62 protein-coding genes (1 of these 62 cut by a window edge) are annotated in these 54,871 nt (G+C 58.9%); 15 read left to right on the top strand and 47 right to left on the bottom strand.

What is annotated here, in order from left to right; translation table 11 throughout:
• Both mprF and ACIQU2_RS16435 read left to right on the top strand, forming a co-directional pair.
• Window positions 1-806, top strand: the end of a protein-coding gene (mprF, locus tag ACIQU2_RS16440; protein WP_403142557.1) for a bifunctional lysylphosphatidylglycerol flippase/synthetase MprF. It extends 1,837 nt beyond the left edge of the window; only the last 806 of its 2,643 coding nucleotides appear in the window; its start codon lies beyond the left edge, outside the window; it ends in the stop codon at window positions 804-806.
• Window positions 806-2,101, top strand: a complete 1,296-nt coding sequence (locus tag ACIQU2_RS16435; RefSeq protein WP_403142554.1) for an AcvB/VirJ family lysyl-phosphatidylglycerol hydrolase — start codon at window positions 806-808, stop codon at window positions 2,099-2,101. The genes mprF and ACIQU2_RS16435 overlap by 1 nt, the downstream gene beginning before the upstream one ends.
• Before the next feature lie 56 nt (window positions 2,102-2,157).
• On the opposite strand, the gene ACIQU2_RS16430 is transcribed toward ACIQU2_RS16435, so the two are convergent.
• The gene (locus ACIQU2_RS16430; protein ID WP_403142551.1) at window positions 2,158-2,445 is read right to left on the bottom strand and encodes a type II toxin-antitoxin system RelE/ParE family toxin; all 288 of its coding nucleotides are present in this window, start codon (window positions 2,443-2,445) and stop codon (window positions 2,158-2,160) included.
• Between the two features lie 11 nt (window positions 2,446-2,456).
• Window positions 2,457-2,747 (bottom strand): Phd-YefM, encoded by a 291-nt coding sequence (locus tag ACIQU2_RS16425; RefSeq protein WP_007904631.1) that lies wholly within the window; start codon window positions 2,745-2,747, stop codon window positions 2,457-2,459.
• A 525-nt stretch (window positions 2,748-3,272) separates the two neighbouring features.
• Between ACIQU2_RS16425 and ACIQU2_RS16420 the strand changes: the two genes are divergently transcribed.
• On the top strand, window positions 3,273-3,587 hold the full coding sequence (locus ACIQU2_RS16420) for a DUF3077 domain-containing protein (protein WP_403142548.1): 315 nt from the start codon (window positions 3,273-3,275) through the stop codon (window positions 3,585-3,587).
• 234 nt (window positions 3,588-3,821) lie between these two features.
• Here ACIQU2_RS16420 and ACIQU2_RS16415 read toward each other — a convergent pair whose 3' ends face one another.
• The gene (locus ACIQU2_RS16415; RefSeq protein ID WP_403142546.1) at window positions 3,822-5,723 is read right to left on the bottom strand and encodes a potassium transporter Kup; all 1,902 of its coding nucleotides are present in this window, start codon (window positions 5,721-5,723) and stop codon (window positions 3,822-3,824) included.
• A 289-nt stretch (window positions 5,724-6,012) separates the two neighbouring features.
• Between ACIQU2_RS16415 and rimO the strand changes: the two genes are divergently transcribed.
• The 6 genes from rimO (at window position 6,013) to tsaA (ending at window position 11,251) form a co-directional block, all read left to right on the top strand.
• A complete protein-coding gene (gene rimO / locus ACIQU2_RS16410; protein WP_064676142.1) occupies window positions 6,013-7,350 on the top strand; it encodes a 30S ribosomal protein S12 methylthiotransferase RimO in 1,338 nt (445 codons plus the stop codon).
• 126 nt (window positions 7,351-7,476) lie between these two features.
• Window positions 7,477-7,950: a GNAT family N-acetyltransferase gene (locus ACIQU2_RS16405; RefSeq protein WP_403142543.1), complete on the top strand. Its 474-nt coding sequence runs from the start codon at window positions 7,477-7,479 to the stop codon at window positions 7,948-7,950.
• Between the two features lie 189 nt (window positions 7,951-8,139).
• Window positions 8,140-8,850 carry an rRNA pseudouridine synthase gene (locus ACIQU2_RS16400; RefSeq protein ID WP_403142540.1) on the top strand — a complete coding sequence of 237 codons (711 nt, stop codon included), beginning with the start codon at window positions 8,140-8,142 and terminating at the stop codon, window positions 8,848-8,850.
• 75 nt (window positions 8,851-8,925) lie between these two features.
• Window positions 8,926-9,396, top strand: a complete 471-nt coding sequence (locus ACIQU2_RS16395) for a DUF1456 family protein (RefSeq protein WP_347803991.1) — start codon at window positions 8,926-8,928, stop codon at window positions 9,394-9,396.
• A gap of 223 nt (window positions 9,397-9,619) precedes the next feature.
• Entirely contained in the window at window positions 9,620-10,390 is a 771-nt protein-coding gene (locus ACIQU2_RS16390) for an SDR family oxidoreductase (RefSeq protein ID WP_403142536.1), read from the top strand.
• 159 nt (window positions 10,391-10,549) lie between these two features.
• Entirely contained in the window at window positions 10,550-11,251 is a 702-nt protein-coding gene (gene tsaA / locus ACIQU2_RS16385) for a tRNA (N6-threonylcarbamoyladenosine(37)-N6)-methyltransferase TrmO (RefSeq protein ID WP_347803997.1), read from the top strand.
• Between the two features lie 169 nt (window positions 11,252-11,420).
• On the opposite strand, the gene fpr is transcribed toward tsaA, so the two are convergent.
• Window positions 11,421-12,200: a ferredoxin-NADP reductase gene (gene fpr / locus ACIQU2_RS16380; RefSeq protein ID WP_030127957.1), complete on the bottom strand. Its 780-nt coding sequence runs from the start codon at window positions 12,198-12,200 to the stop codon at window positions 11,421-11,423.
• Between the two features lie 150 nt (window positions 12,201-12,350).
• Between fpr and ACIQU2_RS16375 the strand changes: the two genes are divergently transcribed.
• Complete coding sequence (locus ACIQU2_RS16375) at window positions 12,351-13,277, top strand: LysR family transcriptional regulator (RefSeq protein ID WP_008153977.1); 927 nt, start codon at window positions 12,351-12,353, stop codon at window positions 13,275-13,277.
• Here the strand turns inward: ACIQU2_RS16375 and ACIQU2_RS16370 are convergent.
• From ACIQU2_RS16370 to ACIQU2_RS16360, 3 genes are all read right to left on the bottom strand, one after another.
• Window positions 13,274-13,636 carry a diacylglycerol kinase gene (locus ACIQU2_RS16370; protein ID WP_403142533.1) on the bottom strand — a complete coding sequence of 121 codons (363 nt, stop codon included), beginning with the start codon at window positions 13,634-13,636 and terminating at the stop codon, window positions 13,274-13,276. The genes ACIQU2_RS16375 and ACIQU2_RS16370 overlap by 4 nt on opposite strands.
• A 79-nt stretch (window positions 13,637-13,715) precedes the next feature.
• A complete protein-coding gene (gene erdR, locus ACIQU2_RS16365; protein ID WP_046046272.1) occupies window positions 13,716-14,363 on the bottom strand; it encodes a response regulator transcription factor ErdR in 648 nt (215 codons plus the stop codon).
• 210 nt (window positions 14,364-14,573) lie between these two features.
• Window positions 14,574-15,332, bottom strand: a complete 759-nt coding sequence (locus ACIQU2_RS16360) for a tRNA-uridine aminocarboxypropyltransferase (protein ID WP_403142529.1) — start codon at window positions 15,330-15,332, stop codon at window positions 14,574-14,576.
• A 189-nt stretch (window positions 15,333-15,521) separates the two neighbouring features.
• Between ACIQU2_RS16360 and ACIQU2_RS16355 the strand changes: the two genes are divergently transcribed.
• On the top strand, window positions 15,522-15,947 hold the full coding sequence (locus ACIQU2_RS16355) for a PA3611 family quorum-sensing-regulated virulence factor (RefSeq protein WP_403142526.1): 426 nt from the start codon (window positions 15,522-15,524) through the stop codon (window positions 15,945-15,947).
• Here the strand turns inward: ACIQU2_RS16355 and ACIQU2_RS16350 are convergent, their stop codons facing one another.
• Complete coding sequence (locus ACIQU2_RS16350; RefSeq protein ID WP_347803988.1) at window positions 15,948-16,142, bottom strand: hypothetical protein; 195 nt, start codon at window positions 16,140-16,142, stop codon at window positions 15,948-15,950.
• Between the two features lie 367 nt (window positions 16,143-16,509).
• On the opposite strand from ACIQU2_RS16350, the gene ACIQU2_RS16345 reads away from it, so the two are divergent.
• Window positions 16,510-17,628: a TIGR00730 family Rossman fold protein gene (locus tag ACIQU2_RS16345; RefSeq protein ID WP_347803987.1), complete on the top strand. Its 1,119-nt coding sequence runs from the start codon at window positions 16,510-16,512 to the stop codon at window positions 17,626-17,628.
• A gap of 41 nt (window positions 17,629-17,669) precedes the next feature.
• Here the strand turns inward: ACIQU2_RS16345 and recX are convergent, their stop codons facing one another.
• From recX to ACIQU2_RS16215, 26 genes are all read right to left on the bottom strand, one after another.
• Window positions 17,670-18,137 (bottom strand): recombination regulator RecX, encoded by a 468-nt coding sequence (gene recX, locus ACIQU2_RS16340; protein ID WP_046046277.1) that lies wholly within the window; start codon window positions 18,135-18,137, stop codon window positions 17,670-17,672.
• Window positions 18,138-18,145: 8 nt separating this feature from the next.
• On the bottom strand, window positions 18,146-19,198 hold the full coding sequence (gene recA / locus ACIQU2_RS16335) for a recombinase RecA (RefSeq protein WP_403142523.1): 1,053 nt from the start codon (window positions 19,196-19,198) through the stop codon (window positions 18,146-18,148).
• An 83-nt stretch (window positions 19,199-19,281) separates the two neighbouring features.
• Window positions 19,282-19,782 (bottom strand): CinA family protein, encoded by a 501-nt coding sequence (locus ACIQU2_RS16330; RefSeq protein WP_403142521.1) that lies wholly within the window; start codon window positions 19,780-19,782, stop codon window positions 19,282-19,284.
• An 80-nt stretch (window positions 19,783-19,862) separates the two neighbouring features.
• Window positions 19,863-20,399 carry a lysis system i-spanin subunit Rz gene (locus ACIQU2_RS16325; protein WP_403142518.1) on the bottom strand — a complete coding sequence of 179 codons (537 nt, stop codon included), beginning with the start codon at window positions 20,397-20,399 and terminating at the stop codon, window positions 19,863-19,865.
• Window positions 20,381-20,944 (bottom strand): glycoside hydrolase family 19 protein, encoded by a 564-nt coding sequence (locus ACIQU2_RS16320; protein WP_347803984.1) that lies wholly within the window; start codon window positions 20,942-20,944, stop codon window positions 20,381-20,383. Before ACIQU2_RS16320 ends, ACIQU2_RS16325 begins: the two co-directional genes overlap by 19 nt.
• A 35-nt stretch (window positions 20,945-20,979) precedes the next feature.
• Window positions 20,980-21,426 (bottom strand): phage tail assembly chaperone, encoded by a 447-nt coding sequence (locus tag ACIQU2_RS16315; protein WP_347803983.1) that lies wholly within the window; start codon window positions 21,424-21,426, stop codon window positions 20,980-20,982.
• A complete protein-coding gene (locus ACIQU2_RS16310) occupies window positions 21,427-22,326 on the bottom strand; it encodes a gp53-like domain-containing protein (RefSeq protein ID WP_347803982.1) in 900 nt (299 codons plus the stop codon).
• 22 nt (window positions 22,327-22,348) lie between these two features.
• A complete protein-coding gene (locus ACIQU2_RS16305) occupies window positions 22,349-22,915 on the bottom strand; it encodes a tail fiber assembly protein (RefSeq protein ID WP_347803981.1) in 567 nt (188 codons plus the stop codon).
• Window positions 22,916-22,922: 7 nt separating this feature from the next.
• Complete coding sequence (locus ACIQU2_RS16300; protein WP_347803980.1) at window positions 22,923-24,020, bottom strand: phage tail protein; 1,098 nt, start codon at window positions 24,018-24,020, stop codon at window positions 22,923-22,925.
• Between the two features lie 137 nt (window positions 24,021-24,157).
• Window positions 24,158-24,673, bottom strand: coding sequence for a phage tail protein (locus tag ACIQU2_RS16295; RefSeq protein WP_347803979.1), 516 nt, complete (start codon window positions 24,671-24,673; stop codon window positions 24,158-24,160).
• Window positions 24,670-25,821, bottom strand: coding sequence for a phage tail protein (locus tag ACIQU2_RS16290; RefSeq protein WP_347803978.1), 1,152 nt, complete (start codon window positions 25,819-25,821; stop codon window positions 24,670-24,672). Before ACIQU2_RS16290 ends, ACIQU2_RS16295 begins: the two co-directional genes overlap by 4 nt.
• An 11-nt stretch (window positions 25,822-25,832) precedes the next feature.
• A complete protein-coding gene (locus ACIQU2_RS16285) occupies window positions 25,833-26,432 on the bottom strand; it encodes a YmfQ family protein (protein WP_403142512.1) in 600 nt (199 codons plus the stop codon).
• Window positions 26,423-27,463 carry a baseplate J/gp47 family protein gene (locus ACIQU2_RS16280; protein WP_403142509.1) on the bottom strand — a complete coding sequence of 347 codons (1,041 nt, stop codon included), beginning with the start codon at window positions 27,461-27,463 and terminating at the stop codon, window positions 26,423-26,425. Before ACIQU2_RS16280 ends, ACIQU2_RS16285 begins: the two co-directional genes overlap by 10 nt.
• Window positions 27,453-27,809, bottom strand: coding sequence for a phage GP46 family protein (locus tag ACIQU2_RS16275; RefSeq protein WP_403142507.1), 357 nt, complete (start codon window positions 27,807-27,809; stop codon window positions 27,453-27,455). The genes ACIQU2_RS16280 and ACIQU2_RS16275 overlap by 11 nt, the downstream gene beginning before the upstream one ends.
• Complete coding sequence (locus tag ACIQU2_RS16270; RefSeq protein WP_403142506.1) at window positions 27,809-28,318, bottom strand: phage baseplate assembly protein V; 510 nt, start codon at window positions 28,316-28,318, stop codon at window positions 27,809-27,811. Before ACIQU2_RS16270 ends, ACIQU2_RS16275 begins: the two co-directional genes overlap by 1 nt.
• Before the next feature lie 176 nt (window positions 28,319-28,494).
• Window positions 28,495-29,538: a phage baseplate assembly protein gene (locus tag ACIQU2_RS16265; protein WP_403142504.1), complete on the bottom strand. Its 1,044-nt coding sequence runs from the start codon at window positions 29,536-29,538 to the stop codon at window positions 28,495-28,497.
• Window positions 29,539-29,541: 3 nt separating this feature from the next.
• Window positions 29,542-30,780 (bottom strand): DNA circularization protein, encoded by a 1,239-nt coding sequence (locus tag ACIQU2_RS16260; protein WP_403142503.1) that lies wholly within the window; start codon window positions 30,778-30,780, stop codon window positions 29,542-29,544.
• On the bottom strand, window positions 30,767-32,449 hold the full coding sequence (locus ACIQU2_RS16255; protein WP_403142501.1) for a phage tail protein: 1,683 nt from the start codon (window positions 32,447-32,449) through the stop codon (window positions 30,767-30,769). Before ACIQU2_RS16255 ends, ACIQU2_RS16260 begins: the two co-directional genes overlap by 14 nt.
• A gap of 130 nt (window positions 32,450-32,579) precedes the next feature.
• Window positions 32,580-32,876 (bottom strand): phage tail assembly protein, encoded by a 297-nt coding sequence (locus tag ACIQU2_RS16250; RefSeq protein ID WP_046054588.1) that lies wholly within the window; start codon window positions 32,874-32,876, stop codon window positions 32,580-32,582.
• Window positions 32,873-33,220, bottom strand: a complete 348-nt coding sequence (locus ACIQU2_RS16245) for a phage tail tube protein (RefSeq protein ID WP_347803971.1) — start codon at window positions 33,218-33,220, stop codon at window positions 32,873-32,875. The genes ACIQU2_RS16250 and ACIQU2_RS16245 overlap by 4 nt, the downstream gene beginning before the upstream one ends.
• 67 nt (window positions 33,221-33,287) lie before the next feature.
• Entirely contained in the window at window positions 33,288-34,784 is a 1,497-nt protein-coding gene (locus ACIQU2_RS16240; RefSeq protein WP_403142497.1) for a phage tail sheath subtilisin-like domain-containing protein, read from the bottom strand.
• Window positions 34,784-34,966: a DUF2635 domain-containing protein gene (locus tag ACIQU2_RS16235; protein ID WP_003198311.1), complete on the bottom strand. Its 183-nt coding sequence runs from the start codon at window positions 34,964-34,966 to the stop codon at window positions 34,784-34,786. Before ACIQU2_RS16235 ends, ACIQU2_RS16240 begins: the two co-directional genes overlap by 1 nt.
• Window positions 34,963-35,547, bottom strand: a complete 585-nt coding sequence (locus ACIQU2_RS16230; RefSeq protein WP_403142493.1) for a hypothetical protein — start codon at window positions 35,545-35,547, stop codon at window positions 34,963-34,965. The genes ACIQU2_RS16235 and ACIQU2_RS16230 overlap by 4 nt, the downstream gene beginning before the upstream one ends.
• A 134-nt stretch (window positions 35,548-35,681) precedes the next feature.
• Window positions 35,682-36,029, bottom strand: a complete 348-nt coding sequence (locus ACIQU2_RS16225) for a phage holin family protein (RefSeq protein WP_056739181.1) — start codon at window positions 36,027-36,029, stop codon at window positions 35,682-35,684.
• A gap of 70 nt (window positions 36,030-36,099) precedes the next feature.
• The gene (locus ACIQU2_RS16220; protein ID WP_129441657.1) at window positions 36,100-36,681 is read right to left on the bottom strand and encodes a DUF642 domain-containing protein; all 582 of its coding nucleotides are present in this window, start codon (window positions 36,679-36,681) and stop codon (window positions 36,100-36,102) included.
• A 517-nt stretch (window positions 36,682-37,198) separates the two neighbouring features.
• Window positions 37,199-37,933, bottom strand: a complete 735-nt coding sequence (locus ACIQU2_RS16215) for an XRE family transcriptional regulator (RefSeq protein ID WP_033053549.1) — start codon at window positions 37,931-37,933, stop codon at window positions 37,199-37,201.
• A 211-nt stretch (window positions 37,934-38,144) separates the two neighbouring features.
• On the opposite strand from ACIQU2_RS16215, the gene mutS reads away from it, so the two are divergent.
• Window positions 38,145-40,724, top strand: coding sequence for a DNA mismatch repair protein MutS (gene mutS / locus ACIQU2_RS16210; RefSeq protein WP_403142490.1), 2,580 nt, complete (start codon window positions 38,145-38,147; stop codon window positions 40,722-40,724).
• Between the two features lie 142 nt (window positions 40,725-40,866).
• Window positions 40,867-41,190, top strand: coding sequence for a ferredoxin FdxA (gene fdxA / locus ACIQU2_RS16205; RefSeq protein ID WP_003222178.1), 324 nt, complete (start codon window positions 40,867-40,869; stop codon window positions 41,188-41,190).
• 484 nt (window positions 41,191-41,674) lie between these two features.
• Here fdxA and rpoS read toward each other — a convergent pair whose 3' ends face one another.
• The 8 genes from rpoS to ACIQU2_RS16165 form a co-directional block, all read right to left on the bottom strand.
• Window positions 41,675-42,682, bottom strand: a complete 1,008-nt coding sequence (gene rpoS, locus ACIQU2_RS16200; protein WP_054047143.1) for an RNA polymerase sigma factor RpoS — start codon at window positions 42,680-42,682, stop codon at window positions 41,675-41,677.
• 105 nt (window positions 42,683-42,787) lie between these two features.
• Window positions 42,788-43,645: a peptidoglycan DD-metalloendopeptidase family protein gene (locus ACIQU2_RS16195; RefSeq protein WP_403142746.1), complete on the bottom strand. Its 858-nt coding sequence runs from the start codon at window positions 43,643-43,645 to the stop codon at window positions 42,788-42,790.
• Window positions 43,646-43,857: 212 nt separating this feature from the next.
• Window positions 43,858-44,493 (bottom strand): protein-L-isoaspartate(D-aspartate) O-methyltransferase, encoded by a 636-nt coding sequence (locus tag ACIQU2_RS16190; RefSeq protein WP_173860469.1) that lies wholly within the window; start codon window positions 44,491-44,493, stop codon window positions 43,858-43,860.
• A gap of 41 nt (window positions 44,494-44,534) precedes the next feature.
• Window positions 44,535-45,284: a 5'/3'-nucleotidase SurE gene (surE, locus tag ACIQU2_RS16185; protein WP_129441651.1), complete on the bottom strand. Its 750-nt coding sequence runs from the start codon at window positions 45,282-45,284 to the stop codon at window positions 44,535-44,537.
• Window positions 45,272-46,330: a tRNA pseudouridine(13) synthase TruD gene (gene truD, locus ACIQU2_RS16180; RefSeq protein WP_282482290.1), complete on the bottom strand. Its 1,059-nt coding sequence runs from the start codon at window positions 46,328-46,330 to the stop codon at window positions 45,272-45,274. The genes surE and truD overlap by 13 nt, the downstream gene beginning before the upstream one ends.
• Window positions 46,327-46,800, bottom strand: coding sequence for a 2-C-methyl-D-erythritol 2,4-cyclodiphosphate synthase (gene ispF / locus ACIQU2_RS16175; RefSeq protein ID WP_010462780.1), 474 nt, complete (start codon window positions 46,798-46,800; stop codon window positions 46,327-46,329). The genes truD and ispF overlap by 4 nt, the downstream gene beginning before the upstream one ends.
• Before the next feature lie 53 nt (window positions 46,801-46,853).
• A complete protein-coding gene (fghA, locus tag ACIQU2_RS16170; RefSeq protein ID WP_403142486.1) occupies window positions 46,854-47,699 on the bottom strand; it encodes an S-formylglutathione hydrolase in 846 nt (281 codons plus the stop codon).
• Between the two features lie 8 nt (window positions 47,700-47,707).
• Window positions 47,708-48,820: an S-(hydroxymethyl)glutathione dehydrogenase/class III alcohol dehydrogenase gene (locus ACIQU2_RS16165; RefSeq protein WP_033059912.1), complete on the bottom strand. Its 1,113-nt coding sequence runs from the start codon at window positions 48,818-48,820 to the stop codon at window positions 47,708-47,710.
• A 107-nt stretch (window positions 48,821-48,927) separates the two neighbouring features.
• Here ACIQU2_RS16165 and ACIQU2_RS16160 point away from each other — a divergent pair, with 107 nt between their 5' ends.
• Window positions 48,928-49,824, top strand: coding sequence for a LysR substrate-binding domain-containing protein (locus tag ACIQU2_RS16160; RefSeq protein ID WP_403142483.1), 897 nt, complete (start codon window positions 48,928-48,930; stop codon window positions 49,822-49,824).
• A gap of 100 nt (window positions 49,825-49,924) precedes the next feature.
• Here ACIQU2_RS16160 and ispD read toward each other — a convergent pair whose 3' ends face one another.
• The 5 genes from ispD to ACIQU2_RS16135 all read right to left on the bottom strand — a co-directional run.
• Window positions 49,925-50,632 carry a 2-C-methyl-D-erythritol 4-phosphate cytidylyltransferase gene (ispD, locus tag ACIQU2_RS16155; RefSeq protein WP_347805633.1) on the bottom strand — a complete coding sequence of 236 codons (708 nt, stop codon included), beginning with the start codon at window positions 50,630-50,632 and terminating at the stop codon, window positions 49,925-49,927.
• A complete protein-coding gene (gene ftsB, locus ACIQU2_RS16150; protein ID WP_008028992.1) occupies window positions 50,629-50,907 on the bottom strand; it encodes a cell division protein FtsB in 279 nt (92 codons plus the stop codon). The genes ispD and ftsB overlap by 4 nt, the downstream gene beginning before the upstream one ends.
• Window positions 50,908-51,077: 170 nt before the next feature.
• Complete coding sequence (eno, locus tag ACIQU2_RS16145) at window positions 51,078-52,367, bottom strand: phosphopyruvate hydratase (RefSeq protein WP_033059918.1); 1,290 nt, start codon at window positions 52,365-52,367, stop codon at window positions 51,078-51,080.
• Window positions 52,368-52,523: 156 nt separating this feature from the next.
• On the bottom strand, window positions 52,524-53,369 hold the full coding sequence (gene kdsA / locus ACIQU2_RS16140) for a 3-deoxy-8-phosphooctulonate synthase (RefSeq protein ID WP_046054578.1): 846 nt from the start codon (window positions 53,367-53,369) through the stop codon (window positions 52,524-52,526).
• 5 nt (window positions 53,370-53,374) lie between these two features.
• Window positions 53,375-54,871, bottom strand: a 1,497-nt coding sequence (locus tag ACIQU2_RS16135) for a CTP synthase (protein ID WP_403142479.1), incomplete at its 5' end; no start/stop codon positions are given.

Genomic DNA, 54,871 nt, shown 5'->3' with positions numbered 1-54,871 from the left:
GGGCGGAAATGATCTGGCAGTTCCGCGACCTTTGCGACATCCACCACGCCCGTCCTGTGTTCTATCAAGTGCGCGCCGAGAACCTGCCGTACTACATGGACATTGGCCTGACCGCGATCAAACTCGGCGAAGAAGCCCGGGTCGATCTGCTTCGCTTTGATCTCGAGGCCAAAGGCAAAGAGATGAAAGACCTGCGCTACACCTGGAACCGCGGTACTCGCGATGGCCTGTCGCTGGAGATCTTTGATCCGGGGCAAGCGCCGATGGATGAGCTCAAGGTGATTTCCGATGCCTGGCTGACCGGCAAGAACGTGCGCGAGAAAGGTTTCTCGCTCGGCCGCTTCAGTGATGACTACCTCAAGCATTTCCGCGTCGCGGTGATTCGTTTCGAAGGGCGTCCAGTGGCATTTGCCAACCTGCTCGAGACCTACGGCCATGACCTGGCCAGTCTCGACTTGATGCGCGCGCACCCGGACGCGCCCAAGTTGACCATGGAGTTCATGATGGTCGGCCTGATCCAACATTATAAAAATCATGGATACGCGCGCTTCAGCCTGGGCATGGTGCCGTTGTCGGGGTTGCAACCCCGTCGTGGTGCACCACTGACCCAGCGCCTGGGCTCGATGGTTTTCCGCCGTGGTGAGCAGCTCTACAACTTCCAAGGCTTGCGCCGCTTCAAAGACAAATTCCAGCCTGACTGGGAACCCCGTTATATGGCCGTGCCCGCCGGACTCGATCCGCTGGTTGCCCTGGCCGACACTGCCGCCCTGATTGCGGGCGGCTTGACTGGATTGGTGAAACGCTGATGATTCAACGCTCCTTGCGGTACGTACTGGCCACACTGGTAGTGCTGGCTCTGATTCTCGGTGGCGGTTACTGGTACCTGAAACGCCCGGCACCCGAACCGACCCTCGAACAGCTGACGCCAGCCGATGGCGCCGCGATGACCCGTGTCATCCCCGGCAACACGCCACGCGCCCAGGTGCTGGTGGCGGTCAATGAAGACCAGAAGCTCAGCAACAAACAGTTGATGACACTGAGCCGCACCGGCTCGGCGCAGATTGTTCAGGTGATCCTGCCCAACGACTGCCTGCTGCAAAGTCGCGCCCTGCAATCGGCCCTGAGAGAACTCAAAGGCCCGGCGACCCTGGTCAGCGGCATCGGCCCTGGCGCCGTGCTGGCGTGGCGCTGGTTGTCCGAGCAGAAGGACGACAAGGCTCAAGCCGTCTCGGTGGACCTGGCCCTGGAAAAACCCGGCTGCACACACCTGCTACCGAAAGGCGCCGCTCACGGGCACTGGCTGGTGGCCTGGAACGACAACCCGGACGACACCAGCGCCGGCTTCGTGCGCGACCAACCCAACGCCGAAACCAGCATCAGCGACTACGACATCAACCTGCCGCAAGTGCTGAACAACGAACTGCGCAAGATCCTAGTGGGTGGCGATAAAGCCTCTGGCGGCCTGCACATCCCGGTGGTCGAAGTGCCCGCCGGCCAAGCCAAGGACACTGTGACCCTGTTCCTGTCCGGTGACGGCGGCTGGCGCGACCTTGACCGCGACGTAGCGGGCGAGATGGCGAAGATCGGCTACCCGGTCGTCGGCATCGACACCCTGCGCTACTACTGGCAACACAAGAGCCCGGAGCAAAGCGCCCTGGACCTCGCCGAGCTGATGCAGCATTACCGGCAGAAATGGGGCACCAAGCGCTTCATCCTGACCGGTTACTCGTTCGGCGCCGACGTCCTGCCGGCGATCTACAACCGCCTGGAGCCATCGGAACAGCAACGCGTCGACGCAATTATCCTGCTGGCCTTCGCCCGCACCGGCAGCTTCGAAATCGAAGTCGAAGGCTGGCTCGGCAACGCCGGCAAAGAAGCCGCCACCGGCCCGGAAATGGCCAAGCTGCCGCCGGAGAAAGTGGTGTGCATCTACGGTGAAGAGGAAGTCGACGAGAGCGGCTGCACCGACAAGACCGCGGTGGGCGAAGCGATGAAATTGCCTGGCGGTCATCACTTCGACGAGAACTACCCGAAACTGGCGCAGCGGTTGGTGGATGTGATCGAGAAGCGTCAAGCGAAGGAGACGGCGGCTCAAGAGTGATCTGAGTCCAGCCCACGAAAAGCCCCCGCAGCCTTAAGGTTGCGGGGGCTTTTTGGTTAGAGACGACGCTCTGCCGCGCCGTAGACCTCTTCGTCACGTCGAGCACCAACGGCAACGATCAATACCTGAATCGCCTTGCCATCGACTCGATAAACAATTCGCGTGTCGCCTGTTCGGATCCGTCTACAGCCTGCAAGACTGGCTCTTAGGGGCATGCCGCTCTTGTCTGGCTCACCATTGATAATCCGCTCTTCGATGACATCAAGAATGCGGTTCGCCGCTACAGCTCCCAGCAGATCCAGATCCTTCTGAACCTCCGGATGATAGATAACGCCCCAAACCATCCACAGCTCCTTTAGTCTTTCCTGGCGTACCGCGCCCGCATATCGTCGTGGCTGACAGCCTTGGCCTGATCAAAACCGATCAGTCGCTCTCGAGCCGCCGCTTCAACCCGAAGGTCCTCAAGCTCGTCGAGCATTTCCTGATACGCATCGACATTGATAATGACCGCTGCGGGTTGGTTGTCTTTGAAAATGACCAGTCGTTCGGTGGCTCGGCTGGAAATCTCCTTTAGCCTCGCACTAAACCCCCTGACCATCGCAGTCACCGAAATCGCTTGGTCAGCACGCTCCAGTAATGCCGTCATACTCACCTCTCTACACAATCATGCAAATTTGAACACACATTTCTACGCAGAGTATTGCGTCGAATTCGACATACAGCAAGCTACAAAAAGCGCGTATTTATCATCCAACGTTTTTCATCCTGAGAAAAAGTGAGCCGAAGGACGTGTAAATACTCTCGCCGCGTTTAGTTTCGTTTACTTAAGGTGTCGCAATATCGGATGACGCCCGCCGACCTTGTAGGCAAACTCCGAATCTTGCGTTTGGGCACTTTGATGCCTTGTTGCGCTTTTCTTCGACGGGATACTCTCCGGACGTCGCTGACCATTCAGCGATCGGGTGTGGTAACCCGGTTAGGCAAAGTGCAACACCGCTCCCATCACGGTTCGTGCGTTTTTACGTCTGTAATCCCGTGTTATGGCGGCTGTGCGTGGGAGACCTTCGGGTCTGCCGGTTCCTTTGCTCCTCCGGTTTACCACCCTGCGTACAGCTGCCACCCATTCGTGTGGTAACGAATGCGGCAGCTCCTCGTTTTAAGGAGCGAAACAATGAGCAAAACAGATCCGCCCACACCCTCAGAACTGAAAACCATCGGCTTCACCCCCTTCATCTACTGCTCGAACCAGGCGCTGTTCCGTGTCAGTCGAGACGTCCCCCTCGGCGATGCGCTAGCCATGGCTTCTGATTTTCTGTTCCTTGCCAAGGAGCTGACTAAAGATGCTGCCTACGCCCGCGACACCGACAGACACGACTGGGCCGCGCATTACCTGACGGCAATGAGTAAGGCCGTGATTGATGATGCAGTGAAGGTACTGACGCCGCCACCGCCAACTGCCCGGACAAAAGCCGAATCTAAAAAATAGCGGCCCGAAAGCAAGTAAAGGAGCAGAGACGGAATACGTGCAAACACCGCACATCCCCTGTGGGAGCGAGCTTGCTCGCGATGGCGGACTAACAATCACTATCGATGTCGACTGACAGTTCGCCTTCGCGAGCAAGCTCGCTCCCACAGGGGATCTTCATTGCACCGAAGTGAAGTGGCCGCCCACAAAAAAGCCCCCGCTACCGCAATGGCAACGGGGGCTTTTTGTTGTGGCTTACATCTCTACCTGCGTCCCCAGCTCAATCACCCGGTTCAACGGCAGATTGAAGAAGCGCAGGTTGCCGTTGGCGTTCTGCAACATGAAGGCGAACAGCGTCTCACGCCAGCGCGCCATGCCTTCGAGCTTGGAGGCGATGACCGTCTCGCGGCTGAGGAAGTAGGTGGTGCGCATCGGGCTGAAGTCCAGTTCATCGAGATGACACAGCTTCAGCGCTTGAGGCACATCCGGCTCGTCGACGAAGCCAAAGTGCAGGATCACCCGGAAGAAACCTTCGCCGTGGGATTCAACCTCGAAACGCCGTTGCGCAGGCACCCGCGGGATGTCTTCGTACACCACCGTCAGCAGCACCACTTGCTCGTGCAGCACCTGGTTATGCAGCAGGTTGTGCAACAAGGCATGAGGCACGGCGTCCGGCCGCGCCGTCAGGAACACGGCAGTGCCCTGAACGCGATGCGGCGGTTGCACGGCGATGCTGCTGATGAAGATCGGCAGCGGCAAACCACCCTCGTCGAGACGATCGACCAGCAGTTGCTTGCCGCGCTTCCAGGTGGTCATCAGCACAAACAGCACGATACCGGCAATCACCGGGAACGCCCCGCCCTGAATGATTTTCGGCACGTTGGCCGCGAAGTACAGACCGTCTACCACCAGGAAACCAAGCAACAGCGGAACCGCGAGGATCGGAGGCCATTTCCACAGCAGCAATATCACCGCCGACACCAGGATGGTGGTCATCAGCATCGTGCCCGTCACGGCCACGCCGTAAGCCGCAGCCAGCGCGCCGGAGGACTCGAAGCCCAGCACCAACAGGATGACGCCGACCATCAGCGCCCAGTTCACCGCGCCGATGTAGATCTGGCCTTGTTCGGCACTGGAGGTGTGCTGAATGTGCATGCGCGGTATGTAACCGAGCTGAATCGCCTGACGAGTCAGGGAGAACGCACCGGAAATCACCGCCTGAGAAGCAATGACCGTGGCCAGGGTCGACAACCCCACCAACGGAATCAGCGCCCAACTCGGAGCTAATAAGTAGAACGGGTTGCGAGCGGCTTCCGGATCACCGAGCAGCAACGCGCCTTGGCCGAAATAGTTCAGCACCAGCGCCGGCAGCACGAGGATGAACCAGGCGCGTGCGATCGGCTTGCGACCGAAGTGGCCCATGTCGGCGTACAGCGCTTCGGCACCGGTCAGTGCCAGCACCACCGCGCCGAGGATCGCCACGCCCATGCCCGGGTGCACGATGAAGAAGCGCACGCCCCAGACCGGGTTCATCGCTTGCAACACTTCCGGGTGCTGCATGATGCCGTAGACACCCAGCGCCCCCAGCACGACAAACCAGGTCACCATGATCGGCCCGAACAGAATGCCGATCCGCGCGGTGCCGTGACGTTGTATCAGGAACAGCGCCACCAGCACGATCAGCGACAGTGGCACCACCCAATGGTCTATACCCTCGAAAGCCAGTCCAAGGCCTTCAATCGCCGAGAGCACAGAGATCGCAGGCGTGATCATGCTGTCACCATAGAACAACGCCGCGCCGATCAGCCCGCAGACCACCAGCAACGCGCGCAACTTCGGATGCCCGGCCGCAGCCCGCCGAGCCAGGGCGGTCAAGGCCATGATCCCGCCTTCGCCCTGGTTGTCGGCACGCAGCACGAACAGCACGTATTTGATTGAAACGACCCAGATCAGCGACCAGAAAATCAGCGCCAGAATCCCGAACACGCCGTCATGGTCGACCGGTACTCCATAGTGACCGGAAAACACTTCTTTGAGGGTGTACAGCGGGCTTGTGCCGATATCGCCATAAACCACCCCGACCGCCGCGACCAGCATGCCGATCGGCTTTGCCGCAGAATGCTCGGCACCCGCTGCCTGACTACTTGCCTGACCCATCCACCACTCCTACTACCCAGACCGGACTTCTTTGGAAGAAGCACTATGCTTTGCCGTGCAGCATGCGCCGTTTTCCTTCACGTTACAGACGTTTTGTTGACTGTAAAAAATCGGTAAAGCGTAAAGGCGCGAAGCATAGCCCAGCACTCGTCGTATTTCCCTGCATAAAGCTGGTCAAGTGCGCCTCTCATCGCTAGAATTGCGCACTTTTTGACCAGAGGCGCAACATAGCGCCCGTCTGTCGCCTTGCCGTCTTCGGCTGGAGGCGTCACAAATACCGAGGTTAGACATGTCCACCACTCCTGCGCCGGCCAATCCAAAGGTTGGCTTCGTATCCCTGGGTTGCCCCAAAGCACTGGTCGACTCCGAGCGCATCCTTACCCAACTGCGCATGGAAGGCTATGACGTCGTGTCCACGTATCAGGACGCTGACGTCGTGGTGGTCAACACCTGCGGCTTCATCGACTCGGCCAAGGCTGAGTCTTTGGAAGTGATCGGCGAAGCCATCAAGGAAAACGGCAAGGTCATCGTGACCGGCTGCATGGGCGTCGAAGAAGGCAACATTCGTAAAGTGCACCCGAGCGTGCTGGCCGTGACCGGTCCGCAACAATACGAGCAAGTGGTCAACGCCGTGCACGACGCCGTGCCGCCGCGCCAGGATCACAACCCGCTGATCGACCTGGTACCGCCGCAGGGCATCAAGCTGACCCCGCGCCACTACGCCTACCTGAAGATTTCCGAAGGCTGCAACCATAGCTGCAGCTTCTGCATCATCCCGTCGATGCGCGGCAAACTGGTCAGCCGTCCGGTCGGTGACGTGCTCGACGAGGCTCAGCGCCTGGTCAAGGCCGGTGTCAAAGAGCTGCTGGTGATCTCGCAAGACACCAGCGCCTACGGCGTCGACGTGAAATACCGCACCGGTTTCTGGAACGGCGCGCCGGTGAAAACCCGCATGACCGAACTCTGTGAAGCCCTGAGCACCCTCGGCGTCTGGGTTCGTCTGCACTATGTTTACCCGTACCCGCACGTCGACGAGCTGATTCCGCTGATGGCCGCCGGGAAAATCCTGCCGTACCTGGACATCCCGTTCCAGCACGCCAGCCCGAAAGTCCTCAAAGCGATGAAGCGCCCGGCCTTCGAAGACAAGACCCTGGCCCGTATCAAGAACTGGCGCGAAATCTGCCCGGACCTGATCATCCGTTCGACCTTCATCGTCGGTTTCCCCGGCGAAACCGAAGAAGACTTCCAGTACCTGCTGAACTGGCTGACCGAAGCGCAACTCGATCGCGTCGGCTGCTTCCAGTATTCGCCGGTCGAAGGCGCACCGGCCAACCTGCTGGACGCGGCCATCGTGCCGGACGACGTCAAGCAAGACCGTTGGGATCGCTTCATGGCGCACCAGCAGGCGATCAGCTCGGCTCGTCTGCAAATGCGCGTTGGCCGTGAAATCGAAGTGCTGGTCGATGAAGTCGACGAGCAAGGCGCGGTTGGCCGCTGCTTCTTCGATGCCCCGGAAATCGACGGCAACGTGTTCATCGACAACGGCAGCAACCTGAAACCAGGCGATAAAGTCTGGTGCAAAGTGACCGACGCCGACGAATACGACCTGTGGGCTGAACAGATCTAAACGCAAAAAATACGAAAAGCCCCGCTCTCTTGACGAGATGCGGGGCTTTTTTACGGCTATCGTTTTGTGAGGAAAGGATTCTCAACATTCACAGAAACAGCGAGTAAAAAGAAGGGGCAACCGGCCATGCGCCAACATTCGGTCATCCACACGCCGAAACAGAGCGACTACGAAGAACTCACTCAGGTCTGGGAAGCCTCGGTGCGCGCCACCCATGACTTTCTGCCGGACAGCTACATTGAACTGCTGAAGAACCTGGTGCTGACGCGCTACCTCGATGCGGTGATGCTGATCTGCACCAAAGACCCGCGCCAGCGCATCACCGGGTTCGCCGGGATCGCAGCGGGCAAGATCGAAATGCTCTTCATCGACCCGGCTCACCGCGGCCAGGGCCTGGGCAAGCAGTTGCTGCGCTATGCCATGGAACACCTGAATGCCGATGAACTGGACGTCAACGAGCAGAACCCGCAGGCGCTGGGGTTCTACTTCAAGCAGGGCTTCGAGGTGATCGGTCGCTCGGAAGTCGACGGCATGGGCCAGCCCTATCCGCTGTTGCACATGCGCCTGCGTCAAAACCAGCAACATTCGCGGCATGGCTGACACAACGCAGGACAAATGTGGGAGCGAGCCTGCTCGCGAAGGGGCCATCAGTTTCACATCAATGTTGACTGATAAACCGCTTTCGCGAGCAGGCTCGCTCCCACAAAAAGCTTTACTGCGCAAATGGACCCGCGATTAACCGGCGCCAGGCAGGTACAATGCCCACCCCTTTTTTGTTACGGCCCTGTCATGACTGACCCGATTCGTCTCTCCAAACGCCTCATCGAACTCGTCGGCTGTTCCCGTCGGGAGGCTGAGCTGTTCATCGAGGGCGGCTGGGTCACCGTGGACGGTGAAGTCATCGACGAGCCGCAGTTCAAGGTCGAGAACCAGAAAGTCGAGCTTGATCCAGAAGCCAAGGCCACTGCGCCGGAACCGGTGACCATCCTGCTGAACGTGCCCGTGGGCATGGATGCGGAAACGGCCATGGCAACGATCAGCGCCGAGACCTTGAGCGAAGAACACCGCTTCAGCAAACGTCCGCTCAAGGGCCACTTCCTGCGGCTGACTGCCAGCACCGACCTGCAGGCCAACGCCAGCGGTCTTTTGGTATTCACCCAGGACTGGAAGATCCTGCGCAAACTCACTGCCGACTCCGCCAAGATCGAGCAAGAGTATGTGGTCGAAGTTGATGGCGAAATGGTGGCTCACGGCCTCAACCGCCTGAACCACGGCCTGACCTACAAAGGCAAGGAACTGCCGCCGGTCAAAGCCAGCTGGCAGAACGAAAACCGCCTGCGTTTTGCGATGAAGAACCCACAACCGGGCGTCATCGCCCTGTTCTGCCAGGCCGTAGGCCTGAAGGTTGTCGCCATCCGCCGCATCCGCATTGGCGGCGTGTCCATCGGCAAAGTGCCGTTGGGGCAATGGCGTTACCTGTCCGGCAAAGAGAAGTTCTAAGACTTTTCACGCCGCCACACATTTTGGCGCCGCTGTTTATGCGGCGCCCACTGCTGAATATCAGGATTGCACACCATGATTCATAACGACGTACTGCGCAGCGTGCGCTACATGCTCGACATCAGCGACAAGAAAGTCATCGAGATCATCAAGCTCGGGGGCATGGACGTGACCCTGGAAGACCTGGTGACGTACCTCGACAAGAAGGAGGAAGACGAGGAAGGCTTCGTACGCTGCCCGGATGAAGTCATTGCGCATTTCCTCGATGGCCTGGTGATCTTCAAGCGCGGCAAGGACGAAAGCCGTCCTGCGCAGCCGATCGAAGTGCCGGTGACCAACAACATCATCCTGAAGAAACTGCGCGTGGCCTTCGAACTGAAAGAAGACGACATGCACGCCATCCTCAAGGCCTCCGAGTTCCCGGTGTCCAAGCCTGAGCTGAGCGCGCTGTTCCGCAAGTTCGGCCACACCAACTACCGCCCGTGCGGCGACCAGTTGCTGCGTAACTTCCTCAAGGGCCTGACCCTGCGCGTGCGTCCGCAATAACGTGCGAGACGGATCTACTTTGTAGGAGCTGTCGAGAGCAACGAGGCTGCGATCTTTTGAATTTCAGTTGGGCCGAAAAAGGTCAAGATCAAAAGATCGCAGCCTCGTTGCACTCGACAGCTCCTACAAGGCCGAATGGCCTCCCATTCCTCGCAAAAATAGTGGCTCCGCTTCCGACGGCTGACGACTAGGGTGTATTGACCCTCAGCTCTCAGGATTCGCCATGCACCCGTACTTTTCCTTGCAAGGCCGCACCGCTCTGGTGACCGGCGGCACCCGTGGTATCGGCAAAATGATCGCCAAGGCTTATGTCGAGGCTGGCGCCACCGTATACGTCTGCGCCCGGGATGCCGAAGCCTGTCAGCAAACGGCTGATGAATTGAGCGCATTCGGTCGTTGCCTCGGAGTGGCGGCCAACCTGGCCACCGAAGAAGGCGTACTTCAACTGGCTACGCGACTGGGCGAGCAGATCACTCATCTGGATATTCTGGTGAACAACGCCGGCACCACGTGGGGCGCGCCGCTGGAGAGCTACCCGGTCAAGGGCTGGGAAAAGGTCATGCATCTGAACGTGACCTCGGTGTTCAACTGCATTCAGCAGTTTTTGCCGCTGCTGCGTAAGGCCGGTTCGCCAGCGAATCCGGCGCGGATCATTAACATCGGTTCAGTGGCCGGGATTTCGTCCTTCGGCGAACAGGCTTATGCCTACGGACCGAGTAAGGCAGCCCTACATCAACTGTCACGGATTCTCGCGCGGGAGCTGGTGAGCCAGCACATCAACGTCAACGTCATCGCACCGGGGCGTTTTCCGAGCAAGATGACGCAGCACATCGGCAATGATGAGCAGGCGTTGGCCGACGACACCGCATTGATTCCAATGAAACGCTGGGGCCGGGAGGAAGAGATGGCGGCGTTGGCGATCAGTCTGGCGAGTACGGCCGGGGCTTATATGACGGGGAATATCATTCCTCTGGATGGTGGGTTCAGCCTCTAAATCGGCGGCGCGACCTTCGCGAGCAGGCTCGCTCCCACAGGGGAATGCATTTCAAATGTGGGAGCGTGGCTTGCCCGCGATGACGGACTAACAGGCACCACCGGTCTTGAGGCTGCTCGGGTTATCATGCCCACCCTCACCCCGCCTCGACCCCAGACCATGACCTACAGCGTTTCCCCCATCGGCTTTGTGCGCTCCTGTTTCAAGGAGAAGTTCGCCATCCCGCGCCAGCCACAACTGGCCCCGGCCGCTCGCGGCGTGCTGGAACTGGTGGCGCCGTTCGATCAGGGCGATGCGGTGCAAGGTCTGGAACAGGTCAGCCACGTGTGGCTGCTGTTCCTGTTTCACCAGGCCCTGGAAGAAAAGCCACGACTGAAAGTCCGCCCTCCTCGTCTCGGCGGTAACAAATCCATGGGTGTGTTCGCCACCCGCGCGACGCATCGGCCCAATGGCATCGGCCAATCCGTGGTGAAGCTGGACAAGGTTGAAGCCAATCGCCTGTGGATATCCGGCATCGACCTGCTGGACGGCACGCCGATTCTCGACATCAAACCCTACGTGCCTTACGCCGACATCATCGAAACAGCCTCCAACAGCATCGCCAGCGCTGCGCCGCAGCTGATTCCCGTGCAGTGGACGGATTCAGCGCTGCAACAGGCTCACGGCCATGCTCAGCGCCTCGAAGAACCGCTGGTGGAGTTGATCGAGCAATGCCTGGCACAAGACCCACGTCCGGCGTACCAGATTCCTACACCCGAACGGGAATACGGCGCGCAGTTCTGGGACCTGGACGTGCGCTGGCACTATCCCGAGGCGGGTGTGATCCGCGTCCTCGAAGTCATTCCCGCCTCCAACCTGTAGGAGCTGTCGAGTGAAACGAGGCTGCGATCTTTTGATGTTGCTTTTAAAAAACAAGATCAAAAGATCGCAGCCTCGTTTCACTCGACAGCTCCTACAAGGTTTGCATTGGGCATAAAAAAGCCCCCATTGCCTGCACAGGCAATGGGGGCTTTTCAGTGATGCAGTGTACTTACTTCTCGACGAACGCTCGCTCGATCAGGTAATCACCCGGCTCGCGCATCCGCGGCGACACTTTCAGGCCGAAGCTGTTCAACACTTCGCTGGTCTCGTCGAGCATGCTCGGGCTGCCGCACAGCATGGCGCGGTCGTCTTGCGGGTTGATCGGTGGCAGACCGATGTCGCTGAACAGCTTGCCGCTGCGCATCAGGTCGGTCAGGCGACCTTCGTTCTCGAACGGCTCGCGGGTCACGGTCGGGTAGTAGATCAACTTGTCACTCAGGGCCTCGCCGAAGAACTCGTTCTGCGGCAAGTGCTCGGTGATGAACTCGCGGTAAGCGACTTCGTTGACGTACCGTACGCCGTGGCACAGGATCACTTTTTCGAAACGCTCGTAGGTTTCCGGATCCTGGATGACGCTCATGAACGGCGCCAGACCGGTACCGGTGCTGAGCAGGTACAAATGTTTGCCAGGCTTCAAGTCATCCAGCACAAGCGTGCCGGTAGGCTTCTTGCTGATGATGATCTCGTCGCCTTCCTTCAGATGCTGCAGCTGGGAAGTCAGCGGGCCATCAGGCACCTTGATGCTGAAGAACTCGAGATGCTCTTCCCAGTTCGGGCTGGCAATCGAGTAAGCGCGCATGAGCGGCCGGCCGTTGGGCTGTTGCAGGCCGATCATCACGAACTGACCGTTCTCGAAGCGCAGGCCCGGATCGCGGGTGCACTTGAAGCTGAACAGAGTGTCGTTCCAGTGATGAACACTGAGGACACGCTCGTGGTTCATGTTGCTCATGTACGTGGGACTCCTGGAGATTTTGTCTGCGCGTGCTCTGCGCCTGCTCTGCGAAAAATGAGCTGCTGTGCGCAATTGCATCGCATTCTAATGGCAGCCACAATATCTGTTAACTGGATTATTAAGATAAGGGTTATCGGTTATATAGATATGCGATTTACTCTCCGTCAACTTCAAGTATTCGTCGCCGTCGCCCAGCAGGAAAGCGTATCCCGTGCTGCGGGTCTGCTCAACCTCTCGCAATCGGCGGCGAGCACCTCGATCACCGAGCTAGAGCGTCAGTCCAGCTGTCAGCTGTTCGACCGCGCCGGCAAACGGCTGAGCCTCAACGCCCTCGGCAAACAGCTGCTGCCGCAAGCGGTGGCGCTGCTCGACCAGTCCAAAGAAATCGAAGATTTGCTCAATGGCAAGTCGGGATTCGGCTCTCTGGCGGTCGGCGCGACCCTGACCATCGGCAATTACCTGGCCACCTTGCTGATCGGCAGCTTCATGCAGCGCCATCCGGAAAGCCAGGTGAAGCTGCACGTGCAGAACACTGCCAACATTGTGCAGCAGGTTGCCCACTATGAAATTGATCTGGGTCTAATCGAAGGTGACTGCAGCCATCCGGACATCGAAGTACAGAGCTGGGTCGAGGATGAACTGGTGGTGTTCTGTGCGCCCCAGCATCCACTGGCCAAGCGCGGCACGGCGACCATGGAAGAGCTGACCCACGAAGCCTGGATTCTGCGGGAACAGGGCTCTGGCACGCGACTGACCTTTGACCAGGCCATGCGTCACCATCGAAGCTCGCTGAATATCCGGCTGGAACTGGAACACACCGAAGCGATCAAGCGTGCGGTGGAGTCCGGGTTGGGGATTGGCTGCATTTCTCGCCTGGCACTGCGCGATGCATTCCGCCGCGGCAGCCTGGTGCCCGTAGAGACGCCGGATCTGGATCTGGCGCGGCAGTTCTATTTCATCTGGCACAAACAGAAATATCAGACGTCGGCGATGCGTGAATTCCTCGACCTGTGCCGCGCTTTCACCGCCGGGGTTCAGCGCAGCGACGAGATCGTTCTGCCTACCATCGCTTAAAGCAGGATGACCGCCCAGACCAGCGCGATCATGCTCAACGTCACGAACTGCGCAGCGCTGCCCATGTCCTTGGCGTTTTTGGACAATGGGTGCAACTCAAGGGAAATACGGTCGATGGCCGCTTCCACTGCCGAATTGAGCAATTCGACAATCAACGCCAACAGGCAGACTGCAATCAGCAACGCCTGCTCGACGCGACTGACGTTCAGGAAGAACGACAGCGGGATCAATATGACGTTGAGCAACACCAGTTGCCGAAAGGCCGCTTCGCCGGTGAAGGCTGCGCGCAGACCGTCCAGCGAATAGCCGGAGGCATTGAGGATGCGTTTTAGGCCGGTTTGGCCTTTGAAAGGTGACATAAAGTAGGCAACTGACCAAAAAGGAAGTGGGAAAGCTAAATTAAGCAAAGTCAAAAAAGCGTGAACGCGCCGCGCCTGGTTAGCTAGAAATTGACTCAAGTTGTTGCAGAAGCAACGCCGCCTGGGTCCGGGTCCGCACATTCAGCTTCCGAAAAATCGCCGTCACATGCGCCTTGATCGTCGCTTCGGAAACGCTCAGCTCGTAGGCAATCTGCTTATTCAACAAGCCTTCACAGACCATGGTCAGCACACGAAACTGCTGAGGCGTCAGGCTCGCAAGGCCTTCGCTGGCGGCCTTGGCTTCGGCGGAAACGCTGACCGCCTCGAACGCCTGGGGCGGCCAGAACACATCACCATCGAGCACCGCGCGTACGGCTTTCTGGATGACGCTCAGATCACTGGACTTGGGAATGAAGCCGCTGGCGCCGAATTCACGAGACTTGACCATGATCGAGGCTTCTTCCTGGGCCGACACCATGACCACCGGAATTTGCGGATACTGACCGCGCAACAGCACCAGCCCTGAAAAACCGTAGGCCCCCGGCATGTTCAGGTCCAGCAGCACCAGATCCCAGTCGGACTTCTCGTCCAGACGGGTTTCCAACTCAGCAATGCTTGCCACTTCCACCAGACGGACTTCCGGGCCCAGGCCCAGGGTCAACGCTTGATGCAGGGCGCTACGAAAAAGAGGGTGGTCATCGGCAATCAGGATTTCGTATGTGGCCATTTTTCAAATGATCCTGTTTTTCAAACAACTCGAGGTACAGCCTCGGAGCTGTACCAACAGGGCACGTTCAACGCCAATCACGTGGCTATCCACGTAAAGAATACGGCGTATCAAACTTTGGCCGCGCCCTAATCGGCGCCAAGCATGCCCAGCGAAGTCGGGGTGGTCAAGGTGCATGGCCAGTACAGTTCTTTGCAGTATGGGCGACAATCAGCACGTGACAGGGGCGCCGATTTCCACAAAAGGCATCAGCTCGGCGTGTGCCGGTGTTGAAACATTCATTTCAAGCTGATGTTTGGCATCGAGGTAATGTTGGCTGAACACATCGAAATAAGCGTCCAGTGCCGACGCAGCCTCGGTATCACCCGCCAGATCGAGACACAACGCCGCCACTTCGACCGTGCATAAATGCTCGCTGCGGGTCGACCGGCGCAACCGATACCGCGATAGCTTCTCGGGCAACAGGCTCAGGATCGGAAGCCGATCAAAGTAGGGGCTTTTGCGGAAAATCTTCCGGGCTTCTGTCCAGGTGGCATCCAGCAGAATGAACAGCGGACGCTTCGAACTATCGGCATCGACGCTGTTTGTGACACGCTCGGGTTCGACGTACTCACCCGGAAACACCAGATAGGGTTGCCATTGCGGGTCGGCCAGCAGCGCCAGCAGTTGCTCATCAACTTCCGTACGCGACCAGATGAACGCATGGTTGTCGCGCACCACATCGGCGATCAGCCAACCGGTGTTGCTCGGCTTGAACACTTCCTTGTTGGTCATGATCAGGCACACGCCAGAGCGGGCCTCGACTTGCGGGCGCCAGGCGCACAGGCAGTGGCTCTCGATCACGCGGCAGGCTCGGCAACGCGGTGCCCTCCAGCCTCGGGCCTGAATCGGCTTGATGCCCTCTTCCTCTCGCTCATCGCGCAAGCGGGCTACTGCGTTTGCAGCAAAGCGTGGGGTTGCAGGGTTCATCGCAGGCAACGCCGGCAGGGGAAGAAAATCGACACGAAAAACACTCGGCAGGGCAGAAAGTGGCGGCAGTTTATCAGAGCAACCGGCGCAAGCCTGTACCGTCCAGGCCTCGTCCCCTATAATTCGCCGCCACTGAACGCACAGTCATGTGACGGGTCGAACCACCAGTCACTGAACCAGGAGAGTTTCATGCTGCGCCTTATCGTTCCCACCGCTGCCATTTTGCTGGCGTCGTCCTTCAGCGCTCAGGCTGCTTCCTTGAGTGAGCAGAATCTCAACAGAGAGCTGCAAAACGTCGCCACACAAAGCAGTGTTGGTACTCCACGGGCGATCAACGAAGACATTCTTGATCAGGGCTACACCGTCGAAGGCAACACGCTGATCAATCATCTAAGCGTACAAAGCAGCCACGCCAACAAGATGCGTGCCGACCCGAAAGCCGTGTATTTCCAGCTTGGCGCCTCTGTATGCAACAACCCATCGTTCCGCAAACTGATGGCCAAGGGCGCGGTCATGCGTTACGACTTCACTGAGGTGAAGACCAACCGCTCAGTCGGCTCCGCCAGCTATCAGGAATCGGACTGCCCGAAAGCGGCTCCGGCCAAGAAGAAGTAATCATCGGGAAGTGGCGCGCCGCTGTTCATCCTCGGCGCGCAGTTCTGCCAACAACGCCTGCAAATAACGGGAACGTCGGCCGGCCCCCTCCAGACGCCGGCAGCACTCTTCTTCGAGACTCAAATGATTGGTCTCGGCTGATGATTTCAGCAATCGATACAGTTGCGTATCGATCTCCAGAATGACTCTGGTCATAACATCCCGCCTCCGTGCACTTCGCCCTTGCTTGAGCGATAAAATCCTTGAACCGCTTGTAACGTGCGTCCTGCCTTTGACGCAAAGTTGTCGTTGCCCTGCCTGTAATTTAGTAAATCAGACTGTCGTACACTCGCCTTGCGTTCAGACGAGCGGTGAAAGCACCTTGCAAATCGCCAATAAGCGGTTGCCAGGAAAGACTTCGCGGCGCAATGATCAAGTCAGCGAAAATCTCTGCGAGGGTCTAGATTCATAGTGTTCACGTTCACTTTTCAGGGCAGGAAAGGGGCTGCCCGTTGCGCGTCTTGTTGTGCGAATGTTTCCTTCACCCAAGGGAAAAACAGAGCCTGTATGGAAGGAGAAGTTGATGCCTTACCAACCGAATGACCTCCTGAGCCGTCATTTTGAAGAAAGCGGCCACGACCTCATCAGCAAGGTCGAAGAGCAACTCAACCTGGTTTCACCCAACAGCCCGAACATCCCGATCTACCGCGACATGATCCTGACCGTGCTACGCATGGCCCAGGAAGATCACAACCGCTGGAATGCCAAGATCACCCTGCAAGCCCTGCGTGAACTGGAACACGCTTTCCGTGTTCTGGAGCAATTCAGGGGGCGCCGCAAGGTCACCGTTTTCGGCTCGGCCCGAACACCGATAGAACATCCTCTGTACGGTCTGGCCCGAGAACTTGGCGCCGCGCTGGCGCGCTCAGACCTGATGGTCATCACCGGTGCCGGTGGCGGCATCATGGCGGCGGCCCACGAAGGTGCTGGCCTGGCACACAGCCTGGGATTCAATATCACCCTGCCCTTCGAGCAGCATGCCAATCCCACCGTCAATGGCACCACCAATCTGCTGCCCTTCCACTTCTTCTTTACCCGCAAGCTGTTCTTCGTCAAGGAAGCCGATGCTCTGGTCCTGTGCCCTGGCGGTTTCGGTACCCTGGATGAAGCGCTGGAAGTGCTGACACTGATCCAGACTGGCAAAAGCCCGCTGGTGCCCGTGATATTGCTGGATGCTCCCGGCGGCAAGTTCTGGCAAGGTGCGTTGGACTTCATCCACCATCAACTGGAGGAGAATCGCTACATCCTGCCGACCGATATGAAGCTCGTCAGTCTGGTCTACAGCGCGGAAGAGGCTGTGGAGCAGATCAATCAGTTCTACAGCAACTTCCACTCCAGCCGCTGGCTCAAGCATCAATTCGTGATTCGCATGAATCACAAGCTCAGCGAGCAGGCGCTCGAACACATGCAGGAGGCATTTGCCGACCTGTGTCTGAGCGATCATTTCCATCAACATGCTTACAGCGGAGAGGAACACGACGAACCGCAGTTCAGCCACCTGGCGCGACTCGCCTTCACCTTCAACGCCCGTGATCATGGACGCCTGCGGGAACTGGTGGACTACATCAACCTGCCGGAAAACTGGGCGCAGTCCAACCTCCAGGCGCAACAGCGCACGCGGGAACCGTCCAAAGTTACGTAGATAAAAAAACGGCCCGCTATCGAAATAGCGAGCCGTTTCAGTCAATCGTCCATCCCTCGGCCGCTGAACAAGCGGCTGATCATTTCCATGGAATATCCCCGATAACTCAGGAACCTGCCTTGTTTGGCACGTTCCCGGGCGTCTATCGGTAAATGCCCGGAAAACTTTCGCCGCCAGGTGTCTTCCAGTTGTTCCTGCCAGTTGATACCGCTCTCGCGCAAAGCAAGTTCGATGTCAGTACGCTGCAGGCCGCGCTGGCTCAACTCTTCACGAATACGCAAAGGGCCATAACCGGAACGGGAACGGTAGGAAACAAAGCTTTCGAGATAACGGGATTCGGACAGCAGGCCTTCTTCCGTCAAACGGTCGAGTGCCGTGTCGATCATTTCAGGGAGGGCGCCGCGTTGACGCAGTTTACGCGTCAACTCGACTCGACCGTGCTCGCGTCGCGCGAGCAGGTCCATTGCGGTTCGCCGCACCGCGACGAGTGTATCGAGTACGGCGGTCATCGGATCAATCAGATATCAGCGTCAGCCAGGTCATCAGCAGTCTCTTTGACTGGCGATGCTTTAACGTCCGGCGCTGGAGTCAGCAACTTGTCGCGCAGCTGCTTCTCGAGCTTGGCGGCGATTTCCGGATTGTCTGCCAGGAACTTGGCCGAGTTAGCCTTGCCCTGACCGATCTTGGTGCCTTCATAGGCATACCAGGCGCCGGACTTCTCAACAAAACCGTGCAGCACGCCCAGGTCGATCATCTCGCCGTTGAGGTAGATGCCTTTGCCGTAAAGAATCTGGAACTCGGCCTGACGGAACGGCGAAGCCACCTTGTTCTTCACAACCTTGACGCGGGTTTCGCTACCGACAACCTCGTCACCTTCTTTCACCGCGCCGGTACGGCGGATGTCCAGACGAACCGAAGCGTAGAACTTCAGCGCGTTACCACCGGTGGTGGTTTCCGGGCTGCCGAACATCACACCGATTTTCATACGGATCTGGTTGATAAAGATAACCAGGCAGTTGGCGTTCTTGATGTTACCGGTGATTTTACGCAGCGCCTGGGACATCAGACGGGCTTGCAGGCCCACGTGCATGTCACCCATTTCGCCTTCGATTTCAGCCTTTGGAACCAGAGCCGCCACGGAGTCGACGATGATCACGTCAACCGCGTTGGAACGCACCAGCATGTCGGTGATTTCCAGGGCTTGCTCGCCGGTGTCCGGCTGCGAAACCAGCAGGTCGTCGACGTTGACGCCCAGTTTGCCGGCGTATTCAGGGTCGAGGGCGTGTTCGGCGTCGACGAATGCGCAGGTCGCGCCGGCTTTTTGAGCCTGGGCGATCACCGACAGTGTCAGCGTGGTTTTACCGGAGGATTCAGGACCGTAGATTTCAACGATACGGCCTTTTGGCAGACCGCCAATGCCGAGCGCGATGTCCAGACCCAGAGAGCCAGTGGAGATAGCCGGGATCGCCTGACGGTCCTGATCGCCCATACGCATTACGGCACCATTGCAGAATTGACGTTCGATCTTACACATTGCCGAACCCAAGGCTTTCTTCTTGTTGTCGTCCATTAAAGTCCTCACGTAATCAATAAGGCCTGACGGCCAACACCTGTATAAGTAGCCAGTATTATTCCACAGCGTTTCAGGATCGCCTACCCCTGATTTGAGATTTCTCCAGCGGCATGGCGCAGCAGCCCCTCTAGCGCGGCCTTCACCGTTTGTCGGCGGACCTCGTCACGGTTGCCGGGAAAGTACTGCACCTCGCTGAACACCTGTTCACCAACGCCCCAGGCCAGCCACACGGTGCCCACCGGCTTGCTCGGCGAACCGCCATCCGGTCCCGCCACACCGCTGACCGCCACGGCAAATCGCGCCCGGCTTTTCTCCTGCGCGCCGCGGACCATGGCCTCGACCACCTCGCGACTGACCGCCCCCACCGTTGCAAACAACTCGACCGGGACATTCAATTGCTCGGTTTTCTGGCGATTGGAATAGGTGACATAACCAGCCTCAAACCATGCCGAACTCCCCGGAATCCGGGTGATCGCCTCGCTGATCCCGCCGCCGGTGCAGGACTCGGCGGCGCTAACGTGGGCATTGAGAACCTGCAAGCGCCTGCCAAGTTCAGCGGCCAGTTGGGTGATTTCTTTCACGGTCATCTCCTGAGCAAGCGGAATGAGAACTACCGTACACGAGCGTAACGCGCTTGCAAGGCGCAGGATCGATCAAAATGTTAGCGAGCGAGGGCTCTGATATAAGCCTGACAGGCCTGCAAGGCAATCAGTCCGCGGTCACCGGCATCGGTGATGGCGACAATTCGTTGAGCATGCGCCGGGTCAAGTCGGGCGCGCGCTGCTCCATGATCCACGCGGCTGGCTCCGGAGGCGGTTGGCACTGCACAGACAGAGGCAGCGTCATGGGCATCGAGGAGGACTGACAAGCGCACATCAGCAGTGGCAAGACGATCGCGCAGGCGACCTTGATCACGTTGGGCATCGCTAAGCGCTCGGTAATGGGTTTGTTCGCTGGTCGAAAGACGCTGCTCCAGTGCTAGACGCTTGTCCTGCTCGGCCTGTTGCTGCGTTGCGGCTGCCAGAGTCAGCTGATTCAGTGCCTCGGCGTGCAGCTTGGCCTTTTCCGCCAGCTGCCGGCCATACCGCCAATCCTGAAACTGCCAGGCCAGCGCCGCTGAACCACCGGCCAACACAGCCAGAAACAGAACAACGCCAATGACGCGGCAAGACATCGGGATCAAACCGAAGGCTGGCATAACACCGCCCTCGCCCGCGCCCAGAGTTGCAAGCGATCCTGCAAACCGTTCAGGCCGCCGTTGATGCGGCGGGTGATGCTGTTGAACTGGTCGCGGTCGGCCAGTTCGTTGAAGCCATTTTGCTCCCAGAACCACGCGGCCGATTCGGCGGCCCATTGCGGTTGTTCCAGTAGTTCAGGCAGTGACAACAGACGTTCATCGCCGAACAGCCCGAGGCTGCATCGGCAGTAGTTGTTGCGGCCGGTGATCTGGATCAGGCCACGACCACGATACTTTTGACCGTCACCGTCAGGCTCTGGCGTATTGCCAAGGCGCACAGCCAGTGCGCCAGTGTCGTACTTGCTCAAATATTGAGCGCTGCCCAACTCACGCACGTACTGCAACTGCCCCGACTCGTGACCGACTTGCGCAAGGAAGGCGGCGATGCGTTTTGGGGTGTTGATGTTGCGGTGAGACATGGCTGTGTTCAGGACGGAAATGAAAACGCCCGCTTGGGAGCGGGCGTTGGGCATAACGATCTGTAGTTGTTGCTGCGTAACGGTCATATAGCCCCCAGGGCCTGACGAGTGTCTGGTTCGTGTCAAAGATATCCATTCAGCCAAAGTGGCGTAGTGGGTCGATGTTCAGTGAAAGGAAAAAACGACCCTTGCGGCCAATCCCGAAGTGCACGGCGATAGGCCTGCAACTCGGCGTATTGCTCGGTGGTCAGCGTCGTGCCACCGCCGTCCTCCAGTTCGTCCCTGTCGCGGGCGACCATACCGTCGGTGGCCGATAACTGAGTGTCACGCCAAAGGCGCTCGGCCGTCGCTGCTTCCTCCGGCACCAGAGGCGGTGTATCCACAAGAACGGGATAGCCGTTATCGGCTCGCACCGAAATCAACTTCGGGGTTACAGCCAGTTGCTGGAGGAGCGAAACCCAGTACGCCTGTGGAATCTCAATGACATCGGAAGGAATATCCGACGTATTGATTCCTGGAACATAAACACCGCAAGTACTCGCGCTAAACAAAACATTGAACTCGTTCATTTAATAGCCCTTGGCAAAATACGTGACACCCCATCCGGCCCTGACAGAGCCACCCATGTCCCGAACCTTCAATCGGCAGCCCTGTTTCGTGGCAGTACCAGCCAACATGATGACCATCGCGCCATCACCGCCGACATGAGTAGCAACGACAGAAACAAAGGCGGTTGGAAACGAAATCGGAAAGGTGACAAAAACCTCCCCGTTGGCATCTGTCGTACCGTAACCCCATTGATCGATATTGCCGCTGGAGTACTTCTGGTAACCGGGGTTGCCGGTCATACCCGAGAACAACGGTGAATATCTCAGGCTGATCGTGCCACCTGCCAGACGCCACTGATTGTCCAGCTTGATGAACTCCGCCGTATCTCCCAGACCCAGAATGATCGGTCCGGTCGCCCCGTTGGATAGCTTGATGATGTCTGCACCGCCAGCAGTCGTTACTGTCAGCGCTCCCGACCCGGCATTGATGACATGCAGGGTGCTCGCATGCGCAATTCCGGTGGTCGCAGGTAACGTCGTCGTTATCGGTGCGGTACTGGAGAAGCTGGCAATTCCCCCCACATTGGACGCTGCCAGCGCAGTACCCACGCCATAAGACGCAAAACCTGAATATTGCAGCCCGCTACGGGTTACAAACTCAGTTGTTGCGACGGTATTGTCATTGTCGAACTGCGGGGCAGTGACAAACAGACCACTGCCCCGCAATGCTGTAAGAAGCTGATTATTGATCCCTTCCGCGGGGGTTATTCCAGCGGCCTGGATAACACTTACTACTTCCTGGGTTATTCCATTACCCCAACTCGCCGGAATTAAAGACCCAGGCGCCCCCGTCACAGGGTCTTCATCGACAAACTTTCCATTCACCAACCCGGCGCTGGGTACACTCCGTGGATAATCCATTGCACTTTTCCTTGTGTAGAACTCAGGCTTGTTCCGCCGAGCTTGGCACAACAGGCCAGGTGATCTCACTGGGGAAACCGGTCTGTTGTTCGATGCGATTCAACTCCACGCTGTAGAGTTTCCATTCCAGCAATTGCAGTTGCTCTTGATGGCTGGCATCGCCGATGTCTTCGGCGTATTGGAGGGGCGCAATGCGCCGTACAGCGTCACGAAGAAGAGTATCGCGCTGGTCGAGAATGATTTTTTTGAAATCCATCAACCGGGCCGCTTCATCGACTTGCCACGCGTTATCGATCCACCTGTGAAAACCGCCCGGCCACGGTTGCGTGGTAAAACCTTCCGGCAACTCTCCCAACGTCGTCCATGTTTCCCTGAACCCCGTGTCGGTGCGATAGACATCACCGCGAAAGTCGGCTTGTTGTTGCAAGGCACCCTTGACATAAGCCCAGGCAAATCCGCCGGGCGGTGGAGAAAGTTCGATACTCAATGCCATGGCATTGCTCGGCAGTTGCACGCCGACACCCGGCACGACCGGAAACTCGACAGGCCCGAACAGCGCACCGCTGTCGTCCATCAGATAATTGAACATGTGCACCTCAGATCAGTTTGATACGGCCGGGATAAGCGATGTTTCGCGGGCGTGTTTCTCCCGAAAAATTACCGATGTTGCCTATGTAGGTATCAGAATCGAACGCCGGATTAGGGTACGTCGTCGCGATCGATCCACTGGTTGGGTAAAAATTGACGTCGCTTGAAGCATTCCAGATACCATCCGGAATCGCAGGTGCCGGACGGAAGGAAGAACCCGTACTGGTTGGCAGATAGTGGTTGTGGCTTTGTAGGGAATGCCCCTGAAGACTGCCCGCTGTGCGCCCGACATCCAGACCTCTGGACTCGTCAAGGACACGCAGAAACTCGCCACGCACTTCCGGAATGCGAAAGTTCAGCGCGCCATCGCCACTGGTCCATCCACCCTCCCTGCCCGCACGACCGGCTTCAGTGGTCAGCACCCCCGAGGACTGGGCGAAGTCCCACAGCCACGGCCATTCGCTGCGCAGCAACAGACTGCCATTCAGCGCTCCATAACCGCCTGGACTGATCAGCACGGTCGTATCTAACACCAGCCGCCCGAGAGGGGCGGCATCATACCGTCCGACCGGCCACCAACTGCCGTCACCGGTACTGCGCAAATGCCACCAGTCACCGCTCCCCATTAACACTAAAAAGGGATAGCCGGACGGCGAAAGTTGGGTATGGAATCGAATGCGATCCGTGCCGCCGGCCCGGACGACAAGGCGATTGCCGCTGTTATCCACGCGACGCAGAATGACGTCGCGCACACCAAGTCCGGCATTCGCCGCGGGCAGAGTGACCGTCATGGCACCGGGGCTGCCGTCGATCAGGACAAAACCGAGCTCTTGCTCACTCAGCGTCTTGGATGTACTGAGCCGAGTCACCACCGAACGGATCGGGCTGGCCGTGCCGACAATCGCCTCGATGGCCTTGAGCAACTGGCTGGTATCCGCTTCAGAGGCAACCAGTCCGCCGCCTTCGATAACACTCACAATCTCTTGGGTAACGCTGTTGCCCCAAACTGCCGGAATCAACGATCCCGGCGTCCCGGCCACGGGGTTTTCATCGACGAACCGGCCATTGACCAGCCCGACGCTGGGCACGCTTTTTGGATAGTCCATACGTCTATCTCTCCTCTGAAATAACAAATGGTCCGTGTCGACGCAGTTAGCGGTGCAATCGCGCCCACGGTTTTTTTCAAGAAAGAAAAAGGCCCACGAATACGTGGGCCTGAACAGGGGAATTGAAGGGCTCTCGCCTAGTCAGCCGAGCCACTGACGAATTCACGAATAGCCACCAACGCTTCATCGCCAGCGCTGCGGGCCAGATCTATCTTGCCCTTGGCCGCGTGCGCGCGGATTTGCATTTTGGCCTTGAGGCGCAGGGTGCGCAGGGTGCGCAGATGGTCGCTCAACTGTGCGGCTTTGCTCAGGATCTGCTCAGCGGCTTGCTTGGCCGTCCGGCCTTTAACGACCCATGCGGAGACGGCCATCGGCACGTCCTTTTTCGGGTAGCCTGCCTCCTTGTAGGCTTGGGCGGCAACGGCGGCCTGAGCATATTCCATTGCCTTGAGTGGATCACCGGCCAGAGCAGTGCGTGCTTTGTCTGCAGCAGCATCGACTTTGGCGCACAGGCGTTCGGTTTCCTGTTGTTCCAGCAGAGCGATTTTCGCGGCGTCCAGCACCCATTTCTCACCGTCCCAGTCATGGGCGGCAGAAGGCTGTGCGGGACGCAGACCGTCCTCAAACTGATGAAGCTCTTGAATAACGTTCATCGAATCAACTCCCAGGAAAGACTGACATTAACTGCCGCCGCGAAGTTGACCGCGATTCCAGTGGCGTAATCAGACACGGGGTGGTTCTTGATCCCCATACTGAACAGCAATTCATCGCTGACGGCGCTGGTCGAACCGAGCATGTGTTCGGCCTGGTAGGACTGCCACAACGAGCGCAATTGCGAATGGTCGAAACTGGCGGTCAGGGTCGTGACCGTGGCGTCGTTGACAAAGTTATTGGTGAAGATCACGCACGGCATCGGAGTCGTCCAACCACCATCGTGATTGGAACTGGTGGTCAGCGCCGGTGAGAGAAAGCAGTAGTTGCCGCCAACCCAACCTGTTGGCGCAAACGACACCCCGGAGATCTCCGTCGCCGAAGGCGTCGGGTTCCCCACCACCAGACGTGCCGCCCGGGCATGAGGATCCAGAGGTAGGTAAACCACACCGTTGCCGTTGACAGTTTGCGTCCACGCCAACCGATTACGATTGTAGATCGGCCTGATGACCGGCACGGAACCCGGCGCAGCCGTCACCACCCAAGCAATGCAGAGGTCCAGTGGCGTGGACTGAAAACCGCCCCCCGCCCCGCCATTGACAGTGCCCTTCAAACCTTCGGGCGCGGCGTCATAGATTGTTCCGCGCTGCATGTAAAAGGTCAGCGCCCCACCGATCACCTGCGCCCGAAGAAAGTAGCTGGAGGTCGGCATCAAATCCGCACTGCTCCACGCTTGGGTAGTAAACGTCCGCGCCCTGCCCAACTGCCCCGCGACGACTTCCTGGCCAATGCTGACCAACACTCCCACCGGAATCGACACCCGGCCGCCACTGGTCGAAACCGCCGCAGGGGTCACCGGCAAACGCCCATCCGCCGTCGCCACGGTGGCCGACGGCAGAGAGCCGATCGGCAACGCCGAATCCAGATTCCAGCCCTTGGCCGAAACGCTCTGAATGGCCAGCAGCAATTGGTCGAACTTCGTCTCATCCGGAGTCAAATCCCCCGCCTTGATGACATTCACAATCTCCTGCGTCACCCCATTCCCCCAGTCCGCCGGAATCAACGACCCCGGCGTCCCCATCAACGGGTTTTCATCCACAAACTTCCCATTCACCAACCCGGCGCTGGGCACACTTTTCGGATAGTCCATCCCTCTACTCCCTAGTCATAATTGATGTGCACCTTGGTATGCGCCGGAGCGCTGCGATGGATCTGGCATTCCAGCGCAGAACCCGGGTTCATGCCGAAGCGTTCGCCCCAGTAGCTGGCGCCGAAACGTCGGCCCAGCAGCAGGCGGCCACCGGTGTTCAGCGTCCACATGAAATGCGCCTGCCATGTTCCAAAATGCGCCTGGCCAAACCGGGCCCGTCCCATTCGCGGGACTTCAAGCTCGGTGATGGTGGCGTTCGGGTAACCCTGACTCTTGGCGATCTCGACGTAGTAGCTGATGGCCTGGCTGCCAACAGCGAGCAGTCGCCGGCGTACGGCGAGGCGGCGGTCGTCGAACAGTGGCGTCGCACCTAGGCACGGGTCGGGCAGGTTCATCACCCGCTCCCAATCCGGTACCAGTTCACTGACGCCGGCGGGGTCCATTTCGTTGAGCAGGTCGACGGCGCGAGCGTCGAGGCGGGCCAGTTCCTGGGCGACGCCTTGAAGGACTTCTTCGAGTTCCGGGACCCGCTCCGGGTCCCACGCGGGGCCGCTGGGTAGCAGGCTGCGCAGTTGGGCCTGGTATTGCGCGGCGGTTCTGATCACTGCCATACGCAACCTCCGAAGGTCAGCAACTGGTTGCTCTCGGCTTCGACGTCGGCGGTAGGTGATTTGAGATCGTGATCACTTTCACCTGTTGCGCTGCTGATGGCTTCACGGATGTGACTCACCAGCAGGGTGTCGCCCAGGCCTCCTTCGCGGTTATGCAGGTCGCGCAGTTGCGCCTCAACGGCGGCGCGTACGGCCGTGGTGTCGGGCTTCAGGCTCAGTCGGTAGGTCACCGGCACTTGTACCGGCGGCAGCACACGCAATTCGGCGGTGACCGGGCGCAGAGGTTCGATGTAGGCCTGAACTTCAGCCAGTTGCTCGGGATTGGGGACGGGTTGCGCATCGTCGTCGCGCATGATGTACAGACTGACAATGCCGGGACCGGGATAGCTGCCGCGACACCACGCACGGGTCACCCCCGGACATTCGAGCGCCCAGGTTTCGTAGTCTTGCGCCGAACCGCCGTGAGGAATGATCCGGTAAGAACGAATCACCCGGGACCGCAGGGACTCCAGACTTTCCCGAGCGATACCGCCGGTCAACCCCGGCGCCAGCACCGTGAAGCTGTTGCCGATAATGCCCAGAATCGGCTGCACCGGAATCAGCGTCATGCCGGCGTCGGCATTCCCGAGGCTGCCGGCGTCGAGGGCGGCGATGGTGGTGCTGTTCAAGCCATTGCTGGTGGTGCGGGCGGAAGTGACTTTGTAAATGCGACCGTCGTTCGATTGCAGCAGCGTATCGACGTCCAGCACAGCGCCAGCGCTGGCGGTAAAGCTGACGCTGCCACTGGCCGATTGCGCGGCTTTGCGCGGCTGATTCAGACGCAGTGCGGCGATCCGTTCCAGGGTCGATTCATCGGCCTTGTCCGGGAGGATCTGCTCGGCGATCCAGTCGAGGTAACCATACAGGCCATAGGCGGCACCACCGAGGGTACGGGCCAGCACTTGCGCATCGGACTGGCGCAGCGAATCGCTGGCCAGGTCGCTTTGGGTGCGCGTGATCAGCACCGGCAGCGAAGGGGTTTCAAACGGCATAGATCACCTGCCAGCTGTTATCAGGGTTGATGTCCAGGCGCTGGGCGTCGAGGCGTTCGCTGATGATGTCGATGGCGCTGCAATGGCCGTCGTCGATCAGCCATTGCAAGGCTTCGCGGGCGTAGAACTCGGCGTCCATCTGGGTCTGCCGGGTCAGCTTGACCCGCCGCAGCAGCCAAAGGCGTGAGCCGATACGGTCGTCCGCGACCGTAGGAAAGGTGTCGCCCCACCAGCCGAAACGTTCTTCGTCATCGAGGGCATCGTCATCGGCGGCGCGGCGCCAGGTGAACAGGCTGATCAGCACTGAACGGGTCAGTGCGGCGTGGAGGTTTTGGCTGATAAACATCACTGGCCTCCCGCCGGCACGCCGGTCTGGCCGTTGCCCGCCTGCACGCCGACGTGCACGTGCTTGATCTGGCTGATGCCGCCCGCGACCTGGTCGCCCTGGGAGACGATCTTGCCGGTCTGGGTCAGGGTCGGGGTGGCGATGTTCACAGCGGTGCTGGCACGGATGTTCAGGGTGGCGGTTTCGATGTCGATGATCCGTCCACGCTTGAAGTGGATCTTGTCGCCTTCGTCGGTGTAGATCGCTACTTCGCCCTGGGCCAGTGCCTTGAGGCGATAGCGGCGGTCGGCGACCACCAGCACGATGGCGTGAGAACGATCACCGCCCAGAAACGTGGCGATGCCTTCAGCGCCGGCCAGCGGATTGCTGGTGAAACCGTAGGGTTCGAAGTGCTCCATGTCGTCGTTCACTTCGCCGGCGGTGAGGCGCATTTGCAGCGATTGAAGCTTGGTAGCCGAGTTGGCGAGCACGACAGTGCCGCGCGCCAGGAGGCGTGTCAGTAGGCTCATTGGGTTTCCTTCAAGGTCAGGCTGGTGGGAGCGGCGCCGGTCACGGCATTTGCTCCCACAGGAGATCCCCTGTGGGAGCGAGCTTGCTCGCGATAGCGGTGGGTCAGGCGACATCGTCGGTGAAGGTGAGGCCGTCATCGCGAGCAAGCTCGCTCCCACAGTTTTGCGTGTCGGGCTCAAGCTTTCTTGGGCGGCGTCGGATTGGCGTCGAAGGTATGCGGCGGCGCGACTTGCAAGGTGGTGACGGAGCCCTGCGCCGAGAGCGAGTAAGTGACTTTGGAGATCAGCCTGTCGCCATCCACTTCCAGCACCGGGTCCTTGACTCTGACCAGTGTGTTGTGGCGCCACAAATCGCCATTGGCTTGCCGCCAGCCTTGCACTTGGTAAGTAGTAGTCAGGGCCTTGCCGACGCGAGTGCCGGCTTCCCAGTTGGCCCGTTGCAGCGCCAGCTCGGAGGTGATCTGCATGCCTTCATTGATCACGGTGACCCGTTTGCGCTTGAAGCCCAGGTCGGTGGACACCGCCTCGACCTCGCTGACCGCCGCCCCGCTCTTCTGGTCATTACCCTTTTGCTGGCCGATGACCCGGTATTCGGAGAACACCTGGCTGTAATCCATCGGCGCGCTGGCCGAGAGAATGTTCTTGCCCAGTTCCAGCACATCACTGGCGCGCCCACCGCTGCCCGGCCGGGCCAGTATCACCCGGCCCTGGGCATCATCGGTGGAAAACACCCGGAACAACGTCAGCAACCGGTCGATGGACTGGAAGACCGTTTCCCCCGGCACGATGGAGTGACTGCCGAGCCGGGCGGTTTCCGGAATTTCACTGGCCACATAGACCGAATACGACGACGCCAGCGCCTCGACGATGCTCAGCAACGATTGCTGGTGCCATTGGTTGGGACGGTTGGTCGCGGCGCAATCCACCAGGTCCTGGGTTTTCGAACTGCCTTCGACGCTCAGGCTGATTTGTCGCCCGTCGTAACTGATCGGCGCTTTGAACACATACCCGGTCAGTACCAGATCGTTGCCGATCCGCACCTCGCACGGCGCGCCGGGTTGAATCCGCCGAACCAGGGTCTGCCCCGGCCATTGCCAGGTGATGTCGAGTTTGAAGGTGCGGAACTGACGCTCCAGATCGGCAGTGATTTGCACACTTTTCCAACCGCCATACTCCAGACCATCAACGGTCAGGGTGACCTTGTTATCCAGTTCACTCATGGCTTACTCCCCGGAGAGTTTCAGGTCATTCGGCGGGGTGAAACCCGGATGAACAACGCCGTTGCGCTGGATCACTTCCTCCACCCGCGTCGCATCGCCCAATTGCTTGTAGGCGACGACCAGGGCCGGAAAACTCTCCTGGAACGACTTGCTCACCAGCCTGACACCCGACGATGCAACCGCCGTCAGATGCGCATTGAGCTTATGCCGCAGGTCCGTCATGGCCTGATAGTGCGCCGGATCAGCCTTGTTCGATGCTTGCCGGATCGCCTCATCGAGGGCTGCGCGCAACGCCAGCACATCGTCGGCGACCGGTACGGCCTGGCGCTGCACCGGTTGCACGGCTTGTTGCTCCAGCGACGGCGTGGAACCGAGCTTGACCACCTTGGAGGCCACCGGCATCGCGGCGACCCATTGGGCGGCGTGCACCAGCAAGGTGTCCTGCACCAGATTGGCCAGGGCCTGGGCCGCGGCGGTGGTGTCTTTGCCGGTGGTGATTTTCGGTGCATCGGTCTTGCGGATAGCTTCGACCTGCTGGGAGACCTTGGCAATCACGCCACGATAGCCGTCACGGGCAAAGTCCTTGAGTTCCTTGATGTCGCCGACCAATCCCTTGAATTCGGCTACCACTTCCTTGGGCAACTCCTTGACCGCTTTGACCAAATCGCTGATCTGCTTGTATTGATCGATCAGTGGTTGCAGCTGTTGCTGGATGACACCGTAGATGTCCTTGATGCTGTTGCGCAGGTCGGCAATGCCAATCCGCGCGGCCTTGATCAAGATCATCGCATCTTCGAAACGTGCCACCGCCGAACCCAGGAAATGGTCAGCCGATACCAACAACACTTGCTGGGTGCTGACCGTAGCCGTCGGAAACGGCAACGGTTCATCGGGGTAAAACTTCAGCGCAAACGTCACCAGCCCGCCGTCCTGGCGGGTATGGGTCATGTCGCATTCGCCGACCTTGACCTGCAGCCGTCCCAGCCAGGGGTGGACCAGTTCACCAGTGCCCTGCTCCAGCGCCTTGAGCAGCTTGTCGCGCTGTTCCAGGCAATCGGGACCGACGATGAACACCGTCAGATCGTGGATCTTCGCCTGCTGGCCAAGGTTCTCGAAAAACGGTAGGTCGCGCTGCGGATACTCGTGCAACTGGCCCTTTTTGCCGACCGGGGTTTTCGCCTGATCGACCCAGAAACCGACACCTCGAAAGGACGCCGGCAATAAACGGTCACGCCAGCTCATTGGAGCCTCCCAGGGAAAGTGAGCGGTAGCCGATGCTAGAGCTCAGCGCCAGCGCCGGTTGATTGGTTTGCGGCTGATCGGTGCGCAGGCCGGCCGGCGCGTTTTCGAAGCGCACGGTCAGGCCGCCTTCGAGTTGCGTGCGGTTGTTGGCGACAGTTTGCTGGATCAGCGCGCTGGAGTTTTGCGTCAACGAGCCCGTCAGCATCGACGGTTTTTGCGGCAAGCTGCCGGGCACCAACTCTGTATTCGACGCCGGCTCGGTGCTGGCGCCAAAGAACGCCGATGCCAGTTCACCCTTGCCTTCGGTATTGGTTTGCTTCTGCGCCTCGGTCAGGCCTTCGACCTTGCCGGTGACTTTGGCGATCACGCCCGCGAAGCCGCCTTCGAATAATTCCTTGATCGGCGCGATGACGTCCTGGAGCTTTTTCCACAGATCGCTGAACCACTCGGTGATCGGTTCCCAGTTCTTGATGATTTTCCCCAGCGGTGACCATTCGAACATCCCGTGCAGGAACTCCAGCGCCGGCGCGGCCAATACTTGCACCACGCCCCACAACGCCGAAAACACCTCGCTGATCGGTTGCCAATTGGCCGCGATCTGCGTCATCGGCGACCACTCGAACACACTGATGAAGAAATCCTTCACCACTTGCGCCGAGGCTTGCAGAGCGGTCCACAGCGGATCGAAGAACGCGCTGATGGCTCCCCAGTTGTTGATGAGCATGCCCAGCGGCGTCCAGTCGAACAGGCCTTTGAGGAAGTCGATCACCGGCACCGTCAGGGCCTTGAGCAATTCCCAGATCGCCGAGAACAGACCGGTCAACCCGGCCCAGTTGTCGATGATCATCCCGTAGGGCGTCCAGGAAAAAGCCGTTTTGAGGAAGCCCACCACCGACGCGGTCACCGCTTTTATGTCCTCCCAGATAACGGAAAAGAACCCGGCAATTGGCGTCCAATTGGCGATCATCATGCCGAGCGGCGTCCAGCTGAATACCGTGTTCAACACCGCCATGGCCTTCGTGGCGACATTTTTCACGCCGTCCCAAAGGTTGATGAAGAACGCTGAAATCGGCGTCCAGTTGCCAATGATCAAACCGGCCGCCAACGCGACGCCCATGGCAATCAGCATGATCGGATTGGTCTTGAGCACCCTGTTCATCAGGTCGAAAACCTGGGTCGCACCGGTCACGGCGGTTTGCATCGCCGAGAACGCCATGGCACCGATTGCCAGTCCTTCCACCAGTTTCGGGTTGTCGTTGAGCAAGCTGCCGATACCAGTCAACAAGGGCTCAAGACCGACCACTAGCGTGGCGACCGCCGGTGCCAGCGCGGCGTCGATGGAGGTCGAGACCTTGGCCATCGACGCGCTGAAAATATTCATGCCTTGCGCGGCGCTCTCGGGTGCGCTCGGCAGGTCAACCGCCTTGGCCGACTCACTGACCTCTGCCAATTTACCCTTGAACGCATCGGACGCCTTGATCCCCTCCACGAACGGCGTGATCACGCTACCGCCCTTGAACAGACCGCTGATATCCAGCTTGCCGAGGCCGACCTGCTCAAGGTTACTTTTGAAGCTGTCGACCTTCGAAACAAGGGCTTTGAGCTTGGGGGACAGTTCGTCGATGCCGGTCAACAGCACCGATTTTTTTATCGTGTCTTCGTCTGCCATCACTGCACCTGCTGCATCGCATTGATCCGTTGCGCGTGCTCCAGCGATTCGCGGAGCACATCCAAAGGCCTGGCCATCATCTGTTCGGGGTCAACCTTCCAGAACCAGGCCAGGTCATAGGCGACTGAAATCAGGTCGGTGATGGCTCCGACGCCGCACTCATGAAAAAACTCGCGACAGCCCAGCTCAGCGCGTTGAGGTCAGCCAGGTCCAACTGATTGACCGACGACGGCGGGATGCCGGCGCACACCGCGATGTATTTGGCCGCGACGTCCATGTCGAGGCTGACTTCTTCGCTCTTGTCGATCTTGTACGGCAGCGCCTTGATCGCTCGAACTTCCTGCACCGTCGGGCGGCGCAGGTTGAGTTCGGTCAAGGGCTCGCCGTGAGCTTCGATCGCGACTTGAAGCTTCACGGCGCCCGTCATTGCCAGGTCCCCTTGATGCCTTCGAATTTCAGTTCGATGGTGGCGTCATCGCCTTTGGAGACAGGCTCTTCAACCAGGTAGGCGCCGGCCAGTACGTAGACTTTGCCGTTGCTGAATTCGCAGGTGACGGTCATGTCGGAACCTGCGATCAGTTGCTTGAGCGGGAAGTCCGCGGTGTGCAGCGCCGTCACTTTGAACGACGGGGCAATGTCGGTTTCCTTGTAGAAACCCGGTACGACGGTTTCCCGTTTCACAGCCAGCAACGGCGCTTCGCAGCCGCCATTGATAGTCAGTTGAGCGCCGTCCACTTTGACGTAGCAGGTGCCCGCAATCAGTTGACCCATAGTGTTTCTCCCTTCAAATAAAAAGCCCACGCGAGGTGGGCTGAAATCACACAGTCAAAGGCAGCGATCAGGCTGCGTCGTCGTACTGCAGACGGAATTGGTTGAGCAGCGCGAACACGCGCAGACCGTTGATGTAATCCGGCGGGAACAGCACGTTGACCCGGCTCGGGTCCTGCACGTCGCGCTCGACGATCAAGTGCTCGGCGAACAGCTCGGCGTTTTCGACGTGGCCTTCCAGTTCGAGCTTGGCGTACTGGGCGATCAGCTCGCCGCGAATAGTGCTCGGGGTCACGATCGGCTGGCCGGCGCCGAAACGGGTGCCGTCAGAGGCCAGTTTGTGGCGACCGTATTTGCTGGTGATCACGCTTTGCAGCCGACGCACGATGAACGCCGACTGGTGCATGGTTTCGCTGTCCATGTAGGAATTGTCTGCCTGGCCGTAGGCGTTCTTCTGATAGGTGGTAATCGAACGTTGAATGCGCACGTAGCCGCCTTCGTAGTACGCGGTAGCGATCCCGTAGTTGAGCAGCGACTGACGCTCGGTCAGGGTGAAACGCTCGCTGGCCGGTGCCGGGTCGAGACCTGGCAGGCTGCCGCTTTGGGTCGGACGGCTGGCATCGGCGGAGATGAACACCGAGGTGCGCGCAGCAAGTGCAGCGGCCTGAACCCAGAACGGTTGCGGTACACCCGGTTCCAGCGCCTGAAGGGTCATGTGCTGGTCATTACGCGCTTGGCCGGCAGCGACCAAAGTACCAATGGTGCCGCGCTTGGCGCTGTAGACATGACCGAACAATTGCTTGGCCCACGACCAACGACCGGTGCTGTCATCCATGACGGCTTGCCAGGTGTTGAGGGTGCTCAGATCCGACCACGGCATGCAGATGAACTCGAACGGTTCATCGCCCAGCGCCGCTACCGCAGCGACCTGATCCGGCACACCGGCGCCGCCGGTCATGGCGGTGATGGCCGTGGTCAGGCCGGCCGGAGTTTCTTCGCCGTTGCTCTTGCCCAGGCGATTGAATTGAAGGCTGATGTCGTTACCGCTGTCGCCAGTCCATTTGGCGCTCAGGGTCACGATGCCTTCAACCGCTGCAGCGCTGACCGGTAGATCGGCCGAGGCGTTGATTTTCAGCGCCAGCGCGGTAGCAGCCTGAGCCGCCGTGGCGCCGTTGACGATGGCTGCTTGAACACGCACGCCGCCAACGTACAGGTTGAGCACACCGCTTTGAGTGGCCGCGCCGGTCAGGGTCAACACGCCTTTGCCGATGCTGCCTTCAGTGTTGTGCAGCGGCAGGCACCAGATCTCGCCAATCGGGTCGGTCTTGCGCCAGGTTTCATACATCGAAGCGAGCATCGAGCCTTGGCCGCCAATGCTTTTGGCCAGCGCCACGCTGGACACCAACACCAGTTTGCCAACCTCGGCCGGCGCAATGTTGTCGTTGACCTGAGCGACGATCAAACGGCGCATGGCCGACGACGCGCTATTGGCGGCCGAATTGTCCATCTCGGCGTAAAACAGCGGAACACGAATGTCCGCGGGGATGTTGCTGAATCCGATCGCCATTATTTGGCTCCCTGTGGTTTCGCCGCTTTCACGGCTTTGGTAGTGATATCGCCATCGGCCAGACGTCGACGCCACCAGGCGTTGTCCGGCACTTCACGGCCCTCGAGGGGCAATAGATCGCCCGCTTCCGGGTCCGGCACGGCGCGGCCTGGGGCCGGCAGCACGGTGATGCGTTTGCTCATGGGGTTACGTCTCCAGAGAAAGTCAGTTCCAGGCGTCCGTCGGGGCCTGGGCGTTTCAGATTGGGGTCCGCCGGATCGATCGCATCGACCCGCACGGTGACCCCGGTAAAGGACGACAAACCGTCCAGTTCACGTTCGTGCCAGCTCTCCGCAGGCTGACCAGGCAGATTGCGGCCGAGCTGGAACTCGGCAAAAAAGCGCAGGCGATACAGCACCCGGTTGCTGTTGATGGAAACCCGTTCGCCGCCGTCATAGGCGATGGCGTCGTAATCACTGCCGGGCTTGAAACCCACCAGCGCCCGCCACAGTTCGGCCCGCAGGTCGTGCAACAGATCCAGCGCTTTTGTAGCGTCGGTGGTGTCAAGCACCAGGGTCACTTCGAAGCGGTCGCGAATGGTCTGCCACGTAGCGTTTTGCGCCGCGTTTGCGCCCGCCAGATCGGCAATCGGCACCACGTAGGCGCAAGGAGTTGAAAACGGGGTACTGGCTTGCAGCGTTTCGAGGTCGATGCCGGCAGCCACGCGATTGGCGAGGGTTGGGCAGTGATCGCGCAGTTGGGTAATCAGTGGGGTGATCTTCATGGTGTTTTCACCGGGCAATAAAAAACCCGCTTGTTGGCGGGTTTGAGTGAAAGTTACTGGCCGTGGGAAACCCGCATCCTTGCGGGTCGGATGCCGGTCGGCACCGCTGCTCGCCATTCCATTGGGCTTGGTGTTCAGTGATCCTGGCGGGTATCTCGCGGCGGCACTTCGCAAACGCCAATCCGCTTGGCCGCCCAGCGTTCATAAAGGCCAATGGCAACATCTGCCCCGGCCATCGCCGTCAGGCAACCGAACGCGCAAGCCGTCCAGATCGACACGCCGGCGGCATACAGCAGCATGATGGCCGAGACCCCGCAGACCATGCAGGCCCCGGATCGCAGGGCCAGACGCCGCAGCAATGACCAGCCACGGGCGCCCTCCTTGTCGGCGCGCCACATTTCGCCGGACACCCCGCCCACCAGGGCGAGGACGATGACGAGCCAGATCGGCATGTCCAGCAACGCTTGTTGCTCGTTTGTCATGTCACGCCTCCCGGGGATCGATGAGATGCGCCTCTCGGAAATGAGCCGCCTGGTTTTGATCGACGAAGAACTACAGCTTTTCAACGATCACGTTGTCGATGAAAGCGAAGTTGACGTACGGGTTCTGCTCGTTGGAAAAGGCCAGGGTTGTTTGATTCGTGGTAGCAGTGAAGTCATAAGTCACGGTATTCCACTCGACGACGCCACCCTTGACCGTTGGTGTGTTGAAGAGCGCGGTCTGACCGGCCACTTTCACTTGCACGACACCATCGCCGGATCGGTTGGCGTACATCGAATTGCCCATGCTGAAAGTCAATCGGTACTTGGCCCCTATCACGGTGGCAAAGTTCTGCTGAATCCCGCCACCATTGCTGTAAACGTTGTTAGCCAGATCGACGATCACTGCGCCTTCCGCTGCCGCAGATCCAGGGATCGAAGCGCGCATGTTGAAATACTCGGCACCCGACAGAAAGGTCGTCCAGCCCGTGATGAAGTTGGCTTTCACCGTCGTGTCCAGCACGCAGCTGTCGCTGCAGCCGGGTTGTTCAAAGCTGCCGTTGACCAGGAGGTTCGCCGCGGTGGCACTGCCAGCAAGGCCGACAAGGGCCAAAGCCAACATCAGCGGGGCAATGATTTTCTTGAGTCCGTTCATGGTTTTACCTATTAAGTGGAATGTCTTGATTGCGCAACGGCCGCTGCACAGTCGATCCCCAATGGGGGGTTGATATACCTGACGGTAGGCAGGCATTCCAAAAAGCCCGGTCGCCCAGGCTTTTCAGTAATGCGGTCCTTCGCGTTGACCTTTCGACGCTACTGGCGCGGTACGGGTCCATTCAGATTGTTTTTCCGACCGCGGTCCCTGCCCGCCGGATAACTGCTTTTGGTGCTTTACGCTGCACACCCGGGTCAGTTGCCAACCCTCTGAACCGTTGAGGCCGGTTCATCGCTGCCTTTGTGGTGGAACTAAAGAGCTTCGTTTCGAGCTGCTTTGTTGAGCGGCTTGAGACAAAGAATATGCATGGATGCATATACAGTCAATGCACAAATGCATTTATTTATGCGCTTGAAATGCATTGGCGCATGAAGGTCCCGCAGGCAAAGGCGCTGACGGCTTTCGGCAGGCGAAAAAAAACCCGCTCAATGGCGGGTTTTATCTGACAGCGGTGAGGTTAACGGGCGTACATGCCCCACCAGAAGACGTGACCGAGGATGACAATCTGCTCTTCCTGGATTTCCTGGAAGGTGTAGTCCTCGTCCGGATGTTCATCGCGATTGAAGCTGCGCAGGCGTATCCCGGTAGGCAGGCGATAAAGCTGTTTCACCCGCAGCTGGCCGTTATGGTTGATGGCATAAAGGTCGCCATCCACGATATCGCCGATCCCGCACTTGCCGGCATTGACGCCGACGGTGGCGCCGTCGCGCAGTACCGGCAACATACTGTTGCCGCGCACCGTCACGCATTTGGCCTGGTCGAACTGCACGCCGTTGTGGCGCAGACTCCGCTTGCCGAAGCGCAGACTAGAGCGCTCGCTCTCTTCGATGACGAACCTTCCTGATCCTGCAGCCAATTCAACCTCGCGAAGAAAGGGGACCGATACCTCGTCATCATCGACAGGCGTATCGTCGTCCCACAGACTTATGTCCTTGAGTTCCGAATGCAATTGATCGCGCCCGGTGCTGGCTGCCGGAGCGACATCCGCACGGCCCCGCAACTGATCGGTGCTCACGGCGAAGTACTCGGCGATCTTCGAGATGTGCTTATCCGAGGGATCGACGATCTTCCCGCTGAGGATCCGCGAGAGAGTGGATTGAGGCACGCCGGTGCGACGGTGAAGCTCCGTAGGGGAGATCCCGTGCTGATCGAGCAGCGCTCTTAAGACGGTAGAAACATTGCGTTTTTGCATAAAGCGCATAGTGCTTGTTCTTTTCGTGGAAGACAAATGCCAAATTGCATAAATTGCGCATATGTCGTGCATAGACAGAAGAAATGTATCGCAGGGCTTTCATGCCTGCGTCGGGTGGACCGCCCATGTTAACCTTGCGCCCATCGCGGAAAAGCCGGGCCGATGCCCCTCCTTTGCCCTACACCTTTCAACGAATTTGCCTGATTATCCGATGAATAAAGCGCTCTCCGATCTGTCCTCCCACACGCCAATGATGCAGCAGTACTGGCGCCTGAAAAACCAGCACCCAGACCAGCTGATGTTCTACCGCATGGGCGACTTCTACGAGATCTTCTACGAAGACGCGAAGAAAGCCGCCAAATTGCTGGACATCACCCTGACCGCCCGTGGGCAGTCGGCCGGTCAGGCGATTCCGATGTGTGGGATTCCTTACCATGCCGCGGAAGGTTACCTGGCGAAACTGGTCAAGCTCGGCGAGTCGGTGGTGATCTGTGAGCAGGTCGGCGACCCGGCGACCAGCAAGGGTCCGGTGGATCGTCAGGTGGTGCGGATCATCACGCCGGGTACGGTCAGTGACGAAGCGCTGCTGGATGAGCGTCGGGACAACCTGATCGCGGCCGTGCTGGGTGACGAGCGTCTGTTCGGTCTGGCCGTGCTGGATATCACTAGCGGCAACTTCACCGTGCTGGAGATCAAGGGCTGGGAAAACCTGCTGGCGGAACTGGAGCGCGTCAATCCAGTGGAGCTGATGATCCCGGACGACTGGCCGAAGGATCTGCCGGCGGAGAAACGTCGTGGGGTTCGTCGCCGTGCGCCGTGGGATTTCGAACGTGATTCGGCGCTGAAAAGTCTTTGCCAGCAGTTTTCCACTCAGGACCTGAAAGGTTTCGGTTGCGAGAACCTGACCCTGGCCATTGGCGCCGCCGGTTGCCTGCTCAGTTACGCCAAGGAAACCCAGCGCACCGCCCTGCCCCATTTGCGCAGCCTGCGGCATGAACGCCTGGACGACACCGTGGTGCTGGACGGCGCAAGCCGTCGCAACCTGGAACTGGACACTAACCTGGCTGGCGGTCGCGACAACACGTTGCAATCGGTGGTCGATCGCTGCCAGACCGCCATGGGCAGCCGCCTGCTGACCCGCTGGTTGAACCGTCCGCTGCGGGATCTAACCGTGTTGCTGGCGCGCCAGACCTCGATCACCTGCCTGCTCGACGGTTACCGCTTCGAGAAACTGCAGCCGCAGCTCAAGGAAATCGGCGACATCGAGCGGATCCTGGCGCGGATCGGCCTGCGCAATGCCCGCCCTCGTGACCTGGCTCGCCTGCGCGATGCGCTCGGTGCATTGCCTGAGTTGCAAGTGGCAATGACTGAGCTGGAAGCTCCGCACATCATTCAACTGGCGACGACCACCAGCACCTACCCGGAACTGGCGGCGCTGCTGGAAAAAGCCATCATCGACAACCCGCCGGCCGTCATTCGTGACGGTGGCGTGTTGAAAACCGGTTACGACGCCGAGCTGGACGATTTGCAATCGCTCAGCGAAAACGCCGGGCAGTTTTTGATCGACCTCGAAGCCCGTGAGAAGGCCCGCACCGGCCTGTCTCATCTGAAAGTCGGTTACAACCGCATTCATGGCTACTTCATCGAGTTGCCAAGCAAGCAGGCTGAATCGGCGCCGGCAGACTATATCCGCCGCCAGACGTTGAAAGGTGCCGAGCGCTTCATTACGCCGGAACTGAAGGCGTTCGAAGACAAGGCACTGTCGGCGAAGAGCCGCGCCCTGGCGCGCGAGAAGATGCTCTACGAAGCACTGCTCGAAGATTTGATCGCCCAACTGCCACCGTTGCAGGACACCGCCGCGGCACTGGCCGAACTGGACGTGCTGAGCAACCTTGCCGAACGCGCGCTGAACCTCGATCTGAACTGCCCGCGCTTCGTCAGTGAGCCATGCATGCGCATCAGCCAGGGTCGTCACCCGGTGGTCGAGCAAGTACTGACCACGCCGTTCGTGGCCAACGACCTGAGCCTCGACGACAACACCCGCATGCTGGTGATCACCGGTCCGAACATGGGCGGTAAATCCACCTACATGCGCCAGACCGCTCTGATCGTGCTGCTGGCACACATCGGCAGCTTCGTGCCGGCAGCCAGTTGCGAGTTGTCTCTGGTGGACCGCATCTTTACCCGGATCGGCTCCAGCGATGACCTGGCCGGCGGGCGTTCGACCTTCATGGTCGAAATGAGCGAAACCGCGAACATTCTGCACAACGCCACCGAGCGCAGCCTGGTGCTGATGGACGAAGTCGGTCGCGGCACCAGCACCTTTGACGGTCTGTCCCTCGCGTGGGCCGCGGCTGAACGCTTGGCGCACCTGCGGGCTTACACGTTGTTCGCCACCCACTACTTTGAGCTGACGGTACTGCCTGAAGCCCAGCCGCTGGTGGCCAACGTGCACCTCAATGCCACCGAGCACAACGAGCGCATCGTGTTCCTGCATCACGTGCTGCCCGGGCCTGCCAGCCAGAGCTACGGCCTTGCGGTTGCGCAATTGGCCGGTGTGCCGAGCGATGTGATCGTGCGCGCTCGCGAACACCTGGGCCGACTGGAAGCGACCGCCCTGCCTCATGAAGTTCCCAAGACTGCCAAAGGCAAACCGGCCGCGCCGCAGCAGAGCGACATGTTCGCCAGCCTGCCGCATCCGGTGCTGGATGATCTGGCCAAACTTGATCTGGACGACATGACACCGCGTCGGGCGCTCGAAATGCTCTATACACTAAAGACACGGATCTAACGCACTTGCCTGCAAGCTGTTAGAATCTCGCGCGGTTTGGGATGCTGCTGGCTTATAGCCTGACCAGCAGACTATCGCTCCCAAACCTGGCGACCCCAACGTGAAGGGGCTCCGCTGCCGCCGCCTGAGGAGAAAATTAGAAATGACCTTCGTCGTCACCGACAACTGCATCAAGTGCAAGTACACCGACTGCGTAGAAGTCTGTCCGGTGGACTGCTTTTACGAAGGCCCGAACTTCCTGGTGATTCACCCGGATGAGTGCATCGACTGCGCACTGTGCGAACCAGAATGCCCTGCCGTGGCCATCTTCTCCGAAGATGAAGTCCCGGAAGACATGCAGGAATTTATTCAGCTGAACGTTGAGCTGGCGGAAATCTGGCCCAACATCACCGAGAAGAAAGAATCGTTGCCCGATGCCGAAGAGTGGGATGGCGTCAAAGGCAAGATCAAAGACCTCGAACGCTGATTACCCCCGCGTTCTCGAAAAGGCCCCTTGTGGGCCTTTTTGCTTTTCTGCAGGCAAAAAAAGGGGCGGTTTGACCCGCCCACATTTTTTCCCTATTCCCTGTGTTCCTTTTCATCGTCCTGATGAATCGCTTCCTGCGATGTCCTTCCCCCTCATCCTTGAAGGGCGTGTCTGTCCGTCGACACAGTTCAGATACTAGAGAGTTCCCTACCAAGAGCAATCACCCCCGTTAGCTGAAACTGGCTGTCACAAGCTATTAATCTTAAAAAATAAGCACATAAATCAATTAGTTAATCATCTATCACGTAGGAATATGTACGGCTGCCACCCCTGAAATTAGCGAACACTTACGAAAGAGTAAGCAAACACTTACAGCGAGAGACTACAAACCAGAGGTGATGACGGAGGGAAAACCCGACCTGTCTCCCAGGCAATAAAAAACCCTGAACCAGTCAGGGCTTTTTAATGCCAGCCAGCAAATTGCTTATTGAAACAGCGACTCGCTCGACAGGCCATTCTTCTCGAGAATCTCCCGAAGACGCTTCAGGCCTTCAACCTGAATCTGTCTGACCCGCTCCCGGGTCAGGCCAATCTCCAGGCCTACATCTTCAAGCGTGCTGCTCTCGTGACCGCGCAGGCCGAAGCGGCGTATCACCACTTCACGTTGCTTGTCGGTCAGCTCCGAGAGCCATTGATCGATGCTCTGGGACAGGTCGTCATCCTGCAACAGTTCACATGGATCGGTTGGACGGTCATCGGTAAGGGTGTCCAGCAGGGTTTTATCCGAATCCGGACCCAGCGAGACGTCGACCGAAGAAACCCGCTCGTTCAGGCCGAGCATGCGCTTGACCTCTCCCACTGGTTTTTCCAGCAGGTTGGCAATCTCTTCGGGTGAGGGTTCGTGATCGAGTTTTTGCGTCAGCTCCCGTGCAGCCCGCAGGTACACGTTGAGCTCTTTGACCACATGAATCGGCAACCGGATGGTCCGGGTCTGATTCATGATCGCGCGCTCGATGGTCTGACGAATCCACCAGGTCGCGTAGGTCGAAAAGCGGAAGCCGCGCTCGGGGTCGAACTTCTCTACTGCCCGGATAAGACCGAGGTTGCCCTCTTCGATCAGGTCCAGCAGCGACAGGCCACGATTGACGTAACGCCGGGCGATTTTCACCACCAGCCGCAGGTTACTTTCAATCATGCGTTTGCGCCCAGCCGGATCTCCACTTTGCGACAAACGCGCAAAATGAACTTCTTCTTCGGGGGACAGCAGAGGGGAAAAGCCAATCTCATTGAGGTACAGCTGCGTGGCATCGAGTGCACGCGTGTAGTCAATGTACTTGTGTTGCTTTAACGAGGCGGAGTGTTTGGATTTGGCACGAACGGAAGGTGGAGCAGCCCCTTCATCATTCGACATCGAATCCGTAGCGATGCCGGTCTCCATCAGGAGAACCTCATCGTCGATGTCAAACTCCGGCACTTCTTTACTGAGAGCCATTGTTATAGTCCTTTGGTGAGTTCGACCTCAGGCTCGAGCGGCGCCTCTATCCTTGGCAACGCTGGAGCCTGTTCCCTCTACGCGACGGAACAGGCTGGAAAGCGATCAACGACGTGGCAGGAATTGCAGCGGATCTACAGGTTTACCTTGTCGGCGAATCTCAAAATGCAGCTTCACCCGGTCTGTACCCGTTGACCCCATTTCGGCAATTGTCTGTCCGACCTTGACCTGCTGCCCCTCCCGAACCAACAGCCTGCGGTTATGTCCGTAGGCACTGACGTAGGTATCGCTGTGTTTGATGATGACTAATTCGCCGTAGCCCCTTAAGCCACTCCCGGCGTATACCACCGTCCCATCAGACGCAGCTAAAACAGGCTGTCCCAAATCCCCGGCGATATCAATTCCTTTATTCAAACTGCCGTTTGAAGAGAATTTTCCAATGAGAATGCCATTAGATGGCCACCCCCAGCCGGTCGGGGCCGGACCGGCAGGAGGCATCGGAGCAGGGGTCGACTTGCTGGCGACGGACGGTGCAACCACTGCTGTGCTGGTGGTTGCGCCATTCGCCTGGCGCCGGATAACCGTTGTTTTCAGCGACGAAGAAGGCGTTGAATCTATGGAGCTGGCCACCGGCGTCGGCGTTGAACCGGTGCGACCGTCAAAGCGAATCGTCTGACCCGGATGGATCGTGTAAGGCGTAGGAATGTTGTTGCGTGCCGCGAGGGCTTTGTAGTCCCAGCCGTAGCGAAAGGCGATGGAGAACAAGGTGTCTTTAGGTCGGACGACGTATTGACCCGTGGTCACTGCCGGACGCTGGGCGACGGCGTTGTTGCGATCGACGATGCGTACATCGCTCGATTTGTTGCTGGAGCAACCGATCAGCAAGGTGCTCAAGACAAGGCCAGTCACCAGGCGCTGAAAGCTCGTTTTACCCATTCGCTGCGCAATGACTGTGAGACTCACCCGCCGCTCCCTTTGTGGTGGCTGAAAATGTGGATTGCCGTGTTCCGGCATTGAAATGTCGCAAGTATAACGAGCCGTGCAGGCTTTACCTTTTATGAAGCGAAATGGCTTCGCGCACACGTTTGCTGCCTGACGATGAATCCCGTTTAACTGATCGATGCCGCTGTAAGACAGGAGCAATCGAAGAGAATTCAGCGCGCTGAAACAAATGCTCAGGCGAGTGGCCCATTGAGTAACGGGACGAAGCGAACAGCCCCCAGAACACGCCTGGAAAAGCCCTGCTCTTCCCGGATGATCAGCATCAATTGTTGAACCTCACCCGATCCGACCGGGATCACCAGCCGCCCTCCCGGCGCCAATTGATCAAGCAGCGCCTGAGGTACATCGGTCGCCACCGCGGTCACGATAATGCCGTTGTACGGCGCCAGCGCCGGCCAGCCTTCCCAACCATCGCCCCAGCGGAACACCACGTTGCGCAGGTTCAGCTCCACCAGGCGTTCTTTGGCCCGGTCCTGCAAAACCTTGATGCGCTCGACGGAAAATACCCGCTCGACCAGTTGCGACAGCACCGCCGTCTGATAGCCCGAGCCTGTGCCGATTTCCATCACCTTGTCGAGAGGACCTGCCTCCAGCAGCAACTCGCTCATGCGAGCCACCATATAAGGCTGCGAGATGGTCTGGTTATTGCCGATCGGCAGCGCCGTGTCTTCGTAGGCACGGTGAGCCAGCGCCTCGTCGACGAACAGGTGACGCGGTGTACGGCGAATGACTTCCAGCACCTTGGCGTTGGAAATTCCCTCTTCATACAGGCGCTGAATAAGGCGCTCACGGGTCCGTTGTGAGGTCATCCCGATGCCACGACGCAGAATATCGTCTTGTTCACGAGCCATTAGTTCAGCCCCTCCAGCCAGCCATCGAGACTTCTGAAGGCATCATTAAAGGTGCGATCCAGTTGCAGTGGGGTGATTGAAACATAGCCTTGCATCACCGCATGAAAATCGGTGCCCGGGCCACCGTCTTCGGCATCCCCCGCCGCCGCAATCCAGTAACCGGATTTACCGCGCGGATCGACCACTTTCATCGGCGCTGCAGCACGAGCGCGATGTCCGAGGCGGGTCAGCTGAATACCGCGGATGTGGTCCAGCGGCAAATTGGGAATGTTCACGTTCAGTACCGTACGCGGTGGCAGTTCAAGGTCCGCGTGAGCCTCTACCAGTTTGCGCGCAAAGTACGCGGCTGTGGGAAGGTTCTCCACTTGCCGTGAGACCAACGAAAAGGCAAACGAAGGACGCGCCAGGAAACGTCCCTCAAGGGCCGCCGCCACGGTGCCGGAATACAACACGTCATCACCCAGGTTGGCGCCCAGGTTGATGCCCGAAACCACCATGTCCGGCTCGCGCTCCAGCAAGCCATTGAGGCCCAGGTGCACGCAATCGGTCGGTGTGCCATTGAGGCTGATAAAGCCGTTGGCCAGGGTTTGCGGGTGTAACGGACGGTCGAGCGTCAGCGAGCTGCTGGCGCCGCTTTTGTCTTGGTCCGGGGCGATAACCACGCATTCGGTGTAATCCGCCAGCGCAGCATAAAGCGCGGCGAGTCCGGGTGCGGTTACCCCATCGTCGTTAGAAATCAGAATACGCATGGGCTGTCCGTCTGCCCCACCGGCACCAGATCAACGAGCTCGCGCACCAATACGGTGGCGAAGCATCCGGCCGGGAGGACGAATTCCAGTTGCAGAATGTCAGGCTCGGGATAATGCCACGTCAACCCACCAATGGGCAGCCGCAGGATGCGACGTTCGTGGCTCATACCGGCGTTAATCAACCAATCACGCAAGTCTGCTTCGCGAGTGGCGATTGCCTGCTCCAGTTCATGGACAGCGCCAGTGGCCGGCGAGTCACCTTCGCCCCACTGCGGACCGGTCGGGTGCAGATCGAGAATCGCCAGACGCGGGTCGCTGCACTCGGCTTCACCTGCCGGAAAGAAGCTGCGGCTGTCGGTGAAGGCCAGCAGATCGCCGACCTGAGCACGCTGCCAGCTGCCATCGGCGACACGGGCCGCCAACACCTGATTAAACAGAAAACTGCGCGCCGTAGAGAGCAGACGCGAACGCACGTTGCGCTGTTCCGGCAACGCTTTACGCGCCGCCCATGCACGGGCATCGACCACGTTGCCGCCGTCAAATCCGAAACGCTGGGCACCGAAATAATTGGGAATACCTTGCTTGGCGATCAGTTGCAGACGCTCCTCGATCGCCGCTTTGTCGCCAGCGAATTGCGTCAGTCTCAACGTGAAGCCATTGGCTGAGTGAGCACCGCGTTGCAGCTTGCGTTTGTGCCGGCCGGTCTTGAGGATCTTCAGCGTATCGTTTTCCGCCGCCGACAGATCAGGATCGGCCTTGCCCGGCAGCTGCACGCTGAACCACTGGCGAGTCAGCGCCTGACGATCCTTGAGGCCCGCGTAACTGACGGTGCGCAATGGCACGCCCGCCGCCTTGGCGATCCGCCGTGCTGCTTCTTCGGTATTCAGACCGCGCTTTTCCACCCAGATCCACAAGTGTTCACCGTCGCCACTGAGGGGAATATTGAGGACTTCATCGACCTGAAAATCTTCCGCCGTGGCTTTCAATACTGCGGTGCCGAGGGCTTCGCCATAGGCACGTGGGCCGAGCAATTGCAGTTCGTTCATGCGCGCAGCAACAAGGCAACGGAGTGCACGGCAATGCCTTCTTCGCGACCGACAAAGCCGAGCTTTTCGGTGGTGGTAGCTTTCACGTTCACTTGATCCAACTCAACTTGAAGATCCGCGGCAATCAGCGCGCGCATCGATTCGATATGCGGGGCCATTTTCGGCGCCTGGGCGACAATGGTGTTATCGACATTGCCGACTTTCCAGCCCTTGGCGTGGATCAGTGCGACGACGTGACGCAACAGCACTCGGCTGTCGGCGCCCTTGAATGTCGGGTCGGTGTCCGGGAAATGCTTGCCGATATCACCCAGCGCAGCGGCGCCGAGCAAGGCATCGCTCAAGGCGTGCAGCAGGACGTCACCGTCGGAGTGAGCGAGCAGCCCGAAGCCGTGTGCAATGCGCACGCCGCCCAGAGTAATGAAATCGCCTTCAGCGAAACGGTGCACATCATAGCCGTGGCCAATACGCATAAAAAAACGCCCCGATTTTTGTCAGGGCGTGATTCTACCTGCTTTGTCGGACATTAGGCGCTTAGAGCGCGCCCATGATGTTGCAGGTGGTCGGCGATGAAGCTGGCGATGAAGAAATAGCTGTGGTCGTAGCCGGGTTGCAAGCGCAACGTCAGCAGATGACCGGCCAGTTTGGCGGCCTGTTGCAAGGCTTCAGGCTTGAGCTGGGTGGCCAGGAAATCGTCGCGATCACCTTGGTCGACCAACAACGGCAACTTCTCGTTCGCTTCGGCAATCAGGACGCAGGCATCCCACTCGCGCCATTTCGACCGGTCTTCCCCCAGGTAGCGGGAAAAGGCTTTCTGCCCCCAAGGGCAATCCATCGGATTGTTGATCGGCGAGAATGCCGACACCGACTGATAACGCCCCGGATTACGCAACGCGCAGACCAGCGCACCGTGGCCGCCCATGGAGTGACCGCTGATGCCACGTTTGTCCGACGCCGGGAAATGGGCTTCGACCAATGCAGGCAATTCCTGCACGACATAGTCATGCATCCGATAGTGTCGCGACCAGGGTTCCTGCGTGGCATTCAGATAGAACCCGGCACCGAGACCGAAGTCCCAGGCGCCATCCGGATCACCCGGCACATCGGGACCGCGAGGGCTGGTGTCCGGGGCAACGATGATCAGCCCCAGCTCGGCGGCCATGCGCATGGCGCCGGCCTTTTGCATGAAGTTTTCGTCGGTGCAGGTCAGCCCGGACAACCAGTACAGCACCGGCAACTTGCCGCCCTGCTCCGCTTGCGGCGGCAGGTACACGGCAAACACCATGTCGCAGCCGAGCACATCGGAGCGGTGCCGATAGCGTTTGTGCCAGCCGCCGAAGCTTTTCTGGCAGGAGATATTTTCCAGGCTCATGACCGACCTCAGAAATGGATGACGGAACGGATGCTCTTGCCTTCATGCATCAGGTCGAACGCCTTGTTGATATCTTCCAGGCCCATGGTGTGGGTGATGAAAGTATCCAGCGGGATCTCGCCGGTTTCGGCCATCTCGACATAGCTCGGCAACTCGGTACGGCCACGCACACCGCCGAACGCCGAACCGCGCCAGACGCGACCGGTCACCAGCTGGAATGGACGCGTGGAGATTTCCTGGCCGGCACCGGCCACACCGATGATGACCGACTCGCCCCAACCCTTGTGGCAGCACTCAAGTGCGGCACGCATCAATTGGACATTGCCGATGCATTCGAAGGAAAAGTCGACGCCGCCATCGGTCATGTCGACGATGACTTCCTGAATGGGACGATCGAAGTCTTTCGGGTTCACACAATCGGTTGCACCCAACTGCTTGGCGATCTCGAATTTGGCCGGGTTGATGTCGATGGCGATGATCCGCGCAGCCTTGGCTTTGACGGCGCCGATCACCGCCGACAGACCAATGCCGCCGAGGCCGAAAATGGCGACGGTATCACCTGGTTTTACCTTGGCGGTATTAAGAACTGCACCGATGCCGGTGGTGACACCGCAGCCCAGCAGGCAGACTTTTTCCAGTGGTGCTTCTTTTGGAATTTTGGCGACGGAGATTTCCGGCAGCACGGTGTACTCGGAGAACGTCGACGTCCCCATGTAGTGGAAAATTGGTTGGCCTTTGTAGGAAAAGCGCGAAGTGCCATCTGGCATCAGGCCTTTACCCTGAGTCGCGCGAATCGCCTGACACAGGTTGGTTTTGCCCGACAGACAGAATTTGCACTGGCGGCATTCCGGGGTGTACAGCGGGATCACATGATCGCCGACAGCAACGGAGGTCACGCCCTCACCGATCGCCTCAACCACCGCGCCACCTTCGTGACCGAGGATCGACGGGAAGATACCTTCCGGGTCCGCGCCCGACAGCGTGTAGGCATCGGTATGGCAGACACCGGAGGCAACCACACGCAGCAGGACTTCACCGGCCTTTGGCATGGCGACATCGACTTCAACGATCTCGAGGGGTTTCTTGGCCTCGAAGGCAACGGCAGCGCGCGACTTGATCATGTGGACTCTCCAGTGAATAAAAACGAGACAGGGAGTGTAATACACCGCCTGACGGTGAATAATCCGGACAAAAGCAAAACATTATTGCCATACAGGGATAATCCTTGATGTCCGAAAACCGGTGGGAAGGTATCGACGAGTTCGTCGCCGTGGCCGAGTGCAGCCAGTTCACGGCTGCCGCGGAACGCCTCGGGGTTTCGTCCTCCCACATCAGTCGACAAATAGTACGCCTCGAAGAGCGACTTCAGACGCGACTGCTTTATCGCAGCACCCGCCGGGTCACGCTGACCGAAGCCGGGCAAACCTTTCTGCAACATTGCCAGCGATTGCAGGATGGCCGCGAAGAAGCCTTGCGCGCTGTTGGCGACCTGACCAGTGAACCCAAAGGCATGCTGCGCATGACCTGCGCCGTAGCGTACGGCGAGCGCTTTATCGTGCCGCTGGTAACGCGTTTCATGCGGCTTTATCCGCAACTTCGAATTGATATCGAACTGAGCAATCGTCAACTCGACCTGGTGCATGAAGGTCTGGATCTGGCGATCCGCCTCGGTCGCCTTCAGGATTCACGGTTGGTGGCAACGCGCCTGGCGCCACGGCGAATGTACTTATGTGCGTCGCCGTCCTACCTGGAACGGTATGGTCGCCCACATAGCTTGTCGGAACTGAGCCGGCATAATTGCCTGATCGGCAGCTCTGACCTCTGGCAACTTGAACAGAACGGGCGGGAATTTTCCCAACGAGTGCAGGGAAACTGGCGCTGCAACAGTGGGCAAGCGGTGCTGGATGCGGCGCTACAGGGCGTGGGTTTGTGTCAGCTGCCGGACTATTACGTCCTGGAGCACCTGAAAAACGGCGAATTGATTTCGCTGCTCGATGCGCATCAACCGCCCAACACGGCCGTTTGGGCGCTTTATCCACAGCAACGGCATCTGTCGCCCAAGGTGCGCAAGTTGGTGGATTATTTGAAGGAGGGGTTGGCGTTGAGGCCGGAGTACAGCGTTTGAAGATCAAAAGATCGCAGCCTCGTTTCACTCGACAGCTCCTACATTGCCTGCGTTCACCGCAATGTGTAGGGGCTGTCGAGTGAAACGAGGCTGCGATCTTTTAACGGCGGTTAGCCCAACGCTGACGAAGCCATTCCAGGTCTTCAGGGCGCGTGACCTTGAGGTTGTCCGACCGACCTTCAATCAACCGCGGCGCCAGACCCGCCCACTCCATCGCCGAAGCTTCGTCAGTGATAACTGCATCGGCCACCAGACTGTCCGCCAACGCTCGATGCAACGCGCCAAGTCGAAACATTTGCGGCGTATAGGCTTGCCAGATCACACTGCGATCCACGGTTTCAATCACGCGACCGTGCTTGTCCACCCGCTTGAGGGTATCGCGTGCCGGAACCGCCAGCAGTCCGCCAACCGGATCATCTGCGAGTTCACCCAGCAACTTGTCCAGATCATCACGGCTCAGATTCGGCCGCGCGGCATCGTGAACCAGTACCCAATCCTCATCGTCAGCGCCTTGTGCATGCAAATGCAGCAACGCATTGAGCACCGACCCGGAACGCTCGGAGCCGCCTTCAACCCGCTGAATTCGCGGATCGAAAGCACACGCCAGGTTCGGCCAATAAGGATCATCAACAGCAAGACTGACCACCAACCCTTTCAGGGAAGGATGATCAAGGAAACAGCCGAGGCTGTGTTCGAGAATAGTGCGCCCGCCCAGTTGCAAGTATTGCTTGGGACGGTCCGCGGCCATACGGGCACCGACGCCCGCGGCAGGAATCACGGCCCAGAAGGCCGGTAACGAGGGGTTCATTGAGCCAACTGGTAAAGGGTTTCACCGTCCTTCACCATGCCCAACTCATGACGAGCCCGCTCTTCAACGGTCTCCATGCCCTTTTTCAATTCACTGACTTCAGCGTCCATCACCCGATTGCGCTCAAGCAGCCCCTCGTTCTCAGCGTGTTGATCTGCGATCTGCTGAGTCAGTTCGGCCACTTGCGCCAGACTGCCATTACCCACCCACAGGCGGTATTGCAGGCCAGCCAGCAGCAGGAGCAAAACGAGGAACAACCAATTGGGACTGCGCATCGAATATCAGGTATCCAGTGAAAAAAGACAGCCATGCCAAAACTTTGAAGCTTCTGATAGCACGAAGCCTGGAAGACCCAGGCTTGTGCTTATAAGGCATCAGATTAGTGGCAAATCCATCGCTGTAGCGATTTTTCCGACACAATCCGGTGTCTTTTACCAGTTAACGATTAACCGCGGAATTCGCTGCGACCGTTGTACTTGGCTTTGCCATTCAACTGCTCTTCGATACGCAGCAGTTGGTTGTACTTGGAAACACGATCGGAACGGCACAGGGAGCCGGTCTTGATCTGGCCAGCCGAAGTGCCCACGGCCAGGTCGGCAATGGTCGAATCTTCGGTTTCGCCGGAGCGGTGCGAGATAACGGCAGTGTAACCAGCGGCCTTGGCCATCTGGATGGCTTCCAGGGTTTCGGTCAGGGTGCCGATCTGGTTGAACTTGATCAGGATCGAGTTGGCGATCTTTTTATCGATGCCTTCTTTCAGGATCTTGGTGTTGGTCACGAACAGGTCGTCGCCTACCAGTTGGACTTTCTCGCCGATCTTGTCGGTGAGGATTTTCCAGCCAGCCCAGTCGGACTCGTCCAGACCGTCTTCGATCGAGATGATCGGGTAACGCTCGGTCAGGCCTTTCAGGTAGTCAGCGAAACCTTCAGCGGTGAACACCTGGCCTTCGCCGGACAGGTTGTATTTACCGTCTTCGTAGAATTCGCTGGCAGCGCAGTCCAGTGCCAGGGTCACGTCGGTGCCCAGCTTGTAACCGGCGTTGGCCACGGCTTCGGAGATCACTTTCAAAGCGTCTTCGTTGGAGGCCAGGTTCGGTGCGAAACCACCTTCGTCACCCACAGCAGTGCTCAGGCCACGGGCCTTCAGAACGGCTTTGAGGTGATGGAAAATCTCGGTACCCATGCGCAGACCTTCCGAGAAAGACTTGGCGCCTACTGGCTGAACCATGAACTCCTGGATGTCGACGTTGTTATCGGCGTGTTCGCCACCGTTGATGATGTTCATCATCGGAACCGGCATCGAGTAAACACCCGGGGTGCCGTTCAGGTTGGCGATGTGAGCGTACAGCGGCAGGTCCTGGTCCTGTGCGGCGGCCTTGGCGGCTGCCAGGGAAACGGCGAGGATCGCGTTGGCGCCCAGAGAACCTTTGTTTTCAGTGCCGTCGAGCTTGATCATCGCGTGATCCAGCGCTTTCTGGTCGCTTGGATCTGCACCTTTCAACAGGTCGCGGATCGGACCGTTGATGTTGGCGACGGCTTTGAGTACGCCCTTGCCCAGGTAACGGCTCTTGTCGCCATCACGCAGCTCGAGCGCTTCACGCGAGCCAGTGGAAGCACCGGACGGCGCGCAAGCACTGCCGATGATGCCGTTATCGAGAAGCACATCCGCTTCCACGGTGGGGTTGCCACGGGAGTCGAGAACTTCACGACCTTTGATGTCGACGATTTTTGCCATTGTTGTAAACACTCCAAAGTTGACGAAAACGACGCAGCTGAAGGAAATCTTGTATCGCCGGCAAGTAATGTGCAGCGGGCAGACTTGCGGACGATAAGGCCCAGACCCGAGGGCCTGAGCATTAATTCGTGCGGTACTTTACCGGAGAAATGAGGATTACGCGGTTTCTACCGTCGGAAAACTCTTCACCAGTTCGTCCAAAGCTTTGAGCTGGGCCAGGAATGGCTCCAGTTTGTCCAGACGCAAGGCGCAAGGGCCGTCGCATTTGGCGTTGTCCGGGTCCGGGTGGGCCTCAAGGAACAGGCCGGCCAAAGACTGGCTCATACCGGCTTTCGCCAGGTCGGTGACCTGGGCGCGGCGACCGCCGGCGGAATCGGAACGACCGCCGGGCATTTGCAGCGCGTGTGTCACGTCGAAGAACACCGGGTATTCGAACTGCTTCATGATGCCGAAGCCGAGCATGTCGACGACCAGGTTGTTGTAACCGAAGCTCGAACCGCGTTCGCAGAGGATCAACTGATCGTTACCCGCTTCCACGCATTTGCTCAGGATGTGTTTCATTTCCTGAGGTGCGAGGAACTGGGCTTTCTTGATGTTGATCACCGCACCGGTCTTGGCCATCGCGACCACAAGGTCGGTCTGGCGCGACAAGAAGGCCGGCAGCTGGATGATATCGCAGACTTCAGCGACGACCGCGGCCTGATCAGGCTCGTGGACGTCAGTGATGATCGGCACGCCGAACGCTTGCTTGATGTCCTGAAAAATCCGCATGCCCTCTTCCAGGCCGGGGCCACGGTAAGAGGTCACGGAGGAACGGTTGGCCTTGTCGAAGCTGGCCTTGAACACGTAAGGGATACCGAGTTTCTCGGTGACCTTTACGTATTCCTCGCAGACCTGCATCGCCATGTCACGGCTTTCCAGCACGTTCATGCCACCGAAAAGCACCATTGGCTTGTCGTTGGCAATCTCGATATCGCCTACGCGGATGATCTTCTGGGCCATCGGATTTACGCCTTCTTCTGGTGTTGAACCAAAGCTGCTTTAACGAAACCGCTGAACAACGGGTGACCGTCGCGTGGTGTCGAGGTGAACTCAGGGTGGAACTGGCAAGCGACGAACCATGGATGATCCGGGGCTTCAACCACTTCTACCAGGGCGCCATCACCGGAACGACCGGTGATTTTCAGACCGGCTTCCATGATTTGCGGCAGCAGGTTGTTGTTCACTTCGTAGCGGTGACGGTGACGCTCGACGATCACGTCCTTGGCGTAGCAATCGTGCACCAGGGAACCTGACTCCAGCAGGCAATCCTGAGCGCCAAGGCGCATGGTGCCGCCCAGATCGGACGTTTCGGTACGGGTTTCGACGGCACCGGTGGCATCTTCCCACTCGGTGATCAGACCCACGACCGGGTGACCGCTTGCACGATCGAACTCGGTGGAGTTGGCGTCTTTCCAGCCCAGCACGTTACGAGCGAACTCGATCACGGCCACTTGCATGCCCAGGCAGATGCCCAGGTACGGAACCTTGTTTTCGCGAGCGTATTGAACGGCAGTGATCTTGCCTTCCACGCCACGCAGACCGAAGCCGCCAGGTACCAGAATCGCGTCGACACCTTCCAGCAGCGCAGTGCCCTGGTTTTCGATGTCTTCGGAGTCGATGTAGCGCAGGTTGACCTTGGTGCGGTTGCTGATGCCGGCGTGACTCATCGCTTCGATCAGCGACTTGTAGGCGTCCAGCAATTCCATGTACTTGCCGACCATCGCGATGGTGACTTCATGCTCAGGGTTGAGCTTGGCGTCGACCACGGCTTCCCACTCGGACAGATCGGCACCGCCACATTGCAGGCCGAAACGCTCGACAACGAAATCATCCAGGCCCTGGGCGTGCAGGATGCCCGGGATCTTGTAGATGGTGTCGGCGTCTTCCAGCGCAATCACCGCACGTTCTTCAACGTTGGTGAACTGAGCGATCTTGCGACGCGAGGAGATGTCGATCGGGTGATCGGAACGGCAGACCAGCACGTCAGGCTGCAGGCCGATGGAACGCAGTTCCTTGACCGAGTGCTGGGTTGGCTTGGTTTTGGTTTCGCCGGCAGTGGCGATGTACGGCACCAGTGTCAGGTGCATCAGCATCGCGCGCTTGGCGCCGACTTCGAAACGCAATTGACGGATGGCTTCGAGGAAAGGCTGGGATTCGATGTCACCCACGGTGCCACCGATCTCGACCATGGCCACGTCAGCATCGCCGGCGCCCTTGATGATCCGGCGCTTGATTTCGTCGGTGATGTGCGGGATCACCTGAATGGTGGCGCCCAGGTAATCACCACGGCGCTCTTTGCGCAGGACGTGTTCGTAGACACGGCCGGTGGTGAAGTTGTTGTTCTGGGTCATGGTCGTGCGGATGAACCGCTCGTAGTGGCCCAGGTCCAGGTCGGTCTCGGCGCCGTCGTGGGTGACGACCACTTCACCGTGCTCGAACGGGCTCATGGTGCCCGGGTCAAC

Origin of the sequence: Pseudomonas sp. NPDC098740, assembly GCF_044760065.1 — a bacterium.
In the GTDB taxonomy this organism is placed as follows: domain Bacteria; phylum Pseudomonadota; class Gammaproteobacteria; order Pseudomonadales; family Pseudomonadaceae; genus Aquipseudomonas; species Aquipseudomonas rossensis.
The sequence above is the reverse complement of the archived record's forward strand: the minus strand, read 5'-3'. Positions and strand labels throughout refer to the sequence as shown.

Coding starts and splice junctions, on each gene's coding strand:
- recA (WP_403142523.1), bottom strand. CDS start 19,198: ATGGACGACAACAAGAAGAAAGCCTTGGGTTCGGCAATGTGTAAGATC.
- truD (WP_282482290.1), bottom strand. CDS start 46,330: ATGAACGAACTGCAATTGCTCGGCCCACGTGCCTATGGCGAAGCCCTC.
- surE (WP_129441651.1), bottom strand. CDS start 45,284: ATGCGTATTCTGATTTCTAACGACGATGGGGTAACCGCACCCGGACTC.
- ACIQU2_RS16215 (WP_033053549.1), bottom strand. CDS start 37,933: ATGCAAAAACGCAATGTTTCTACCGTCTTAAGAGCGCTGCTCGATCAG.
- ACIQU2_RS16240 (WP_403142497.1), bottom strand. CDS start 34,784: ATGGCGATCGGATTCAGCAACATCCCCGCGGACATTCGTGTTCCGCTG.
- eno (WP_033059918.1), bottom strand. CDS start 52,367: ATGGCAAAAATCGTCGACATCAAAGGTCGTGAAGTTCTCGACTCCCGT.
- ACIQU2_RS16370 (WP_403142533.1), bottom strand. CDS start 13,636: ATGTCACCTTTCAAAGGCCAAACCGGCCTAAAACGCATCCTCAATGCC.
- ACIQU2_RS16260 (WP_403142503.1), bottom strand. CDS start 30,780: ATGAGCTGGCGTGACCGTTTATTGCCGGCGTCCTTTCGAGGTGTCGGT.
- ACIQU2_RS16360 (WP_403142529.1), bottom strand. CDS start 15,332: ATGAACCCTGCAACCCCACGCTTTGCTGCAAACGCAGTAGCCCGCTTG.
- ACIQU2_RS16325 (WP_403142518.1), bottom strand. CDS start 20,399: ATGCCAGCCTTCGGTTTGATCCCGATGTCTTGCCGCGTCATTGGCGTT.
- ACIQU2_RS16245 (WP_347803971.1), bottom strand. CDS start 33,220: ATGGGTCAACTGATTGCGGGCACCTGCTACGTCAAAGTGGACGGCGCT.
- ACIQU2_RS16355 (WP_403142526.1), top strand. CDS start 15,522: ATGCTGCGCCTTATCGTTCCCACCGCTGCCATTTTGCTGGCGTCGTCC.
- ACIQU2_RS16420 (WP_403142548.1), top strand. CDS start 3,273: ATGAGCAAAACAGATCCGCCCACACCCTCAGAACTGAAAACCATCGGC.
- ACIQU2_RS16225 (WP_056739181.1), bottom strand. CDS start 36,029: ATGACAAACGAGCAACAAGCGTTGCTGGACATGCCGATCTGGCTCGTC.
- ACIQU2_RS16270 (WP_403142506.1), bottom strand. CDS start 28,318: ATGAGCCTACTGACACGCCTCCTGGCGCGCGGCACTGTCGTGCTCGCC.
- fdxA (WP_003222178.1), top strand. CDS start 40,867: ATGACCTTCGTCGTCACCGACAACTGCATCAAGTGCAAGTACACCGAC.
- kdsA (WP_046054578.1), bottom strand. CDS start 53,369: ATGGCCCAGAAGATCATCCGCGTAGGCGATATCGAGATTGCCAACGAC.
- ACIQU2_RS16435 (WP_403142554.1), top strand. CDS start 806: ATGATTCAACGCTCCTTGCGGTACGTACTGGCCACACTGGTAGTGCTG.
- ACIQU2_RS16160 (WP_403142483.1), top strand. CDS start 48,928: ATGTCCGAAAACCGGTGGGAAGGTATCGACGAGTTCGTCGCCGTGGCC.
- erdR (WP_046046272.1), bottom strand. CDS start 14,363: ATGGCCACATACGAAATCCTGATTGCCGATGACCACCCTCTTTTTCGT.
- ispF (WP_010462780.1), bottom strand. CDS start 46,800: ATGCGTATTGGCCACGGCTATGATGTGCACCGTTTCGCTGAAGGCGAT.
- ACIQU2_RS16375 (WP_008153977.1), top strand. CDS start 12,351: ATGCGATTTACTCTCCGTCAACTTCAAGTATTCGTCGCCGTCGCCCAG.
- fghA (WP_403142486.1), bottom strand. CDS start 47,699: ATGAGCCTGGAAAATATCTCCTGCCAGAAAAGCTTCGGCGGCTGGCAC.
- ftsB (WP_008028992.1), bottom strand. CDS start 50,907: ATGCGCAGTCCCAATTGGTTGTTCCTCGTTTTGCTCCTGCTGCTGGCT.
- ACIQU2_RS16285 (WP_403142512.1), bottom strand. CDS start 26,432: ATGGCAGTGATCAGAACCGCCGCGCAATACCAGGCCCAACTGCGCAGC.
- ACIQU2_RS16295 (WP_347803979.1), bottom strand. CDS start 24,673: ATGAACGTTATTCAAGAGCTTCATCAGTTTGAGGACGGTCTGCGTCCC.
- ACIQU2_RS16220 (WP_129441657.1), bottom strand. CDS start 36,681: ATGAACGGACTCAAGAAAATCATTGCCCCGCTGATGTTGGCTTTGGCC.
- fpr (WP_030127957.1), bottom strand. CDS start 12,200: ATGAGCAACATGAACCACGAGCGTGTCCTCAGTGTTCATCACTGGAAC.
- ACIQU2_RS16230 (WP_403142493.1), bottom strand. CDS start 35,547: ATGAAGATCACCCCACTGATTACCCAACTGCGCGATCACTGCCCAACC.
- ACIQU2_RS16290 (WP_347803978.1), bottom strand. CDS start 25,821: ATGGACTATCCGAAAAGTGTGCCCAGCGCCGGGTTGGTGAATGGGAAG.
- ACIQU2_RS16320 (WP_347803984.1), bottom strand. CDS start 20,944: ATGACCGTTACGCAGCAACAACTACAGATCGTTATGCCCAACGCCCGC.
- ACIQU2_RS16350 (WP_347803988.1), bottom strand. CDS start 16,142: ATGACCAGAGTCATTCTGGAGATCGATACGCAACTGTATCGATTGCTG.
- ACIQU2_RS16400 (WP_403142540.1), top strand. CDS start 8,140: ATGACTGACCCGATTCGTCTCTCCAAACGCCTCATCGAACTCGTCGGC.
- rpoS (WP_054047143.1), bottom strand. CDS start 42,682: ATGGCTCTCAGTAAAGAAGTGCCGGAGTTTGACATCGACGATGAGGTT.
- ACIQU2_RS16310 (WP_347803982.1), bottom strand. CDS start 22,326: ATGGATTATCCACGGAGTGTACCCAGCGCCGGGTTGGTGAATGGAAAG.
- ACIQU2_RS16405 (WP_403142543.1), top strand. CDS start 7,477: ATGCGCCAACATTCGGTCATCCACACGCCGAAACAGAGCGACTACGAA.
- ispD (WP_347805633.1), bottom strand. CDS start 50,632: ATGAACCCCTCGTTACCGGCCTTCTGGGCCGTGATTCCTGCCGCGGGC.
- ACIQU2_RS16165 (WP_033059912.1), bottom strand. CDS start 48,820: ATGATCAAGTCGCGCGCTGCCGTTGCCTTCGAGGCCAAGAAACCCCTC.
- ACIQU2_RS16390 (WP_403142536.1), top strand. CDS start 9,620: ATGCACCCGTACTTTTCCTTGCAAGGCCGCACCGCTCTGGTGACCGGC.
- ACIQU2_RS16300 (WP_347803980.1), bottom strand. CDS start 24,020: ATGGACTATCCAAAAAGCGTGCCCAGCGTCGGGCTGGTCAATGGCCGG.
- rimO (WP_064676142.1), top strand. CDS start 6,013: ATGTCCACCACTCCTGCGCCGGCCAATCCAAAGGTTGGCTTCGTATCC.
- ACIQU2_RS16345 (WP_347803987.1), top strand. CDS start 16,510: ATGCCTTACCAACCGAATGACCTCCTGAGCCGTCATTTTGAAGAAAGC.
- ACIQU2_RS16250 (WP_046054588.1), bottom strand. CDS start 32,876: ATGACGGGCGCCGTGAAGCTTCAAGTCGCGATCGAAGCTCACGGCGAG.
- ACIQU2_RS16190 (WP_173860469.1), bottom strand. CDS start 44,493: ATGACCTCACAACGGACCCGTGAGCGCCTTATTCAGCGCCTGTATGAA.
- ACIQU2_RS16265 (WP_403142504.1), bottom strand. CDS start 29,538: ATGAGTGAACTGGATAACAAGGTCACCCTGACCGTTGATGGTCTGGAG.
- ACIQU2_RS16430 (WP_403142551.1), bottom strand. CDS start 2,445: ATGGTTTGGGGCGTTATCTATCATCCGGAGGTTCAGAAGGATCTGGAT.
- recX (WP_046046277.1), bottom strand. CDS start 18,137: ATGACCGCCGTACTCGATACACTCGTCGCGGTGCGGCGAACCGCAATG.
- ACIQU2_RS16425 (WP_007904631.1), bottom strand. CDS start 2,747: ATGACGGCATTACTGGAGCGTGCTGACCAAGCGATTTCGGTGACTGCG.
- ACIQU2_RS16315 (WP_347803983.1), bottom strand. CDS start 21,426: ATGAACGAGTTCAATGTTTTGTTTAGCGCGAGTACTTGCGGTGTTTAT.
- ACIQU2_RS16395 (WP_347803991.1), top strand. CDS start 8,926: ATGATTCATAACGACGTACTGCGCAGCGTGCGCTACATGCTCGACATC.
- tsaA (WP_347803997.1), top strand. CDS start 10,550: ATGACCTACAGCGTTTCCCCCATCGGCTTTGTGCGCTCCTGTTTCAAG.
- ACIQU2_RS16255 (WP_403142501.1), bottom strand. CDS start 32,449: ATGGCAGACGAAGACACGATAAAAAAATCGGTGCTGTTGACCGGCATC.
- ACIQU2_RS16415 (WP_403142546.1), bottom strand. CDS start 5,723: ATGGGTCAGGCAAGTAGTCAGGCAGCGGGTGCCGAGCATTCTGCGGCA.
- mutS (WP_403142490.1), top strand. CDS start 38,145: ATGAATAAAGCGCTCTCCGATCTGTCCTCCCACACGCCAATGATGCAG.
- ACIQU2_RS16275 (WP_403142507.1), bottom strand. CDS start 27,809: ATGTTTATCAGCCAAAACCTCCACGCCGCACTGACCCGTTCAGTGCTG.
- ACIQU2_RS16305 (WP_347803981.1), bottom strand. CDS start 22,915: ATGTTCAATTATCTGATGGACGACAGCGGTGCGCTGTTCGGGCCTGTC.
- ACIQU2_RS16235 (WP_003198311.1), bottom strand. CDS start 34,966: ATGAGCAAACGCATCACCGTGCTGCCGGCCCCAGGCCGCGCCGTGCCG.
- ACIQU2_RS16280 (WP_403142509.1), bottom strand. CDS start 27,463: ATGCCGTTTGAAACCCCTTCGCTGCCGGTGCTGATCACGCGCACCCAA.